Origin of the sequence: Nonomuraea antri (assembly GCF_013283785.1) — a bacterium.
Lineage (GTDB): Bacteria > Actinomycetota > Actinomycetes > Streptosporangiales > Streptosporangiaceae > Nonomuraea > Nonomuraea antri.
Window position 1 is genome coordinate 1 of record NZ_JABCPZ010000033.1, and the last position, 56729, is coordinate 56729.

Annotated in this window: 54 protein-coding genes and 1 riboswitch (1 of these 55 running past the window's edge); of the genes, 25 read left to right on the plus strand and 29 right to left on the minus strand. The window is 69.3% G+C overall.

The genetic code is table 11. The features are described from left to right. Nucleotides 1-172: 172 nt before the first annotated feature. The 4 genes from HII36_RS13670 to HII36_RS13685 all read right to left on the minus strand — a co-directional run bounded on the left by HII36_RS13670 (nt 173) and on the right by HII36_RS13685 (nt 3297). Nucleotides 173-1564: an MFS transporter gene (locus tag HII36_RS13670; RefSeq protein WP_173523523.1), complete on the minus strand. Its 1392-nt coding sequence runs from the start codon at nt 1562-1564 to the stop codon at nt 173-175. 31 nt (nt 1565-1595) lie between these two features. After that, nucleotides 1596-2477 carry a zinc metalloprotease gene (locus HII36_RS13675; RefSeq protein ID WP_173523524.1) on the minus strand — a complete coding sequence of 294 codons (882 nt, stop codon included), beginning with the start codon at nt 2475-2477 and terminating at the stop codon, nt 1596-1598. Between the two features lie 77 nt (nt 2478-2554). After that, a complete protein-coding gene (locus HII36_RS57850) occupies nt 2555-2815 on the minus strand; it encodes a DUF3039 domain-containing protein (protein ID WP_173523525.1) in 261 nt (86 codons plus the stop codon). Then, nucleotides 2812-3297, minus strand: coding sequence for a hypothetical protein (locus HII36_RS13685; RefSeq protein WP_173523526.1), 486 nt, complete (start codon nt 3295-3297; stop codon nt 2812-2814). The genes HII36_RS57850 and HII36_RS13685 overlap by 4 nt, the downstream gene beginning before the upstream one ends. 57 nt (nt 3298-3354) lie before the next feature. Here HII36_RS13685 and HII36_RS13690 point away from each other — a divergent pair, with 57 nt between their 5' ends. Then, complete coding sequence (locus tag HII36_RS13690; protein WP_173523527.1) at nt 3355-4761, plus strand: cellulase family glycosylhydrolase; 1407 nt, start codon at nt 3355-3357, stop codon at nt 4759-4761. A gap of 53 nt (nt 4762-4814) precedes the next feature. Here HII36_RS13690 and HII36_RS13695 read toward each other — a convergent pair whose 3' ends face one another. After that, nucleotides 4815-6437 (minus strand): DHA2 family efflux MFS transporter permease subunit, encoded by a 1623-nt coding sequence (locus tag HII36_RS13695; RefSeq protein WP_173523528.1) that lies wholly within the window; start codon nt 6435-6437, stop codon nt 4815-4817. 147 nt (nt 6438-6584) lie between these two features. On the opposite strand from HII36_RS13695, the gene HII36_RS13700 reads away from it, so the two are divergent. After that, complete coding sequence (locus HII36_RS13700) at nt 6585-7211, plus strand: TetR/AcrR family transcriptional regulator (protein ID WP_173523529.1); 627 nt, start codon at nt 6585-6587, stop codon at nt 7209-7211. Nucleotides 7212-7215: 4 nt separating this feature from the next. Here the strand turns inward: HII36_RS13700 and HII36_RS13705 are convergent, their stop codons facing one another. Then, nucleotides 7216-7794, minus strand: a complete 579-nt coding sequence (locus HII36_RS13705) for a YqgE/AlgH family protein (RefSeq protein WP_173523530.1) — start codon at nt 7792-7794, stop codon at nt 7216-7218. Between the two features lie 123 nt (nt 7795-7917). Between HII36_RS13705 and HII36_RS13710 the strand changes: the two genes are divergently transcribed. Further along, the gene (locus tag HII36_RS13710) at nt 7918-8433 is read left to right on the plus strand and encodes a hypothetical protein (protein WP_173523531.1); all 516 of its coding nucleotides are present in this window, start codon (nt 7918-7920) and stop codon (nt 8431-8433) included. A gap of 6 nt (nt 8434-8439) precedes the next feature. Here the strand turns inward: HII36_RS13710 and HII36_RS13715 are convergent, their stop codons facing one another. Continuing rightward, nucleotides 8440-9054 carry a TetR/AcrR family transcriptional regulator gene (locus HII36_RS13715; protein WP_173523532.1) on the minus strand — a complete coding sequence of 205 codons (615 nt, stop codon included), beginning with the start codon at nt 9052-9054 and terminating at the stop codon, nt 8440-8442. Nucleotides 9055-9161: 107 nt separating this feature from the next. Here HII36_RS13715 and HII36_RS13720 point away from each other — a divergent pair, with 107 nt between their 5' ends. The 5 genes from HII36_RS13720 to HII36_RS13740 all read left to right on the plus strand — a co-directional run bounded on the left by HII36_RS13720 (nt 9162) and on the right by HII36_RS13740 (nt 15043). Beyond that, nucleotides 9162-10511: an MFS transporter gene (locus HII36_RS13720; RefSeq protein WP_173523533.1), complete on the plus strand. Its 1350-nt coding sequence runs from the start codon at nt 9162-9164 to the stop codon at nt 10509-10511. A gap of 43 nt (nt 10512-10554) precedes the next feature. Continuing rightward, complete coding sequence (locus HII36_RS13725; RefSeq protein ID WP_173523534.1) at nt 10555-11304, plus strand: IclR family transcriptional regulator; 750 nt, start codon at nt 10555-10557, stop codon at nt 11302-11304. 126 nt (nt 11305-11430) lie between these two features. Further along, nucleotides 11431-12888 carry a glycerol kinase GlpK gene (gene glpK / locus HII36_RS13730; protein ID WP_173523535.1) on the plus strand — a complete coding sequence of 486 codons (1458 nt, stop codon included), beginning with the start codon at nt 11431-11433 and terminating at the stop codon, nt 12886-12888. Between the two features lie 21 nt (nt 12889-12909). Continuing rightward, nucleotides 12910-14463, plus strand: coding sequence for a glycerol-3-phosphate dehydrogenase/oxidase (locus HII36_RS13735; protein ID WP_173523536.1), 1554 nt, complete (start codon nt 12910-12912; stop codon nt 14461-14463). Between the two features lie 52 nt (nt 14464-14515). After that, the gene (locus HII36_RS13740; RefSeq protein WP_173523537.1) at nt 14516-15043 is read left to right on the plus strand and encodes a hypothetical protein; all 528 of its coding nucleotides are present in this window, start codon (nt 14516-14518) and stop codon (nt 15041-15043) included. A gap of 26 nt (nt 15044-15069) precedes the next feature. On the opposite strand, the gene HII36_RS13745 is transcribed toward HII36_RS13740, so the two are convergent. From HII36_RS13745 to HII36_RS13760, 4 genes are read right to left on the minus strand one after another with little or no spacing between them, the layout of a single operon-like run. Beyond that, nucleotides 15070-16479, minus strand: a complete 1410-nt coding sequence (locus HII36_RS13745; protein WP_173523538.1) for an NAD-dependent malic enzyme — start codon at nt 16477-16479, stop codon at nt 15070-15072. Between the two features lie 56 nt (nt 16480-16535). Further along, nucleotides 16536-17165 (minus strand): cytidylate kinase-like family protein, encoded by a 630-nt coding sequence (locus HII36_RS13750; protein WP_173523539.1) that lies wholly within the window; start codon nt 17163-17165, stop codon nt 16536-16538. Between the two features lie 9 nt (nt 17166-17174). Continuing rightward, nucleotides 17175-18110 carry a tetratricopeptide repeat protein gene (locus HII36_RS13755; RefSeq protein ID WP_173523540.1) on the minus strand — a complete coding sequence of 312 codons (936 nt, stop codon included), beginning with the start codon at nt 18108-18110 and terminating at the stop codon, nt 17175-17177. Further along, entirely contained in the window at nt 18094-18645 is a 552-nt protein-coding gene (locus HII36_RS13760; RefSeq protein WP_173523541.1) for a MarR family winged helix-turn-helix transcriptional regulator, read from the minus strand. Before HII36_RS13760 ends, HII36_RS13755 begins: the two co-directional genes overlap by 17 nt. Before the next feature lie 232 nt (nt 18646-18877). Between HII36_RS13760 and HII36_RS13765 the strand changes: the two genes are divergently transcribed. The 4 genes from HII36_RS13765 (at nt 18878) to HII36_RS13780 (ending at nt 22541) form a co-directional block, all read left to right on the plus strand. Further along, a complete protein-coding gene (locus tag HII36_RS13765) occupies nt 18878-20218 on the plus strand; it encodes a hypothetical protein (protein WP_173523542.1) in 1341 nt (446 codons plus the stop codon). Nucleotides 20219-20246: 28 nt separating this feature from the next. Next, on the plus strand, nt 20247-20921 hold the full coding sequence (locus HII36_RS13770; RefSeq protein ID WP_173523543.1) for a DUF4230 domain-containing protein: 675 nt from the start codon (nt 20247-20249) through the stop codon (nt 20919-20921). Nucleotides 20922-21200: 279 nt separating this feature from the next. Further along, on the plus strand, nt 21201-21347 hold the full coding sequence (locus tag HII36_RS13775) for a hypothetical protein (RefSeq protein ID WP_173523544.1): 147 nt from the start codon (nt 21201-21203) through the stop codon (nt 21345-21347). Nucleotides 21348-22361: 1014 nt separating this feature from the next. Further along, on the plus strand, nt 22362-22541 hold the full coding sequence (locus HII36_RS13780) for a hypothetical protein (protein ID WP_173523545.1): 180 nt from the start codon (nt 22362-22364) through the stop codon (nt 22539-22541). A gap of 819 nt (nt 22542-23360) precedes the next feature. On the opposite strand, the gene HII36_RS13785 is transcribed toward HII36_RS13780, so the two are convergent. Together HII36_RS13785 and HII36_RS13790 are read right to left on the minus strand one after the other, a co-directional pair. Then, entirely contained in the window at nt 23361-30770 is a 7410-nt protein-coding gene (locus tag HII36_RS13785) for a LamG-like jellyroll fold domain-containing protein (RefSeq protein WP_173523546.1), read from the minus strand. 276 nt (nt 30771-31046) lie between these two features. Continuing rightward, on the minus strand, nt 31047-31280 hold the full coding sequence (locus HII36_RS13790; RefSeq protein ID WP_173523547.1) for a hypothetical protein: 234 nt from the start codon (nt 31278-31280) through the stop codon (nt 31047-31049). Nucleotides 31281-31595: 315 nt separating this feature from the next. Next, a riboswitch (TPP riboswitch) is annotated at nt 31596-31691 on the plus strand. Between HII36_RS13790 and HII36_RS13795 the strand changes: the two genes are divergently transcribed. Beyond that, entirely contained in the window at nt 31680-32375 is a 696-nt protein-coding gene (locus HII36_RS13795) for a TenA family protein (protein ID WP_173523548.1), read from the plus strand. (Overlaps the previous riboswitch by 12 nt.) Before the next feature lie 392 nt (nt 32376-32767). Beyond that, entirely contained in the window at nt 32768-32968 is a 201-nt protein-coding gene (locus tag HII36_RS13800) for a hypothetical protein (RefSeq protein WP_173523549.1), read from the plus strand. Nucleotides 32969-33092: 124 nt separating this feature from the next. On the opposite strand, the gene HII36_RS13805 is transcribed toward HII36_RS13800, so the two are convergent. Continuing rightward, on the minus strand, nt 33093-34283 hold the full coding sequence (locus HII36_RS13805; RefSeq protein ID WP_173523550.1) for an acetyl-CoA C-acetyltransferase: 1191 nt from the start codon (nt 34281-34283) through the stop codon (nt 33093-33095). Nucleotides 34284-34367: 84 nt separating this feature from the next. On the opposite strand from HII36_RS13805, the gene mce reads away from it, so the two are divergent. The 3 genes from mce to HII36_RS13820 all read left to right on the plus strand — a co-directional run bounded on the left by mce (nt 34368) and on the right by HII36_RS13820 (nt 37577). Further along, complete coding sequence (gene mce, locus HII36_RS13810; protein ID WP_173523551.1) at nt 34368-34790, plus strand: methylmalonyl-CoA epimerase; 423 nt, start codon at nt 34368-34370, stop codon at nt 34788-34790. 192 nt (nt 34791-34982) lie between these two features. After that, a complete protein-coding gene (locus tag HII36_RS13815; RefSeq protein WP_173523552.1) occupies nt 34983-36281 on the plus strand; it encodes a DivIVA domain-containing protein in 1299 nt (432 codons plus the stop codon). A gap of 129 nt (nt 36282-36410) precedes the next feature. Beyond that, nucleotides 36411-37577, plus strand: a complete 1167-nt coding sequence (locus tag HII36_RS13820; RefSeq protein ID WP_173523553.1) for an AI-2E family transporter — start codon at nt 36411-36413, stop codon at nt 37575-37577. On the opposite strand, the gene HII36_RS13825 is transcribed toward HII36_RS13820, so the two are convergent. From HII36_RS13825 to HII36_RS13835, 3 genes are all read right to left on the minus strand, one after another. Continuing rightward, a complete protein-coding gene (locus tag HII36_RS13825) occupies nt 37537-38331 on the minus strand; it encodes an alpha/beta fold hydrolase (protein ID WP_173523554.1) in 795 nt (264 codons plus the stop codon). The two genes, HII36_RS13820 and HII36_RS13825, sit on opposite strands and share 41 nt — an antisense overlap. Before the next feature lie 135 nt (nt 38332-38466). Continuing rightward, a complete protein-coding gene (locus HII36_RS13830) occupies nt 38467-39225 on the minus strand; it encodes an SDR family NAD(P)-dependent oxidoreductase (RefSeq protein ID WP_173523555.1) in 759 nt (252 codons plus the stop codon). A gap of 76 nt (nt 39226-39301) precedes the next feature. Beyond that, on the minus strand, nt 39302-39691 hold the full coding sequence (locus HII36_RS13835) for a hypothetical protein (protein ID WP_173523556.1): 390 nt from the start codon (nt 39689-39691) through the stop codon (nt 39302-39304). Between the two features lie 111 nt (nt 39692-39802). Here HII36_RS13835 and HII36_RS13840 point away from each other — a divergent pair, with 111 nt between their 5' ends. Further along, a complete protein-coding gene (locus HII36_RS13840) occupies nt 39803-40456 on the plus strand; it encodes a response regulator transcription factor (RefSeq protein ID WP_173523557.1) in 654 nt (217 codons plus the stop codon). A gap of 28 nt (nt 40457-40484) precedes the next feature. Next, complete coding sequence (locus HII36_RS13845) at nt 40485-41609, plus strand: sensor histidine kinase (RefSeq protein WP_217369494.1); 1125 nt, start codon at nt 40485-40487, stop codon at nt 41607-41609. A 156-nt stretch (nt 41610-41765) separates the two neighbouring features. Here HII36_RS13845 and HII36_RS13850 read toward each other — a convergent pair whose 3' ends face one another. Genes HII36_RS13850 through HII36_RS13860 form a run of 3 tightly spaced genes read right to left on the minus strand, consistent with a single transcriptional unit; the run spans nt 41766 to nt 44213 of the window. Then, on the minus strand, nt 41766-42470 hold the full coding sequence (locus tag HII36_RS13850) for an alpha/beta hydrolase (protein ID WP_173523559.1): 705 nt from the start codon (nt 42468-42470) through the stop codon (nt 41766-41768). A 16-nt stretch (nt 42471-42486) separates the two neighbouring features. Continuing rightward, a complete protein-coding gene (locus tag HII36_RS13855; RefSeq protein ID WP_173523560.1) occupies nt 42487-42777 on the minus strand; it encodes an ATP/GTP-binding protein in 291 nt (96 codons plus the stop codon). Then, a complete protein-coding gene (locus HII36_RS13860) occupies nt 42774-44213 on the minus strand; it encodes a 3-hydroxyacyl-CoA dehydrogenase family protein (RefSeq protein ID WP_173523561.1) in 1440 nt (479 codons plus the stop codon). Before HII36_RS13860 ends, HII36_RS13855 begins: the two co-directional genes overlap by 4 nt. Before the next feature lie 36 nt (nt 44214-44249). Between HII36_RS13860 and nucS the strand changes: the two genes are divergently transcribed. Continuing rightward, entirely contained in the window at nt 44250-44912 is a 663-nt protein-coding gene (gene nucS / locus HII36_RS13865) for an endonuclease NucS (protein WP_173523562.1), read from the plus strand. 146 nt (nt 44913-45058) lie between these two features. Here the strand turns inward: nucS and HII36_RS13870 are convergent, their stop codons facing one another. Beyond that, on the minus strand, nt 45059-45880 hold the full coding sequence (locus HII36_RS13870) for an alpha/beta hydrolase (RefSeq protein ID WP_173523563.1): 822 nt from the start codon (nt 45878-45880) through the stop codon (nt 45059-45061). Nucleotides 45881-45982: 102 nt separating this feature from the next. On the opposite strand from HII36_RS13870, the gene HII36_RS13875 reads away from it, so the two are divergent. The 4 genes from HII36_RS13875 (at nt 45983) to HII36_RS13890 (ending at nt 49925) form a co-directional block, all read left to right on the plus strand. Next, a complete protein-coding gene (locus HII36_RS13875) occupies nt 45983-46555 on the plus strand; it encodes a GNAT family N-acetyltransferase (protein ID WP_217369495.1) in 573 nt (190 codons plus the stop codon). Between the two features lie 61 nt (nt 46556-46616). Next, nucleotides 46617-48089, plus strand: a complete 1473-nt coding sequence (locus HII36_RS13880) for an aldehyde dehydrogenase family protein (RefSeq protein WP_173523565.1) — start codon at nt 46617-46619, stop codon at nt 48087-48089. Nucleotides 48090-48233: 144 nt separating this feature from the next. Beyond that, a complete protein-coding gene (locus HII36_RS13885; protein WP_236003476.1) occupies nt 48234-48776 on the plus strand; it encodes a TetR/AcrR family transcriptional regulator in 543 nt (180 codons plus the stop codon). Between the two features lie 198 nt (nt 48777-48974). Then, a complete protein-coding gene (locus tag HII36_RS13890) occupies nt 48975-49925 on the plus strand; it encodes a polysaccharide deacetylase family protein (protein ID WP_173523567.1) in 951 nt (316 codons plus the stop codon). A 104-nt stretch (nt 49926-50029) separates the two neighbouring features. Here HII36_RS13890 and HII36_RS13895 read toward each other — a convergent pair whose 3' ends face one another. From HII36_RS13895 to HII36_RS13910, 4 genes are all read right to left on the minus strand, one after another. Then, nucleotides 50030-50347 carry an STAS domain-containing protein gene (locus HII36_RS13895; RefSeq protein ID WP_173523568.1) on the minus strand — a complete coding sequence of 106 codons (318 nt, stop codon included), beginning with the start codon at nt 50345-50347 and terminating at the stop codon, nt 50030-50032. Between the two features lie 82 nt (nt 50348-50429). Further along, a complete protein-coding gene (locus tag HII36_RS13900; protein ID WP_173523569.1) occupies nt 50430-51602 on the minus strand; it encodes a sensor histidine kinase in 1173 nt (390 codons plus the stop codon). Between the two features lie 6 nt (nt 51603-51608). After that, nucleotides 51609-52718 carry an ABC transporter permease gene (locus tag HII36_RS13905; RefSeq protein WP_173523570.1) on the minus strand — a complete coding sequence of 370 codons (1110 nt, stop codon included), beginning with the start codon at nt 52716-52718 and terminating at the stop codon, nt 51609-51611. Continuing rightward, nucleotides 52715-53611: an ABC transporter ATP-binding protein gene (locus HII36_RS13910; RefSeq protein WP_173523571.1), complete on the minus strand. Its 897-nt coding sequence runs from the start codon at nt 53609-53611 to the stop codon at nt 52715-52717. The genes HII36_RS13905 and HII36_RS13910 overlap by 4 nt, the downstream gene beginning before the upstream one ends. Before the next feature lie 145 nt (nt 53612-53756). On the opposite strand from HII36_RS13910, the gene HII36_RS13915 reads away from it, so the two are divergent. Next, on the plus strand, nt 53757-54347 hold the full coding sequence (locus tag HII36_RS13915; protein WP_173523572.1) for a cob(I)yrinic acid a,c-diamide adenosyltransferase: 591 nt from the start codon (nt 53757-53759) through the stop codon (nt 54345-54347). Between the two features lie 7 nt (nt 54348-54354). Here the strand turns inward: HII36_RS13915 and HII36_RS13920 are convergent, their stop codons facing one another. The 4 genes from HII36_RS13920 to HII36_RS13935 all read right to left on the minus strand — a co-directional run. Next, nucleotides 54355-54735, minus strand: coding sequence for a DUF2550 domain-containing protein (locus HII36_RS13920; RefSeq protein ID WP_173523573.1), 381 nt, complete (start codon nt 54733-54735; stop codon nt 54355-54357). A 25-nt stretch (nt 54736-54760) separates the two neighbouring features. Next, nucleotides 54761-55162, minus strand: coding sequence for a F0F1 ATP synthase subunit epsilon (locus HII36_RS13925; RefSeq protein ID WP_173523574.1), 402 nt, complete (start codon nt 55160-55162; stop codon nt 54761-54763). Nucleotides 55163-55228: 66 nt separating this feature from the next. Continuing rightward, nucleotides 55229-56677 (minus strand): F0F1 ATP synthase subunit beta, encoded by a 1449-nt coding sequence (gene atpD, locus HII36_RS13930; protein ID WP_173523575.1) that lies wholly within the window; start codon nt 56675-56677, stop codon nt 55229-55231. A gap of 1 nt (nt 56678) precedes the next feature. Beyond that, a protein-coding gene (locus tag HII36_RS13935; RefSeq protein ID WP_173523576.1) for a F0F1 ATP synthase subunit gamma crosses the window boundary here: on the minus strand, nt 56679-56729 show its 3' portion. 852 nt of this gene lie beyond the right edge of the window; 51 of the gene's 903 nt are visible here — the last part of the coding sequence; its start codon lies beyond the right edge, outside the window; its stop codon occupies nt 56679-56681.

Below are 56729 nucleotides of genomic sequence, written 5' to 3' on the forward strand. Positions count from 1 at the left end.
GGCTCGGGGGACGCGCGGTCACGCGGGGGGACGCGGCGTCGTCCGGCGCCCGGAGCGGGCGGCCAGACCCGGTGATCACCCTCCATGTCACCTCCCTGCCGCTGTCCTATCACCCCGCGCGGCCCGCCACCGGAGATCTGTGATCGCTGGGGCTGGAGGGACGGAATGGGTCTCAGTCGCGCGTACGGACCGCCAGCAGGGTCGCCCCGAGCGCGATCACCGCCATCAGCGACGCGATCACCAGGAACCCGGTCGCGATCTGCCCCGGGCTGTGGCCGATCAGGTTGACCAGCGCGCCGCCGATGCCCACCGACAGCGCCGAGCCGAGCATGTCGGTCACCGAGAGCGCCGCGGAGTTGGCGCCCTGCTCGTTCAGCGGCGACTGGCGCAGCGCGGTCACGCTCACCGTGGTCATGCCGAGCCCCATGCCGAAGCCGGCCACGATCCAGGCGGGCACCGCCACCCAGCCGCTGACGCCGGGCAGCACGGCCGGCATCGAGATCAGGATGCCCGCCATCACGCACGCGGCGCCCGTCCTGAGCCTGCGGTGCGCCTCGACGGTGCGCCTGCTCTGCAGGTACGACCCGGCCGACCAGCCGAGCGCGCCGGTGGTCAGCGCCAGCCCTGCCGACTGGGCGTCGAACCCCTTGACCTCGACCAGGGCCAGCGGCACGAACGAGTTCACCCCGAAGAACGCCGCCGAGTACAGCCCGCGCAGCATCACGGTCGTGGGCAGCCCGCGGCCGAAGCGCAGCGCGCCCGGCGGCAGCAGCTTGGCCAGCCCCCAGACCAGGAGCGCCAGCCCGGCGAGCACGGCCACGGCGCTGAGCAGCGGGTTCTTGTGCAGGTTGTCGACGCCGTACAGGAGGATTCCCCCGCCGCCGGAGGTGGCGGTGGCGGCCAGGGTCATCGGCAGCGGACGTGAGCGCGGCCCGCTCGCCGGCTCCGGCTCGTCGGCCGAGGCGGGCTTGCGCAGCGCGGGGACGAGCATGATCAGGGCGGGCAGCACCAGCGGGATGATGCCGTAGAAGACGTAGCGCCAGTGCCAGGTCTGCGCCACGAACCCGGCCACCGCCGGGCCGGCCATCGACGGCAGCACCCAGGCCGCCGACAGCGCGGCGAACACCTTGGGCCGCACCGCGACCGGGTAGACCCGGGCGATCATCACGTACAGCGCCACGATGGACGCGCCCGCGCCCAGCCCCTGCACCGCCCGCGCCACCAGGAACAGCGTCTTGGTCTGCGCCGCGCCGGCCAGCCCCATGCCGATGACGAACAGCACCACGCCGACCAGGAACGGCAGCGCGTATCCGCGCCGGTCCGACCACAGCCCGGACACCACGTTGGCGAACAGGCTGGCGATGAGGAAGGCCGAGAAGCTGAGTCCGTACAGGTCGAGCGCGTCGAGGTCGGTGGAGACCAGCGGCATGACCGCGCCGACCGACATTCCCTCGAACGCGATCAGCGTCACCACCAGCAGGATGCCGATGGTCTCCGTCCGGTAGGCGGGGCCGAAGATGCGAGGGGGCTCGTACGGAGTGTCGAGCGCTTTCGGTGCTGTCACCCCGACATCTTAGTTGGGATGAAATTTCGGACTAAGCCTTAGGCAGGTGACGATACGCCGTCCACATCTCGCGCATCCGCCTCGCCTGGCCCCGGGTGAACTCCGACATGCAGCGGTCGTGGGCGTAGTCCATGAAGTTGCGCACCGGGTCTGTGCCCGGCTGCGTGGTGCAGGTGTCCTTGCTCTGCGGGCAGCCCTCGCTCGGCGCGGACTCCGCCGGGGTGTCGTCGATGCCGTCGCCCGGCGGGTTGCAGCCGTTCTCGAAGGTGTGGAACAGCCCGAGCCAGTGGCCGATCTCGTGCACGCCGGTGAAGCCCCGGTTGTAGTTGCTCATCGCGCCGCCGGGCAGGCTGCGCCAGTCGATCACCACGCCGTCGAGCCGCGGGCTGCCCGCGTACCAGTACGGGTAGCTGGCGAAACCCAGCATGAGCTCGCTGAGCTGGGCGATGTAGAGGTTCAGCGTCTCCGCGCCGCCCCGGTGGAGCGCGTCCTTCATCGGCTGCTCGTGGCCGACCGGGTCGGTGAACCAGGTGGCGTTGTGCTTGACCGCGATGCCGTCGAGCCGGAAGCGCACGCCGGTGTCGACCCCGCCGTGACGGCCGCCGTAGGCGGCGTTCAGCGTGTCGATCTGGGCGCGGATCGCCTGGTCGGAGACCCGCCTGGCGCCGTCGGTGATGACGTGCACGCGCGTGGGCACGGTGAACGACCTGGGCAGCGTGACGCCCTTGAGCCTGGTGCCCAGCTCGGCGAGCACCTTGCCCACGTCTTCAGGCCGGGGCGAGCGCGGCGTGCGGTCGGCCGGGACGAGCCGGGCGCAGCCGGCCGCCGGCGGGGCGGCATGGAGCTGGAGCGGCGGCGTGAGCCCGGCCGCGAGCAGGCATGCCAACGAGACGGCGGTCGCGCGCCGGGCCATGCAATCCCCCGATACGGTTTGAGCTGATCAGGCTACTGACCGTAACCGCAGCGCGGGGGATTACCGCTGAACAACACTCACTGCTTGTTGTCGTCGCCCTCGCCGCCACCGGGGGGCAGGCCCTCGTAGATCTCCTTGCACTCCGGGCAGACCGGATATTTCTTGGGATCGCGGCTGGGCACCCAGACCTTGCCACACAGGGCGCGGATCGGCGTGCCCGTCACCATGCTCTCGGTGATCTTGTGCTTGTCCGCGTAGTGGGCGAACCGCTCGTGGTCGCCGTCGCCGTGCGAGGTCCGCGGCGTGGTCTCCTGCTGAGGGAGGATCTTCGTGCTCACCCCATCGAGTTTATGCCCGCCGTGGACCGCTCCTGCGAGCGTCCCCGGCGTGTCAGCGCCCCCAGTGCGGGCAGCCAGCCCAGCGCGATCCCCCAGATCAGGCCGGTGACCAGCCCGCCGGCCAGGTAACCCGCGTACGCGCCGAGCATCGTGCCCGCGTCCTGGGCCAGGAAGACCGCGCGTACGACGTCCACCAGCACCGCGCCGGCCAGGAACGCGCCCCAGGTGCGCCAGAAGCCGCCGCGCGTGAGCGCCACCATCGCCACCAGCGCCAGCGCCAGGAGCGCGTCGGTGAGCGTGCCGAGCCACGAGGTCTCGCCGATCGGCGTCACCCGCAGCCCGGGCAGCCCGTACGGCAGCCCGACCGCCGACGGCACGGCCAGATATCCCACCCGGGTGAGCAGCGTGCCGCCGAACACCCCGAACGCGAGAACGATCAACAGCGTGACGATCGCCGGCAGGTTATTGCGAACAAGCCTCATGTTCGGCAGGCTAGCGGCGTCCACGATTCTCACGGAAGACCCGTTCTCGGAGATCGCATGAAGCGTGCCCGCCTGATCATGGCCATCGCGGCGCTGGCCGTCGTGGCCGGCGGCGGTGTGGCCTCCGCCACCAGGGACGTTCCCGACGCCAACCGTCGCTACGTCACCGACGACCTGGGCAGGGCGCTGTACCTGCACGGGTTCAACACCGCGAGCAGCGCCAAGGGCGCGCCCGACGCGTTGCCGAAGCTCACCGAGCCGGACATCGACCGCGAGTACCGCGACATGGGCACCAACTTCGTGCGCTTCCTGATCCAGTGGCGGGCCGTGGAGCCGTCCCCCGGCACCTATGACACGAAATATCTGGACAAGGTGGCTGAGCGGGTCCGCTGGTACGCCAAACGCGGCTACCACGTCATGCTCGACATGCACCAGGACCTGTGGGGCAACGGCATCACCCCGGCCGGCGTGGCCGGCAACGGCGCGCCCGGATGGGCCACCCACACCGACGGCCTGCCCGTCGCCACCGAGCATTTCACCTGGGAGATGTACTACCTGGAGCCCGGCGTGATCCGGGCCTTCGACCACTTCTGGAACACCACCGGCGAGCATCCCGAGCTGATGGACCGCTACGCCAAGGCGTGGAAGGCGGTCGCGCAGCGCTTCAAGGACGACCCGGCCGTGCTCGGCTACGACCTGATGAACGAGCCGTGGGGCGGCTCGGTGCAGGGAGCGACGTTCGAGACCGGGCCGCTGGCCACGCTCTACCGCAAGACGATCGCCGAGATCAGATCCGTGGACGAGGACAACTGGATCTTCCTCGAACCGCAGGCGGTCGGCGTCAACTGGGGCCTGCCCTCGGCGCTGCCGTACTTCGACGACCCGCGCGGCGGCCCGGACAAGATCGCGTTCGCCCCGCACGTCTACCCGCTCCCGCTCGACCTCGGCGACGACTACACCGACGGCTCCAAGGAGTGGACCGACCGCACGCTCGGCTGGTGGCGCGACAACACGCTGCGCACGGCCGAGCGGATGCGGGCGCCGATCCTGCTGGGCGAGTTCGGCCTGGACATGACCCGGCCGGGCGCCGCCGACCTGGTCGGGAAGCTGGTCGACCTGAGCGACCAGCTGGGGATGGGCCGGGCGTACTGGTCACGCGACGAGGGAAGCTGGGGCCCCTACGACGACAAGGGCGAGCCGACCGCGCTGGTGCCGGCGTACACGCGGGCCTACCCGCGGGCGGTCGGCGGGGTGCCGCAGGCGCTCAAGTACGGCGACAAGTCGCTGACGCTGACGTTCGACGCGAACGAGACCGGGCCCACCGAGTTCTACCTGCCCGCGCGTGACTTCCCCAACGGCGGCAAGGCCTCGACCGGCCAGGCCTCCTGGGATCCCGGCACCCGCGTCCTGACCGTCAAGACCAGGACGTACGGCAGGATCGACCTCACGATCACCCCCGCATAGACGGAAAACGGCCCCCCGCCACGAGAGCGGGAGGCCGTTTTCGATGAAGCACGTCAGCCCATGTGGACCGGCGCGCCCTCCGTCTTCCGCCCCGCCTTGACGAACAGGGTGAGTACGGCGGTCAGCACCGCAATGCCGGTGCTGACCAGGAAGGCCAGGTGCATGCCGTCCATGAACGAGTTGTGCACCGCGCCCGTCAGGGTCTGGATGACCTGGTCGGGCGTGCCCTTGGGGAGCATCTCGGGCGGGAAGCCGCCGAACGCCGCCGCCTTCTCCAGACCCTCCATCTGCTGGGCCGGGATGCCCTGGGCCATCGGGCCGAGGTAGCCGGGCAGCTTGCTGGAGATCTCGGCGGCCATCACCGCGCCCAGGATGGCGGTGCCGAGCGCGCCGCCGACCTGCATGGCCGACTGCTGCACGCCACCGGCCACACCGCTGAGCTCGACCGGCGCGTTACCCACGATGATCTCGGTGGCGCCCACGAAGACCGGCGAGAGACCGAAGGCCAGCAGCAGGAACGGGAGGCCGCTCTCGACGAACGAGGCGTCGATGCTGAGCTGCGACATGAGGAACATCGAGACGGCGGTGATCAGCAGACCGGCCGACATCGTGATCTTCGGGCCGAGCTTGCCGATCGCCAGGCCGGCCAGCGGCGAGGCGATGATCATGCCGGCGCTCATCGGCAGCATGCGCAGACCGGCCTCGAGCGGGCTCAGGCCGTGCACGCCCTGGAAGAAGAAGCCCAGGAAGAACATGGCGCCGAACATCGCGAACGCGACCATCATCATCAGCACGGTGCCGATCGAGATCGACATGTTCTTGAACAGCGAGAGCGGGACCAGCGGCTGCGCGGCCCTGCTCTGCCAGAAGATGAACGCGCCGATCAGCACCACGAACGCGCCGATGAAGGTCAGCGTCGTGCTGTCGCCCCAGCCCCACTCGGGGGCCTTGATGATCGTCCAGACCAGCGAGAACATCGCGCCCGACAGCAGCACCACGCCGAGCCAGTCGACGCGCGACAGCGTCTGCGCGCGGTTCTCCTTGATCAGGAAGAAGCCCATGACGAGGGCGATGACGCCCACCGGGGCGTTGATGAAGAAGACGGACTCCCAGTTCACCTTCTCCACCAGCAGACCGCCCACGATCGGGCCGGCCGCGCTGGACAGACCGATGATCGCACCCCAGGCCCCCATCGCCTGGTTCAGCTTCTCACCGGGGAAGGCGCTGCGCAGCAACGCCAGGGCGGCGGGCTGGAGCAGCGCGCCGAACAGACCCTGCAGCACGCGCAGCCCGATCAGGGCGCCGACCGGCGACAGGCCAGGAATGATGTCGGCGAGCTGCTGGCTGAGGCCGATGCCGACCGAGGAGACCGCGAAACCGGCCACACCGATCAGGAAGACGCGCTTGTGGCCGAACAGGTCACCCAGCTTGCCCGCGGTGATCAGGAAGACCGCCAGGGCCAGCAGGTAGCCGCTGGTCACCCACTGCAGGTCGGAAAGCGAAGCGCCAAGGTCGGTCTGGATCACCGGGTTGGCGATGCCGACCACGGTGCCGTCGAGCATCACCATGATGACGCCGAGGCTGACCGCCAGCAGGACCAACCACGGGTTGGTGCCCTTGCCCGTCTCCCCGGAGCCTGGCGAGGACGGTGCTTCGACCGTCTTCGCGTGCGCCATGAAAGTCCCCCTCGTACATACCGCCCCCACCGGGGCATAAGTCTCGTAAGCCTCAGGTAATCTATGTCAGTCGATGACAGATGACAAATGGGTTTTAATAGTCGCCGTATGACTTCTGGCACACTGTGACAAGAAGGTTTCGAGGGAGTGACGGCAGTGGGTCTGCGGGAACGCAAGAAGGAGAAGACGCGCCTGGCGATCCTGGACGCCGCGCTCGATTTGTTCCTCGAACAAGGATACGAGTCGACCACCGTCGAACAGATCGCGGGGGCCGTCGAAGTGTCGCCCCGCACCTTCTTCCGCTACTTCACCAGCAAGGACCACCTGGTTCTGCTGTTCCACGACCACGGTGAAGAGATCATGCTGGAGACCCTGGAGTCTCGCCCGGAGGACGAGCCGCCCTTCACCTCACTGATGCACGCGCTGCGCGCGGTGCTCAACGACATCGAGGGTGGAACGCCCGAGGACACCGCGAGATTCCTCAAACTCCGCAGAATCCTGGACCAGTATCCGCACCTCGTGGGCCTGTCGGTGGCCCGGGGCGCCGAGACGGAACGGCGGCTGACCGAGGTGATCGCCGCCCGCCGGGGCGTGGCCCCCGAGGCGGACAAGCTCTCCCATCTGATCGTGGCGTTCGGCATGTCCGCGATGCGCGTCGGCTTCGACTGCCCCATCCCCGATCGGGAGGAGACGACGCTGCGCGTGCTCACCAAGGGCATGGAGGAGACCATCAGGCTGGCCGAGCAGGCGCTCAAGCCCGGCTGGGACCGCTGAACGCTCAGTTCATCGTCGGGTCGTCCGGGCAGGTGGCGACGAAGGCCAGCTCGCCCGGCTGGCGGCGCAGCACGTGCCGCCAGAGCGAGCCCGGATCGGCGTGGAAGGTGTCGCCGGCCTCGGAGTCGACCACGTACCAGGCGCCCTCGGCGATCTCGCTCTCCAGCTGGCCCGAGGTCCACCCGGCGTAACCGGCGAAGATCCGCATCTGCGCGATCTCGCCCTGGAGGATCTCCGGCGGGGCGTCCAGGTCGACCGTACCGAGCCGCGAGACGGCCGGGGTGCCCGCGTGCAGCCGGCGCCAGCCCAGCGGCTCCTCCCCGCTCGGCACCGCGGCCAGCGCCAGCGCGCTGTCGGTCTGCACCGGCCCGCCTTCGAACAGCACCGGCGGCCCTGTGACCAGGGGATCCCACACCGGAAGCACCTGGGTGACGGCGATGTCGCTCGGCCGGTTCAGCACGACGCCGAGCGTGCCGCCGTCGAGGTCGTGTTCGAGTATCAGCACGACGCTACGCCGGAAGTTGGGGTCGTCGAGCAGCGGCGTGGCCACCAGCAGACCGCCGACGTAGATCGCTTCCGCCATACCTCCATCATGGCCGGTTCCCCGTCATCTCGCTCCCCCGGTATGTCGATGTTTACCGTCTGTAGCCGATTGGGCACCGATATGTAAGTAGACGTCACTTTTCTACGAGCTCGGGGGGAGCGCATGCGCACCTGGACACGTTTCCTGCTGACCGTCCTGCCCGTGGGCGCGGGCCTGCTGCTCCCGGCCACCGCGTGGGCCTGGCCGCGGCCCGATCCCGGCGACCCGTTCACCATGAGCACCGGCTCGGTGAGCTGCCGCACCGGCACCGTGGACGTGACGCTGCGCAACGAGACCCGCCAGCTGGCCCGCTACGACCTGCGCGCCGACGGCACCAGCGTGGCCACCGGCTCGATCCCGGCCCGCAAGAAGATCACCAAGCGGGTGCCGGTCGACCGGGGCAGCAGGGCCGAGATCGAGGCGTACTCGGTCAGCGACTCCGAGGCCGACACGCTGATCGACTCCACGGACGTCGAGAACGACTGCCCCTGGGGCCGCCGGCACGGCCACCTGCCCTACACCGGCCCCACGGAAGACCTGATGGGCAAGCTCGCCACGGCCGGCGGCATGGTGGTGATGGGCGGGATCATGTGGTGGTACAGCTCGATCTGGCCCCGTTCGCAGGACCCGTTCCGCTGACGGCCGTCACGGCACGACGAACGCGCCCGCCCGGGCGGCGGCGAGCGCGCGCAGCGCCGACTGCTCGGCGATCCGCTCGTCGACCGGCTCCCTGGTCACCACCAGGCGGTAGTAGATCGGCGCGGAGACGGCCCTGACCACCTCGGCCGCGTGCGTGCCCGCGGGCAGCTCGCCCCTGGCCACGGCCAGGTCCACGGCCTTGGCCCACTCCTCCAGCCGCCGCGCGTAGAAGGCGTTCAGCGCCTGGGCGGCCTGCTCGTCGCAGGTGGCCGCGGCGATGACGGCCTGCAGCGTCGGCCCGAGCCTGGCGTCGGTGACCGCCCGCAGCACGCTCAGCGCGTTGGCCCGCAGGTCGGACTCGACGTCTCCGGTGTCGGCGTGCGGCGCCGACTGGTCGGCCAGCTCGGTCATCAGGTCGGCGACCAGCCCCGCCGGGCCGGCCCAGCGCCGGTAGAGCGTGGTCTTGCCGACGCCGGCCCTGGCCGCCACCCGGTCCATGGCCAGGCCGTGGAAACCGTGCTCGACCAGCTCGTCCTGGGTGGCCTCCAGCACTGCAGCGCGGACTCTCGCGGTGCGTCCGCCGGGGCGGACCGTCCCCGCCAAACGGGACTCTTGTTCCATTAGCGCTTCCTTCTGTGTTACCGTCTCTCTCATCTTAACGGAACAAGTTTCCCATTAGAGGAGGACGTGTCGTGGTCACGATGGTGAATCAAGCGGTTCAGGAGAGGATGAGCGCGCGCCAGCGCATGGTGCTGGTGCTGCTGCTCGGCTCGCAGTTCATGCTGGCGGTGGACTTCTCGATCCTGAACGTGGCCCTGCCGGTGATCGGGGCGGGGCTCGGGTTCGGGCTGGCGGACCTGCAGTGGGTGGCGACCACGTTCGCGCTGGCGGCGGCCGGGTTCACGCTGCTGTTCGGCAGGATCGCCGACCTGTTCGGCCGCCGCCGGCTGTTCCTGGTCGGCATGGCGCTGCTCGGGATCTCCTCGCTGGCCGGCGGGCTGGCGAGCTCGCCGGGCGTGCTGCTGGCCGCGCGGGTGGCGCAGGGCCTGGCCACGGCGATCGTCACGCCGGCCGGGCTGTCGCTGCTGACCACCTCCTTCCGCGAGGGCCCGCTGCGGGCGCGGGCGCTCGGGCTGAACGGCGCGCTGATGTCGGCCGGGTTCACCTCGGGCGCGATTCTCGGCGGCCTGCTCACCGAGCTGCTGAGCTGGCGGTGGGCGTTCTTCGTGAACGTGCCCGTGGCGCTGGCCGTGCTGGTCGCGGCGCCCGCGCTGCTGGCGGAGAGCCGTCCGGAGCGGCGGCCCAGGATGGACGTGCCCGGCGCGGTGACCGTCACCGCGGGCCTGCTCGCGCTGGTGTTCGGCCTGACCAGGGCCGGTGAGCACGGCTTCGCCGACCCGGTCGGCGTGGGCGCGCTGGTCGCGGGCGCGGCGCTGCTGGTGGTGTTCTGGTTCGTCGAGCGCCGGGCCGCCTCGCCCCTGGTGCCCGTGTCGATCATGGCGCGGCCGAACGTGAAGTGGGGCAACCTGGCCGGGCTGATCGCGTTCGCGACCGAGACCTCGCTGGTCTTCCTCATGACGCTCTACCTGCAGAAGGTGCTCGGCTACACGGCGCTGGCCACCGGGCTCGCGTTCGGCGTGCTCGGGCTCGGCACCGTGCTGGGCGGCGTGGTCGCACCCCGGGTGCTCGGCCGGTTCGGCGGCGGGAAGGCGCTGGCCGCCGGGTTCGCCGTGCAGGCGGTGGCCACGGCCGCGCTGGCGCTGCTCGGGGCCGAGCAGGGATGGATCTGGCTGCTGCTGGCCGCCACCTTCGTCGGCGGGGTGGGCAACATGGTGGCGATCGTCGCGTTCATGGTGACGGCCACGTCCGGGCTGCCCGACTCCGAGCAGGGGCTGGCCACCGGGCTGGCCACGATGACGCAGCAGGTCGGCATCACGATGGGCATCCCGGTGATGAGCGCGGTGGCGACGGCCGCGATGGGCACCGTGCTGCAGGGGGTGATCGTGGCGGTGCTGGTGAACGCCGCGCTGACGCTGGCCGCCGCCTTCATCAGGCCCCGCCAGGACAACGCCGCCTGAGGTGTTCGGCAATATCGAACGCGACTGCGCTAAGGTGACCCGCGTGGGAGACACCATTCAATCGGTCGAGCGGGCGGCCGCGATCCTGCGGCTGCTCGCCTCCGGCCCACGCCAGCTCGGGGTGGCCGAGCTGGCCAGGGCGCTCGGCCTGCCCAAGGGCACCCTGCACGGCATCCTGCGCACGCTGGTCCACGTCGGCTTCGTCGAGCAGGACGACGGCACCGGCAAGTACCGGCTCGGCGCCACGCTGCTCCACCTCGGCAGCAGCTACCTCGACGTCAACGAGCTGCGCACCCGCTCGCTCAACTGGGCCGACGCGCTGGCCGGCCGCAGCAGGGAGAGCGCCTGGATCGGCACCCCGCACCAGGGCCAGGTGCTGGTGATCCATCACGTGTTCAGGCCGGACGACAGCATGCAGACCCTCCAGGTGGGCACGTACCTGCCGCTGCACGCCAGCGCGCTGGGCAAGGTGCTGCTCGCCTACGACCCGTACGGCGAGAGCCTCGACTCCCCGCTCCAGGCGTACACCCCCAAGACCCTCACCACGCACGTCGACCTGGAGGCCGAGCTCGACCTGGTCAGGGCGCAGGGCTGGGCGGGCGAGATGGAGGAGCTGGTCGAGGGCGAGGTGGCCATCGCCGCCCCGATCAAGGACCCGCGCGGCCTGGTCGTCGGCTCGATCGGGGTGCGCGGCGCGGTCGAGCGCCTGGCCGGTGACGGCGGCCTGCACATGCAGTTCGTCTCGTACGTGCGCGACGCGGCCCGCGCCATCACCCGTGACCTGGCCCGCTGACCACCGGCCCCGGCCCGCGGAACTCCGCGAACGTCACACGCAACACAGTTGACACTCCCGGCCAACCGAATAGCATTCCTACCATCGTTCGGCATTGTCGAACCCGAGCCTTAGCGAGGAACCCCAGTGCCTCGACCGCACTACGTCGCAGCCATTGACCAGGGCACCACGTCCAGCCGGTGCATCGTGTTCGACCAGGCCGGCAACATCGTCTCCGTCGCCCAGCGCGAGCACCGGCAGATCTTCCCCAAGCCGGGCTGGGTCGAGCACGACGCCGACGAGATCTGGGAGTGCGTGCAGGCCGTGCTGGCCGACGCCGTCGGCGACCTCGACGTCGCCGCGCTGGGCATCACCAACCAGCGCGAGACCACCGTGCTGTGGGACCGGCAGACCGGACGTCCGGTCTGCCCGGCGATCGTCTGGCAGGACACCCGCACCGACGCGCTCACCAAGGCGCTGGCCGAGCACGCGGACCTGTTCAGGGACAAGGCCGGGCTGCCGCTGACCACGTACTTCTCCGGCCCCAAGATCCGCTGGCTGCTCGACGCGTACGGGCTGCGCGAGCGGGCCGAGCGCGGCGAGGTGCTGTTCGGCACCATGGACAGCTGGCTGATCTGGAACCTCACCGGCCGCCACGTCACCGACGTGACCAACGCCAGCCGCACCATGCTCATGAACATCCACACGCTGAGCTGGGACGACGAACTGCTCGACGCGCTCGGCGTGCCGCGCGCGATGCTGCCGGAGATCCGCTCGTCGGCCGAGGTGTACGGCACCACCGCCGCCGGCATCCCGGTCGCCGCCGCGCTCGGCGACCAGCAGGCGGCGCTGTTCGGCCAGACCTGCTTCTCCCCCGGCGAGGCCAAGAGCACCTACGGCTCGGGCAGCTTCCTGCTGATGAACACCGGCACCGAGCCGGTCGTCTCCAGGCACGGCCTGCTCACCACGGTCGGCTACCAGATCGGTGCGGGTCCGGCCACGTACGCGCTGGAAGGCGCGATCGCCGTCACCGGCTCCCTCGTGCAGTGGCTGCGCGACAACCTGGGCCTGATCTCCAGCGCCGCCGAGATCGAGACGCTGGCACGCACCGTGGACGACAACGGCGGCTGCTACTTCGTCCCCGCCTTCTCCGGCCTGTTCGCGCCGCGCTGGCGCTCCGACGCGCGCGGCGTGATCGCCGGGCTGACCGGCTTCGTCACCAAGGGGCACATCGCCCGCGCGGTGCTGGAGGCCACCGCCTGGCAGACGCGCGAGGTCGTCGACGCCATGAACGCCGACTCCGGCCTCGACCTGACCACGCTGCGCGCCGACGGCGGCATGACGGCCAACAACCTGCTCATGCAGACGCTGGCCGACGTGCTCGCGGTGCCGGTGATCCGCCCGATGGTGGCCGAGACCACCGCGCTGGGCGCCGCCTACGCGGCCGGCCTGGCCACCGGCTACTGGCCGGACATGGACAGCCTGCGCGCCAACTGGCACAAGGCCGCCGAATGGCGTCCGGCGATCGAGGAGCCGGTGCGCGAGCGCGAGTACCGCAACTGGAAGAAGGCCGTCGCCCGCACCCTCGACTGGGTCGAAAAGTAAACACGTGAGGAAGGCATCCAGATGACCATCGCCATCGGCAGCAACCGGGCGGAGATCCGGCAGGAACTCTCCCGTGCCACCTATGACCTCCTCGTGATCGGCGGCGGCATCCTCGGCACCTCGGTGACCTGGATGGCCGCCCAGGCGGGGCTGAAGGTGGCGATGGTCGACGCGGGCGACTTCGCGGGCGCGACCTCCAGCGCCTCGTCCAAGCTGGTGCACGGCGGGCTGCGCTACCTGCAGACGGGCAACGTCAAGCTGGTGGCGGAGAACCACCGCGAGCGCCGCGCGCTGGCCGCCGACATCGCGCCGCACCTGGTCAAGCCGCTGACGTTCCTGGTGCCTGTCTACAAGGGCGGCCCGCACGGCGCGGCCAAGCTGGGCGCGGGCGTTTTCCTGTACTCGGCGCTGTCGGTGTTCGGCGACGGCATGGGCAAGGTGATCACTCCGCACCAGGCGCTGGCCAGGGTGCCCGCGCTGCGTACCGAGGGGCTGCGGGCCGCCGCCGTCTACGGCGACCACCAGATGAACGACAGCCGCGTCGCGGTGATGACGGTCAGGGCCGCGGTCGACGCCGGCGCGACCGTGCTCAACCACGCCGAGGTGATCGGCCTGCGCAAGACCGGCGGCACGGTGACCGGCGCCGACCTGCGCGACTGGCTCGACGGCAGCGAGTTCGGCGTCAACGCCCGCCTGGTGCTGAACGCCACCGGCCCCTGGGTCGACCACCTGCGCCGGATGGAGGACCCGGACGCCGCGCCGAGCATCCGCCTGTCCAAGGGCGCCCACCTGGTCATGCGCCGCCAGCAGCCGTGGAAGGCCGCGCTCACCACGCCGATCGACAAGTACCGCGTGTCCTTCGCCATCCCGTGGGAGGACCACCTGCTGCTCGGCACCACCGACGAGGCGTACGAGGGCGACCCGGCCGAGGTCAAGGCGACCGAGGCGGACATCACCCAGATCCTGGACGAGGCCGGCCACTCGGTGCAGGACTCCCAGCTGCGCCGCGAGGACATCACCTACGCCTTCGCCGGCCTGCGCGTGCTGCCCGGCGGCCCCGGCGGGGTGGCCTCGGCCAAGCGGGAGACGCTGCTGAGCCGGGGCAAGAGCGGCATGCTCTCGGTGGCCGGCGGCAAGTGGACCACCTACCGGCACATCGGCAAGCTCGTCCTCGACACGCTGGCCCACCTGCCGGGACGTCCGCTGGGCGACGATCTGGCCGCGATCCTGCCCGCGGTGCCGCTGCCCGGCCTGGCCAGCCCCGAGGCGGTCGCGCTGCGCCTGTGGACGGACCGCGAGCCCGGCATGCGCATGGACCCGCTGATCGCCCGCCACCTGGCCACGCACTACGGCTCGATCGCCTTCGACCTGGCCAGGCTGATCAGGGAGGACCCGGCGCTGGGCGAGCGCATCCACCCGGACGGGCCCGACATCTGGGCCCAGGCCGTCTACGCCCGCGACCTGGAATGGGCCGCGACCGTGGACGACGTCGTACGCCGCCGCACCACGCTCACCGTACGCGGGCTGGACACCCCGGACATCCGCGCCAGGATCGCCGAACTGCTCGCCGGATAACCGGACAGGGGGTGCGGCGTGCCTGCGGCGTCCGTCGGGGAAGGGGGTAGGCATGCCGACTGCACTGAACGAAGCCCTGCTCAGACACTTCACCGACCTGCGCGACGGACGCCACGGCGAGGCCACCACCCGCGAGGACAAGGAACGGCTCTTCGCCCGGGCGGTCGACCTGCTCGACCCGGTGGCCAGGGCCGTGCTCGACGAGGTCAACGCCGACCTGCTGCTCGGCTCCGGCGAGGTGGTGGCCAGCGGCCCGACCCGCTCCCAGGAGGGCGGGATCAACGCCATGTGGTCGCTGACCTGGCAGGAGCAGCGTGACGAAGGCGTGCTGCCGATCGCCGTCGTGGCGCACTACGGCACCGACTTCCACCACCCGCACCTGCGCGGCAACACGGTGGGCGACTGGCCGCTGAACGTCTTCGACGCCGCCGACGCCGAGGCCCTGCTGCCCACGCTGCGGGCCATCGCCGGCGGCGACGCCCACAACCTGGTCTTCCAGGCGAACTACCGGCTGATCCCGGCGGTCGTCGTGACCCAGGACATCAGGGCGGGCACCCCGGTGGACGAGACCCCGCCCTGACCCCGCCCTGACCTCGCCCTGGCTCTTTAGGCCTCGGTGAAGCCGCGGGCGCGGCCGCCGGCCGACTCGCGGACCGCGGCGGCCACGGCGGTGGCCACGTCCGGGTGGAACACGCTCGGGATGATGTAGTTGGGGCCCAGCTCCTCCGGCGTCACCACCGCGGCCAGCGCGCCCGCGGCGGCCAGCAGCATCTCCTGCGTCACGCCATCGGCCTGGGCGTCGAGCAGCCCGCGGAACACGCCGGGGAAGGCCAGCACGTTGTTGATCTGGTTGGGGTAGTCGGAGCGGCCGGTGGCCACCACGGCGGCGTGCTCGCGCGCGTCGTCGGGCGAGACCTCGGGCTCGGGGTTGGCCAGCGCGAACACCACCGCGTCCGAGGCCATGGTGGCGATGTCGTCGCCGGTCAGGATGCCCGGGGCGGAGACGCCGACGAACACGTCGGCGCCCTTGACCGCGCCGCGCAGGTCACCGGCGTAACCCTCGGCGTTGGTGTGGTCGGCGATCCAGCGCAGCGACTCGTCGAGGTCGTCGCGGCCCTTGTGGACGGCGCCCAGGTAGTCGCAGACGATCACGTTGCGCGCGCCGGCGGCCAGCAGCAGCCGCAGTACGGCGTTGCCCGCCGCGCCCGCGCCGGCCATCGTGATCTTGACGTTCTCGATCGGCTTGTCCACCACGCGCAGCGCGTTGGTGAGCGCGGCGAGCACGCAGATCGCGGTGCCGTGCTGGTCGTCGTGGAAGACCGGGATGTCGAGCAGTTCGCGCAGCCGCCGCTCCACCTCGAAGCAGCGCGGCGCGCCGATGTCCTCCAGGTTGATGCCGCCGAACCCGGGGGCGATCACCTGCACGGTGCGGACGATCTCGTCGACGTCTTGGGTGTCGAGGCAGATCGGCCAGGCGTCGATGCCGGCGAAGCGCTTGAACAGCGCCGCCTTGCCCTCCATGACCGGCAGCGCCGCCTCGGGGCCGATGTTGCCCAGGCCCAGCACGGCCGAGCCGTCGGTGACCACGGCCACGCTGTTGCGCTTGATCGTCAGGCGGCGGGCGTCTTCCTTGTTGCGCGCGATCGCCATCGACACGCGCGCCACGCCCGGGGTGTAGGCCATCGACAGTTCGTCGCGGTTGCGCAGCGGCACCTTCGACTTCATCTCGATCTTGCCGCCGAGGTGCATGAGGAACGTGCGGTCGGAGACCTTGTGGATCACCACGCCCTCGACGGCTTCAAGCTGGTCGACGATCTGCTGCGCGTGATCGGTGTCTCTGGCCGCGCAGGTCACGTCGATGCGAAGCTTCTCGTGGCCGGCGTTGGTCACGTCGAGGGCGGTCACCACGCCCCCGGCCGACTCTACGGCGTGAGTCAGCTGACTCACGGCCTTACCGCCTGCAGGCACTTCGAGCCGCACGGTGATGGAGTACGACACACTCGGGACGGTCGCCACGTCAATCGCTCCTTCGGGACTGACCAAGAAGTCCTCCCATGGTAGGGGGCTTACGGTCAGTCCAGTGCCTCAGCGGCGGCGACGATCAGCTCCACACAGGTTTGAACCGGGATGCTCGTGCTGTCGATGACCAGGTGGTACAGACATGGATCAGCCGGGTCGACCCGGTAGAAGTGCCGCACATAGGCCGTTCTGGCCCGGTCGTTGTCCTCGATGACCCGGCGCGCCTCGCGCTCGCTCAGCTCGCCCAGCGTCGCCGTCTGCCTGATCCGGCGCTTGACGGGCGCGTCGAGCCGCACGTGCAGGGCGCCTGGATGCTCGGCGAGCACCACCGCCCCGGCCCGGCCGAGAAAGACGCCGCCCTGGCCGCGGGCGGTGTCGCGCAGCATCCGCTCGGTACGGCGGACGAACTCCTCCGGCGCCAGCGGCATCGCCCCCGGCACGTACATGTCGACGCCGCCGAAGGTGACGGTCGGCAGGCGCATGGCCCCGGACAGCAGCCTGCCGAGGCCGTGCTCGGCGCGGTCGTCGTGGGCCAGCGCCTCCTCCAGCGAGCACCCCAGCTCGTGGGAGACCGCGCTGGGGATGGCGCGGTCGACGAACGGCACGCCGAGCCGCTCGGCCACGGCCGGGCCGATGTGACCGCCGGCCGTGCCGTATGTCGCCGAGATCGTGACGACCCGCATGCCCCCAGGTTAGAACAGCGCGCTGGACAAAGCTCTACGTGCTTTCGCCAAAGATGGGTCGTCGCCCGGCAAAGCGTCGAAAAGCCCCAGCAGGTGCCGGCGCGCCTTGTCGCGATCGTCGCCCGAGGTGCGCTTGACCACCGCGATGATGCGGCTGAACGCCTCGTCGTAGGAGCCCGAGGCCATCTCCAGGTCGGCCGCGAGCAACTGGGCGTCGATGTCGGCCGGGTCTTCCAGCCGGCGCTGCACGTCGGCCGGGTCGGCCGTCATGGTGCGCCGGATGAGGTTGACCCCGGCCAGGCCCATCTTGGCCTCCTCGTCGCCCGGCAAGCGGGCCAGCAGCCGCTGGTAGGCCTCGGCCGCCGCGTCGAGGTCGCCCTCGTCGATGGCGGCCACCGCGGCCGCCAGGTCGGGGTCGGCGGGCGGACCGGCCGGGACCTCGCCCTGCTCCTCACCGGCCGCCGGCGGCCTGGCGTCGGGGTTGGCCTGGTAGAACTGCTCGACCGCGGCCAGCAGCTCGTCGAGCCAGCGGCGCAGCTCCTGCTCGGGAACCACCTGCTGGAAGCCGGCCATGACCTGGCCCTGGAAGATCGCCAGCACGGTGGGCACCGCCTGCACCCGCAGCGCCTGCGCGATCTGCGGGCTCACGTCGACGTTGACCTTGGCCAGCACCACCCGGCCGCCCAGGTCGCCCACCACCTTCTCCAGCACCGGGCTGAGCTGGGCGCTGCCCGGCGCGCGTGGCGACCAGAAGTCGATGATGACCGGCGTGGTCATCGAACGGTCGACGACGTCGGACGTGAACGTCTCCTCGGTCACGTCGACGACGGACGAGGCCACCTCAGGACCCGCGGCCTCCCGCCGGGCCTGCGCCTCCAGTGCCTGCTTGCGCGCGCCCAGATCGACCGCTCCGTAGAGCGACCCGGGCCTAGAGAAGTCCGCCATGCTCTTCATCTTGCCGCATGGACGGGCCCGCGAAGTCACCCGCCGCCACCCGTAGCGTGCGCAACTGGTCGAACATCTGCCGGAGTTCGTCCTCGGCGTACATGGTGAGGCCGAAATCGGCGGCCATGAGGTCGTCGGTGGCCCGGCGCACCACGTCGCGGCCCGCCTCGGTGATCTCGGCGAGCACGCCGCGGCCGTCGCGCGGGTTGGGCAGCCGCACCACGAGCCCGGACTTCTCCAGCCGGTCGACGGTGTTTGTGACGCTGGTGGGATGCACCATGAGCCGTTCACCGATCTTCCACAGCGGCAGCGCCCCGCTCTTGCTGAACGTCAACAACACCAATGCCTCGTATCTGGCGAAGGTCAAGTCGTATGGCTTCAGGAGCGAGTCAAGTTGCGACAGCAGGATCTGATGCGCTCTCATGATCGAGGTCACGGCGGCCATGGCGGAAGAGGGCCCGAAGTGAGCACGCCAGGATTCCGCGGCGCGGTCGATCGGATCGAACGGCAGGTTGAGCGGCTTCGGCTGCGACACAGCGCTACGGTAGCGCGCCGCTCGTCCCTATTCGTCTGCTTACCGAGAGCGACCAACTTCGCTGCTTGACCAAGAATGCGGACGTCAATCATCACGCTCAGTTATGGTTCTCGTACGAATGGTGACGCGGAAGCCAAGTCCGAACGCCGTGGGGACCGGCGCGGACCGACCGTCTTCCGCCTTGCCGAGGGGCACGGGGGGTGCTTGATGAGTTTCATCAACGGGAAAAAGGGTGCGTGAGCACGCGGGCGTTTCACGCGAGGAGCTGAAGCAGAGCGCGGCGGTCACTGTCGCCGTGCTGCTGGCACTCGGCCTGGTCGCGGCGTGGAGCGTCCTGATACCCGGCGTCGACGCGTGGGAGAACATCGTGGCCGCGGTCATCGGCTCGCTGCGGATGACCGGGCCGGTCGCCGCCGCGTTCGCGGCCTGGGTGGCCCTGCGCAAGCGCCGGGCGTTGCGCGGCCGTTCGCTGACCACGTGGCGGGCGCTCAAGGCGCCGCTGGCCATCGTGGTGGTGGTGCTGGGCTCGTTCGGCGCGACGGTGCTGGTGCTGGCCGTCAAGACGGTGCTCACCGAGCAGTCCGGACGGCTCAGCCTGTCCGGCCTCGGCATGGGCATGGCCGGGCTGGCGCTGTACTCGGTGATCGGGTGGGTGGCCGGGTGGGTCCTCCCCAGGCCGTTCACGCCGCCGCTGGCCGGGCTGGCCTGCTACGGGGTGTTCTCCTGGCTGGCCGACGACCGGGGATGGGCCGACAAGCTGGCTCCGGGCACGGGTGAGCCGTACGACCTGTTCCAGGGGCTGAGCGGCGCGGCGTTCTTCGACCAGACGATCTGGCTGCTGGGCATCACCGGGGCGCTGCTGCTCGGCTGGGCGGCGCTGGTGACCAGGCAGGCCCTGGTGCTGGCGTGCGCGCTGCTGGCCGTGCTGGCCGCGGGCATGGGCGTGTCGCGGGTGCTCGCGCAGCCCAAGCCGGCCGCCGCTCAGGAGATCGCCTACAGCTGCCAGGACTGGCCGATCACGGTGTGCGTGCACCCCGGCATGCGGGCCGGGCTGACCGAGCTGGGCGCGGCGTTCACGCAGATCGCCTCGCGTCTGGCGGGCACGCCGGCCGCGTTCACCCGGGTGGAGCAGCGGCCGCTTGAGGACCCGCTGCAGCCGTCCAACGGGCTCGCGCCGATCCACGTGCCCGACCTGTCGGCCGGGTTCGCCGAGGAGGCGGCGCACGAGTACATCGAGTCGCTGGCCGCCCGCTGCCCGGGCACGCCCGCCGACGGCTACCGGGAGATCGTGATGGCCTGGCTGCGCGGCGAGCCGCTGCCCGGCGGGCCGATGCCCGAGCACCAGTACGCGGCCTCGTGGTTCGCCGGGGTGAGCGAGCACCAGCGCAGGGAGTGGCTGCGGATGTTCTTCAGCGACTTCCAGTCGTGCAAGCTGGCCGGCACGCACTTCGGCGGCGGCCCCGCCGTCACGCAGGCGCCAGCGCACCCGGTGCCGGCGACGAGCCACGTCTACCCGGTCTATCCCGACCAGAGCGACGATCCAACGCCAATGTCACCAAACAGCTGGCAATGATGATCGCCGAACGGGTAGTCATGCCCGCATGACGACTTCCCAGACGGCGCCGCCGCCCGAGGCCACGCCTCGGCGGCGCCGCAGGTGGCGATATCTGGCCGGGTTCCTGGTCCTGGCGGTCCTGCTCGTGGTGGGCGGCCGCCTGGCCTGGTCCTGGTGGAACCCCTTCGGCGAGCAGACGATCGACCGCAGCCAGCCGGTGCTGCTGCAGTCGATCAAGGACCTGAGCCGCTTCGAGGCCGCGACCGGCAACTTCCAGGTGGTGGTCGACCTGGAGAAGGACGCCGCCTTCCTGCCCGACGCGGTCAAGGGCAGCCGTACGCTGTTCGTGGGCGCGGGCAGCGTCGACGCGTACGTGGACTTCTCCGGCATGGCGACCAACGCGGTGACGGTCTCCGAGGACCGTACGCAGGCGACCATCCGCCTGCCGCGGGCCCAGTTGGAGAAGCCCAACCTGGACAACAACCGCTCGTACGTGTTCGCGCAGCAACGCGGGCTCTTCGACCGGGTGCAGGACTTCCTGTCGTCCTCGCCCGGCGATCAGCGGGAGCTGTACATGCTGGCGGAGAAGAAGATCGGCGAGGCGGCCGTGTCCAGCGACCTGCGCGCCCGAGCCGACGCCAACACCCGCACGATGCTGACCGGGATGCTCAGATCACTCGGCTTCACCAAGGTCACGGTCAAGTTCACCGACGAACCTTAGGCGCTCCGGCGGGGGCGGGGCGGGCCGACCTAAGGCGGCCGGGCCTCAGGCAGTCGGGCCTCAGACGGCCGGGCCTCAGGCAGGGCTGGTAAGGCGGGCAGGGCCCGGCTAAGGCGGCCGGCGGCGGGGTCTGAGGTACCTGAGCCCGCTCCCTAGGTACTCCCCCACCTGCCCGGACGGGCGCAGATAAGGCATCCGCCCGATGTGCCCCGGTGCGCCTTAGGAGGAATCTAAGAGTGCGAAGAAAACAGCACGGCACTCACCTCACAGGAGCATCGGATGAACGCCGAACTCGAATACGTAGTCATGCAGAACCACGCCGCCGAACTGCGCCGGGTCGCCGCCGAGGAGCGGCGGGCGCGTGAGGCGCGCCAGGGGCAGCGGTCCGGGCGCCGCTCGGTCTTCTCGCGCCTGCTCGCCTCATGACCGTCCACAAGCAGCCCGGCCGCATCCTCCCTCGCGGCCGGGCTGAACAGCCTCCGTAGCGAGGCACCGCCCCGGCCCATTCCTTGTACGGCCGGGGCCACAACGTCCTCGGTGCTCTCCGGGGACCGCCGCAGGGGACGGCGGGAAACAGGGCCTCGCGATGAGACGCGCGCACGATACGGGGGTTGCGCACTCATCGCGAGGCCCTCGGCGTTCCTGCCTGGTGGTTCCTGATATAGCCGCCCGGCGACGCGGGGTGCGGCCGTGTCGCCCTCCCGTGGGGTCCTCGTCCGACGTGCTGCGATCCTCGGCCACCCGTGAGGGCGACTGCCACAGAGACGGCCTGCGCACCACTGCACACGCGGCGCGGTAGAGATCCTCGGCAGGTGTAGCTCTTCTAAGAGACTCGCCTGATCACGCTCCGAGAGCGAGTTCGTGCAGATTACGAATTCGCTGAAACGCGAGTGCCAGCCCAGCATGGCCGACCATACCCGCGCTCAGGTCAGATCAGCTCATGACTTGCCCAAACCGAGAAGAGATCATGTCGAAGGGAGAAGGACAGAGGGGGACGCTTGAGGGCGAACTCCACAGACACCGAGCCAGCATTCATCGGCTCAGGCGAGACGATCCGAAGCACGATCCGGCGCTCCATCATGACACGGAGACCCCCTGGCTGATCGCAATCACCTTACTGGCGGGCCTGGCCGCCGCAGTCATGACGGCCGCGAAAGCTTCATCCGCCGACCGCACATTTGCCATGTTCTCAGAACCGGTGCAGAGCCTCATGTCAGTCACAGTGCCCTTCCTCGGCGTCCTGCTGGTCGGCGACCTGAGGCGAACCCCCGGCCCGGATCGTGCCCAGCCTCCTGGCGGCGATCCTGCTGGCAGCAGCCATCGGTCTCTTCGGGGTCCTGGTCAGCGCCATCGTGCTCGCGATCACTTCGCCAGGTAGTGCCCCCGGTCCATGGCTCAACGCCGAGACCATTGCGGTGAGCGGCGTGCTGGTGCAGATCGTTGCTCAACTCTTGGACACCGGCCTGGGACTTGTGGCTGCGCCCACCTGTCGTCACGTCCCTCGCCACCATCGTGCTGCCGCTCGGCTTGTGGCCGGTGCTGCATGGAGTGGAGATCCTCCGTCCCGCCCAGGCCTGGCTCACGCCGTACTTCTCGGTGCGGAATCTGCTTTCCGGCTAGACGAGCGTGATGACATGGACACAGTGGCTCATCGTTGTTTTGATCTGGCGTGTTGGCCTCAATATCGTCGGCGCGGTGCGGGCTAAGCGATCGAAGTCAGGACACGCTCTGACAGCAGAAGGCACGCGCGATTCCGAACGCTAAGAGTCGACCAACCCCACTACTGGAACGAACTCGCTCTCGAAGCGAGATCAGACGGGGTCACTCCGACGGAGCTTCCTTGTCCGCGGTACGCTTAACCAGAAAGCTCCCCGCTTGGCCTCCTTGGCATAAGAATAAATTCGTTCACGTTGCACACCCATATCCACTTAGCCATCACTCCGAGCTCGCCATCTAAATAGAAGATTCTCCTTACCTCCCTTAAGTGGGATTGTTTCAAGTCTAGCAATTTCCTCCATGCGTGGCATCCAATCCAAATACGGAAAGAATGAAGCCCGCCAGCATAGTCGAATCAGTAGCACTTCTCCATATGCCGGAATCAATCCGACTAGCATGTCCCGCAATCTATACGAGGACCATTTTGACAGAATCCCAATTCCTGCAATTATGGCGAGCCTCAAAACTACAAGTTGTAATGCGTCAGCCAGATAAGGGACGTGTCTGGACGGAGTTGCGGCATAAAGGTCAGCCAGAAACCACCTTTCCAGGACAAGATAAAGGGAATAGTTGACCAGCAATACTCCCACTGCCGCGAGCGTGGCGATGATCGTGCGCAATACCCTCCCTATCGGCCCAACTCGAACCTCCCCGCAGAACAACTTCACCAGTCAACCCCACCTGGTTCGCACCGCTGGTTACTGCACATCCGCGGTAATCTACCTAATGCGAACACATCTCTCCATTCGCTGACTCATTTACGCTCTTACAGATACTCAGGTAGGCCTCATCCGGCGTCCCATCCCATGTCTTGTAGGTGTAGTAGGGACGCCCGGCGTTGTAATGGCCTTCCCAAGTGGTTACCCACTTGTCCGTGAACCTCAGCCGACCTTGAACTGACACCCATGCTTTCCAGTGCGTCTGCACCGTGGTTCGCCACTGGGTGCGATATAGCATTCGGTAACGAACACAACTCTCATTAAGACATATCTTAAGCGAATCAGTCTTTCTCCAAATAAACATTGTGTCTCGATACTGAATGTCGAACCGGTATCTATAGTCAGGGAATGCCGCTTTGGCAACATAGTCCATTGCAAAGCTGACCAAGTCCTTCATGAATTGCGACGGCGCTTTATCTGATGAGGCATGATTCCAAACGCCCTCAATCTTTAAGAATAGCTTCCATCCACCCTGAACCCAGTTCTTCTCCGCGCACTGCGCCTTGGAATATCCAAGTTTTCTGCACGCCGCAACGGCCTCTTCAGGAGTGCAGTGTCGCCCGCCGCAGACATCACCTTCACGGGTCCCACGAGGCGTCTTTGAATCAGCATGCAGCTTCTTCAGCGCGGCCCTCGCCTTCGCCCCTGCCGCACCCCTTAGTTTGGATGCCTGCGCGAGCGAGCGAATCTTCTGCCAAAGCCGACGGAGCTCCTTTTCGTCATCCGTCTTTTGTGCGAACCCAGCAAAGGTCTCGCGCTCTTGTTTCGAAACGTCCCAGTAGCCCGGCTGTGCCGGCTCGCCCTCTGTGGTAACCCCGATCCGCTTAGCTTCGTCATCATCAAAGGAGGGCAGATTGGGCTTGATGAAGTTATCGTAGTACCATTCAGGATCAGCTTCGATGACGGCACTGAAATCAGCGGAACCACAAATCTCGAGGGCGGGACCGCTGCAGCCCAGCGCTCCTTCACCTCCTCCGAGGGCATCGCCAATAACGGATTCCCCTCCGCCGCCTGGCCCATAGCCTGTACCGCTACCAATCGTGACCGTGGCGGATCCGCTGTAGCCCGGGTCGAAGCCCAGACCGGCGGTGTAGTGGCCTGTGGGATCGGCGCCAGTTAGGGGGGAGGCGTTGGCGTAGGTGTAGCGGTTGGCCTGGACCGACGGGCTGGGGTTGAGTGTGGCGGTGTCGCGACTGGTGAAGGTGCCGGTGCTGGGCTGGTACCAGCGGGCGTGCATGTTGACCTTGCCGGTGTCCGGGTCGGTGTATTCGCCCTGGTAGCCGAGACTGGCCTTGCCGCCGGTCTGGGCGGTGGCTTGGCCGAACGGGTCAAAGGCGGTCGAGCCGTTCACGGTGGTGCCGGTGTAGGTACCTACCAGGTCGCCGTGCAGGTCGTTGAACGCGCCGACGGCGGGGTCGGTGCCTTCTTGCAGGCCGAGCAGTGCGCCGAACGGGTCGCGGGCGTAGCGGGCCTGGGTGCTGCCGCTGACGCTGATGGCGGCCAGGTCGTTGCCGAGGCCGGAGTAGTGGTGTTGCTGGTTGGTGGTGCCGCTGATGCGGCGGGTGAGGCGGTCGAAGACGTCGTAGCTGTAGAGGCTGTCGCCGTCGGCGATGAGGCGGTCGAAGGCGTCGAAGGTGAGCTGGGTGGTGGCGCCGGCCTTGGTCTGAGAAGCGAGGGTGCCGCGCGGGGTGTAGGCGTACGTGGTGTCGTCGCCGGCGGTGAGGCGGTTGCGTTCGTCGTAGGTGTAGGCCTTGTCGCCGGCCTTGGTGCGATTGCCGGCGGCGTCCCACTCGTAGGCGGTGACGGCGCCGCCGGGGGCGGTCCAGGAGGTGAGGCGGCCGGCGTGGTCGTAGCCGTAGGTGTTGGTGCCTGCTCCGGCCAGGCCGCTGGTGGTCTTGGTGGTGAGGTTGTCGTCCTTGTCCCAACCGTAGGTGATCTTCGCCAGCTCCGTCCCGCTGCTGGACTTCAGGATCTGACTGTTGGCGCGGCCCAGGTCGTCGTAGCCGAGCGTCTGGGTGTTGGCCGGGTTGGCGGAGGTGAGGCTGGTGACGCGGTTGGCCTTGTCGTAGCCGTAGGTCCAGGTGCGGCCGGTGACCGGGTCGGAGGCCGTCTTGACGCGGTTGGCGTTGTCCCAGGTGAAGGTGGCCGTTCCGGCGGCATCGACGCGCTGGGTGAGGTTGCCGTTGGCGTCGTAGGCCATGCTGGTGGCCGGGCCCGAGGACGGGGTGAGCTTGGTGAGCTGGCCGCGGTCGTTGTATTCGAGCGTGTAGTCGCCAGCGGTGATGGGCTGTCCGGCCGGGTCGTAGCCGAAGGTGCGCTGCGCGGTGGCCGCGCCGCCGCCCGTGCCGTCTTCCTTGGTCAGGCGGCCGAGGTGGTCGTAGGTGCGGTCGATGCGCACGCCGCCGGGCTGCAGGATCGCCGTGTTGTTGCCGGCCTTGTCGTAGCTGTAGGTCCAGGTGCGGTCGGCAGCGTCCGGGTGCTGGGCGGTGGCGGGTTCGATGACGTTCTCGACCAGGCCGAGGCTGTTGTAGCCGGTCCAGGTGGTGTTGCCGCGGCCGTCGGTCAGCTTGGTACGGGCGCCGACCGCGTCGTAGCCGAACCGGGTGACGATCTCCTCACCGGCCTTGACCGGCTCGATCAGCGAGGTGAGACGGTTGAGCGCGTCGAACGTCTGGCGGGTGGTGTGGCCTTCGCCGGAGGTCTGGCTGACCACGTTACCGGCCAGGTCGTAGCCCGCGCTGGTGGTGCGCACGACGGTGCCGGCGGGGTTGAGTTCCTTGACCGTGGTCAGACGTCCGGCCAGGTCGTAGGCGGTCTCGGTGGCGGTGCCGGTGGCGTCGGTGACCTTCAGCGGACGTCCGGCGAGGTCGTAGGTGCTGGTGGTGGCATTACCTGCCGGGTCGGTGGCGGTCTTGATCTCACCGGCCGCGTTGACCTCGAAGACGGTGGTCTTGCTGCCGGGCGCGACCGTCTTGGTGAGCACGCCCGCGTTGTTGTAGGTGAATGTGGTCGTGTACGCGGTGCTGGTCGGCTTGCGTTCGATCACGGTCTGGGTGATCTTGCGGCCGAGGTCGTCGTAGGTGGCCTGGGTACGGGCGCCGTTCGGGTCCACGGCCGCCAGTTGCTCGCCGGCCAGGTCGAATTCGTTGATCCGGACGCCGCCTGGCCCGGAGGGCCCGGGGTCGGTGGTGCGGACCAGGTTGCCGAGCGCGTCGTACTCCGTCGTGGTCGCGTAGCCGCGCGGGTCGACGGTCTTGGTCAGACGTCCCGCCTTGTCATACGTGCGGGAGATCGTCGGGGTGACCGCCGTTCCGCCAGGCGGAGTGTATGCGGGCATGGTCAGCGACACCGGCCGGCCCGCCTTGTCATAGGCCGTGGTGATCACGCCGCCTTCGGCATCGACGGTGTGGGTCTGGTTGCCGAACGCGTCATAGCCTGCCCGGGTGGTCGGCCTGGCGCTCGCCGCATCCGCGCCTGCCTTCTCCACCTGTACCGCCGGGGCCTTGGTCTCGATCAGACGACCGATGGCGTCGTAACGGTTGCTGACGGTGAAGTCGGCGGCGGTGGCGCCGTCGGCATTGCCACGCGGGTCGGTTGCGCCGGTGACCAGGCCACGGTCGTCGACCTCCCACGTGGTGACGATGTCCTGATCGCCGTTCTCCACCGTCTGCCGGGTCATGACTCCGGCGGCGTTATAGGCGTACGTGACCGTTTCCGCACGGGCTTCCCCGGTCTTGGTCCGGGTCTCCTTGGCGATCAAACCATTGGCGTCGTATTCACGGACGACCTTGCGCTTGAGTGACGTCGGGTCGAACGTGCTCGACGTGAGCCGACCGGCGGCGTCATAGACGTACTGGGTCGTGGTGGTCTGTGTCCCGGTGGGGCCTGGGGTGACCTTGCTGATCAGGTGACCGGCGTTGTCGTAGGTGTTGCTTTCCAGGATGACATCGGTGGTCGTGGTGAGCCCGTTCAGCTTGACGTCGTCCGCGATCACTTGGGACTGACGGTTGTCCGCGTAGTACTTGTAGGACGTCTTGCGCCCCATGGAGTCGACGCGGGCGGCGAGGCGGCCGCCGAAGTCGTAGGAGAGCGACTCCAGCACGATTTCCTTGGCCGGCTGAGGACTGACCGGGCTACCCGTCCAGTTCTTCAACGTTCGCGACGCCAGTTCGCCCCGCGTGGTGTAGGTGAAGCCGTACACCGAACCCAACTCGTCGGTCACGCTCGTTTGCAGGCCGAGAGTGCTCCAGGTGGCGCGAACCTGACCGCCTTCGGGGTCTGTCTTGGTCTCGGGCCGACCGTGATCATCGTAGGTGTAGACAGTGGTTCGGGCCGAATTGCCGCCAGTCAGATCGCTGACTGTTTCAGTGAGCCGGTTGCCGTCCGGGTCATAGGTAAAGGTCGTCTTCGCGGTGTGCGTGACGCCTGTGATCTCGTTCTTCACTCCCGGCGCGGTCTCGGTCTCGGTCCTGCCGAAAGTGTCGTAGGTAAAGGTAGAGGTCACCCCGTCCGGGTGAGCATCGGACACCTGCGTCTGGCTGATCAGTCGGCCTAGGGCGTCGTGCTCTCGTCGGACGACAAGCCCGGTCGGCGCGGTCTGTTCTGCTAAGTCACCCGCAGCGTTGTAGCTGAACCTGGTGACATTGCCCTTGGCGTCGGTGCTGGTCTTCAGCAGGCCCGCCGGCGTGGTGCCGCCGCCGACCGCAGGTTCGTTGCCATCGGTGTAGGTGACCGTCTTGGAGCGGCCGTTGGGAAAGTCCAGCGTTGCCGGGCTGGTCTCCTTGATCAACCCGCCGTACTGATCATAGTCATAGCTGATGGCGTACGTGTTGTCGGTGCTGCCGGCGGACCTGGCGTCGCGAGATTTGACGACACGGTCATTGCGCGGGTCGAACTCGTCGCCGGTGTTGAGGTAGTACGCGGTGTGAGAGGTCTGGCAGCTGCTGGACGTCCGGCAAGTAGTCGTGGCGATGACGTTCCCGCGGCTGTCGTTCGCGCGGGTGACACTATTGCCATTCGGGTCGGTGACTTTGGCCAGGAACCCGCCGGTGTCGTAGGTGTAGCTGGTCTTCTTGTCCTCCTGATCGGTAGTGGACACGAGTCGGTAGCCGCGCCAGGGATCGTGCTCGGACGACAGGGAGATTTGTGACGGGTCGATGACGCTGACGGTGCTGACCCGCTTGGTGTAGTCGAGGACCGGCACGCCGATCTTCCAGGTGCCGCCGTGGGCGTCGGTCATGGTGCTCAACCGGCCGCTGGCCGCGTCGTAGACGGCCGCCATCGAGGTCCGACCGGACGGGAGTGTGATCTTGGAGAGGGAGAACGCCGCTTCTGCCCGGGCGTCATAGTGAGCCCGCACTTCGCCAGCCGTCAGTGCCCTGTCGTAGAGGGAAACCTCGTCGATGGATCCCTGGAAGCCGAACTCTTTCGGCTGGCTGATCCCGGCCGGTGTTCCAGGCACGGAGGCGGAGTCGGCCGCACCGGTGCCGATCACCGAGCCGTCGAGCCAATCCCAGTCCTCCACGCCCATCGCCCCGGTCCCCGCCGATGCGCCGTCCACATACAGCGTGGTGACCTCGCCGGCGACGGTGATGACCGCGTGGTGCCACTGGCCGTCGTTCACCGGCTGAGGTGAGGTCACCGGGGTACCGGGGCTCTCACCGCCCAGAGCGAGCTTCAGCTGGCCGCGCAGCTTGCCGTCGGTGCCGACGTACAGGCCGGGCACGCCGTAGCCGGGATTGGACGGCTTCCACGATCCCTGCCCGGCCCAGAAGATGAACCCGGACTGGGTGGTCTTGAACCAGGACTCGACCGTCACCTGGTCGCCCAGTTTGGGCAGCATGGGGCCGAGCTCGAAGTGGGAGGAGCGCCCGCTGCCCTGGAACGTGGCGGCCGCATTGGTCGTACCCGCCAGCGCACCCGGTTGCCCTGTCAGTGTGCCGCTTCCGAATCGCGTGCAGCCCAGCGCGTCGGCCTCGTCCGGGAAGCACTGCACCGTGCCCACTTCCGGCCAGGTCTCGGTCCTGACTTCGCCCAGCCTGAAGTAGTGCACAGGACGGTCGTCCAGGACGGTCTCGCGATACCGTGAGGCGCTGCCATAGTCGTAGACGGTGCAGGCATCTCCCTGTCCAGGAGCGCACATCCTGACCAGGCGATCGCCGTCGTAGTGGTAGGTCCACACCAAGGGTGTCCCGTGGACGGGGTCGGTGGACACCGAGCCGACGTGCTCACCGGTCCAGGAGAACGTCAACGACCGCCCACCGATCGCGGTGACCTTGGTGAGCTTCCCGTCGGTGTAGGTCAGCATCTGCCCACGACCACGGCTGTCGGTGACCTTCGACAGGCGGCCCTGAGCGTCGAACTCATACGAGTTCGACTGCTTGTCCATCACCTTCCAGCCGCCGGCGGGCAGCTTGGCCAGCGTGATGTGCATACCGGGCGGAGGCTGGTAGGTGTTCTTTCCCGCGTGTTGCGCGAATCGCAACTGCCGCCCGTCCGGATAGGTGAGCAGCAACGATTCCGGCGTCCCACCCTCGGACTCGATCTTCATGTCGAAGCGGGTGGACCAGCCCGCGCCGAACATCGCCTTGGCCCGTCTGTCCAAGCTGTTGTAAGAGCGCACCACCGCAAGCGGCACACTTCCGGGCGTCGCCACCGCGGCATCGGTGACCGTCGTGGTGTAGTTACCGGCCAGCTGATGGAAATCCTGACCATTGGCGGCCTGACCGGCCAGCAGGGAACTGACTATCGGCTGGCGAACACCGGTGGTGAAATACAGGTCCGTCAAAACACTGGTCGCCCCGGTGTTGGTATCGCGCGCCCGGACCTGCCAGACATAAGTCCGGCCCCACTGCAGCTTTCCGGCGGGGACCCTCCAATACGGGTCGGTCCACGGCTTCCACGGTGAGGTGGTGCATGCGCCCGACCCGATCGTTTCACAGACCCGGTATTCTCGCTCGACCTGCCAGGCAGGATAAATGCCGGTATTGGCGGCGTCAGCGCGTAGCAATGGAGTCAGGGTGTCGACCTCGGAACCGCTCTCCGGATAAACCGGCCCGACCGATGGACTGTCGGCCATCGTGCTCGCACGCGTCTCAACGGGACGCGATGCCTTCCGCTCGAGACCGTCCCGGGGGATCCACCCCCTGGGCCGCTCGCGCTGAACCGTCGGGCTCGGGACGACGTGCTTGTCCAGCGCCAACGCACCCTTGGGAGGCCTGAGGTGCTTCTGGTCGACCTGAAGGTCCCGGCCACTTTCCTGAGTGACAGAGGAATCCACCAAGAAAGGCAAGGGGCCGCTATTGCCTCGCATCTGCTTCGGGGTTTCGACTCCCGCTTGAACGCTGGCAACCGACCTGATATCAGCCATCGCTGGTTGAACCGCGAGTTGCACAAGACCCGGCAGTGCGAGCATCGCTGCAATACCGACGATCCTCGCCGATGAACGGGGGCCAGAGCAGCCGAAAAGCCAGCGCATATGCTGTCACACTCCGAACCAACGAGAGTCAACCTTGGGGACGTCGAACACGCCACTCCCCGCCCACTGCTGACGCAGCCGGCTCAGAGCATTCAAAACGCCCAAAGATTAACTTCCTCTTTATTTCGGACACAAGATCCGAAATCGTCATGACTCAACTGCGCTAAGTGACCGCGGGAGGGTATCGGGGTCAAACCTGCAGCAGACTCCATGTCACGATTGCTGCTGTCCGGAGCCTGAGCACGTATCGCATGCCCCACTCACGCCAGGCGAATGGGTTGCGCTCACTCCCACCGCAGCAGCGCATAGATTGGCCGACTCTTCGGGTTCGGCCTCGATTTCGGCCACGCCAGATGTCGTATTGGCTGATGTGCTTTCCGGGCTCGCCGCATCCCGAACCTCCGAGCGCTCGCGGATGAGGCCGGCGGTGAAGCCGTTGTCGAGCATGCGGCCGAGGGAAACCCCGGTACATGGGTTTCCTCACGTCGTCCGGTATCCGTCGGCGTTGAGCCCCAGGGGTGCGTTGGCGCATGGGCTCACCGGCCACGGAGCGTTCGTAGAAGGTCTACGGAGCAGCGGGCGAGGCACCGCCCCGGCCCATTCCTTGTACGGCCGGGGCCACAACGTCCTCGGTGCTCTCCGGGGACCGCCGCAGGGGACGGCGGGAAACAGGGCCTCGTGATGAGACGCGCGCACGATACGGGGGTTGCGCACTCATCGCGAGGCCCTCGGCGTTCCTGCCTGGTGGTCCCTGTTATAGTCGCCCGCGACGCGGGGTGCCCGGATGGCCGGGCTGAGATCACACCCGTCGAACCTGATCTAGTTCGCACTAGCGAAGGGACGTCGATGTTCTGCGACGACGTGTGGAAGCGCACCGCCGACCTGGTGAGCGCGATCCACGAGCACCCGTTCAACACCGCTCTCGGCGACGGCACGCTCGACCGGGACCGGTTCGCCTTCTACATCGTCCAGGACGGGCGGTACCTGGAGGCGTTCTCCAAGGCGCTGGCCACCGCGTCGGTGCGGGCCGCCGATCCGGGTGATGCGGCGTTCTTCGCGCGGAGTGCTCACACCGCGCTGGCCGCCGAGCGGATGCTGCACGCGGGGTACGTCCAGGAGCTCGGCGCGGCAGCCGAGGGGATCGCCACGTCGCCGACCTGCTTGGCGTACTCGTCCTTTCTGCAGGCCACGGCGCTGGCCGCGCCTTATCCGGTGCTGGTGGCCGCGGTGCTGCCGTGCTTCTGGATCTATCAGGACGTCGGCAGCGCCCTGCTCGCGCGGACCGGCGATCTGACCGAGCATCCGTACCGGGCCTGGATCTCCACCTACTCCGACCCGGACTTCGCGGCCTCGGTCGAGCAGATCAAGGCGATCACCGACAGGCTCGCGGCAGGTGCGGACGCCGCGACGCGTGAGGCCATGGCCGACGCCTACGGGCGGGCGGCGGCGTACGAGTGGATGTTCTGGGACAGCGCGTGGCGGCGCGAGACGTGGCCGACCGCGCAGTGGCTGGCCCCCGTCACCCCGCGCCCCTGGGCCTGACCGGCCCGCTCCCAGAAGGCCGCCCCTGCCGGCTTTCCCGAAGGCCCGTCCGGGCCGTCTTCCCAACGGTCCGTCCGGGCCGAAGGCCCGCCCGGCCCGACGTCCCCATGGATGCCCCCGCAGACGGTCCCGCCCCGCGTTCCGCAGGCCGGGGCCGCGCGCGCTCTACCCCTTTACCTCCCGGGGCTAAGAACCCTCGCCCGCGCAGAGGGTTTCTCTACCTCCCCCCGAACAGCCCTCTGGCCGAGTTCGCGCGGGAGTGCAAGGCTCCCCGGAGTTGAGGTGGTCCCGCGCACGGGCGGGCGGACGGCGTCGACGGCTGCGAACGCCGCCGGCGTGGCTCCACGGCCCGGGTGCGGGCCCATGCCCGTAGCCATGAAAGGAGCGGCAGCATGCCAGGCGAGGGTCGCGTGACGGCGAGAAGGATCAACGATCACGTGGAGGTCCTCCACACCGGCGACGAGAACACTGTGCTCGAAGTGTCACGTCACGACTGGGAGAGGTTCACCACGGCGGTCAAGGCGGGCGTGTTCGACCTCGAGACGCTCAACCGCGAGGCCCAGGCCGAGGCTCAGGCCGCCGCGAAGGCCTGATCCAACGGCCGGCCACCCGAAAAGCCATACGTAAGTACGGCCGGCCGGATGCGCGACAGGCGCCTGCCCTCCCCCTCCGCAGCGGGACGGCAGGCGCCTTTCACGTTCTCTCGCCTGGAAGCCGTTACCGGTCGGACGGGACGCGGATGATCAGCGCGTCACCCTGTCCGCCGCCGCCGCACAGCCCGGCCGCGCCCAGCCCGCCCCCGCGCCGCTTCAGCTCGTACGCCAGCGTCAGCACGATCCTGGCCCCCGACGCGCCGATCGGGTGGCCGAGCGCGATGCCGCCGCCGTTGACGTTCACCTTCTCCAGCGGCACGCCCAGCTCCTTGGCCGACTGCAGCACCACGCTGGCGAACGCCTCGTTGATCTCCACCAGGTCCAGGTCGCCGGCCGTCAGCCCCTGCTTGGCCAGGGCGTGCTTGATGGCGTTGGCGGGCTGGGACTGCAGCGACGCGTCGGGGCCGGCCACGTTGCCGTGCCTGCCGATCTCGGCCAGCCAGGGCAGCCCGAGCTCCTCGGCCTTGGCCTTGGACATCACGACCACCGCGCACGCGCCGTCGGAGATCTGGGAGGCGGAGCCGGCCGTGATCGTGCCGTCGGCGGCGAAGGCGGGGCGCAGCTTGGCGAGCGTCTCGACGGTGGTGTCGCCGCGCACGCCCTCGTCGTCCTTGACGACCACGGGCTCGCCGCGCCGCTGCGGGATCTCGACCGGGACGATCTCCTCGGCGAAGACGCCGTTCTTGATCGCGGCGGCGGCGAGTTGGTGCGAGCGGGCCGACAGCTCGTCCTGCTCCTCGCGGCCGATGCCGAGCCTGGCGTTGTACCGCTCGGTCGACTCGCCCATCGCGCACTGGTCGAAGGCGCAGAACAGCCCGTCGTGGGCCATCGAGTCGACGACGTCGGAGCCGCCGTACTTGACGCCCTTGCGCAGCCCGGGCAGCAGGTGCGGGGCGTTGGTCATGGACTCCATGCCGCCGGCCACCACGATGTCGAACTCGCCGGCCCGGATGAGCTGGTCGGCCAGGGCGATGGCGTCGAGGCCCGACAGGCAGACCTTGTTGATCGTGAGCGACGGCACGGTCATCGGGATGCCGGCCTTGACGGCGGCCTGGCGCGACGGGATCTGGCCCGCGCCGGCCTGGAGCACCTGCCCCATGATCACGTACTGGACGTCGGTCGGCGCCACGCCGGCGCGCTCCAGCGCGGCCTTGATGGCGATGCCGCCGAGCTCCACCGCCGGCGATCCGGACAGGGACCCGAGCAGCTTGCCGATGGGGGTACGAGCTCCGGCGACGATGACGGAACCAGACATGGCGACGGCCTCCTGTGCGCACGTGGGGTTGTTTGACACCATACCCACGAGTAGACGGACACCCGCTATGGAGGTAGGCCACACATGTTCATGCGGATCGATCACATCGGAATCGCCTGCCGTGACCTGGAGGAGAAGATCAGGCTCTTCTCCGAGACGTTCGAGCTGACGGTCGTGGCCAGAGAGGTGAACGAGGAGCAGGGCGTCAAGGAGGCCATGCTGCACATCGCCGACGGCGAAGGCGGGGGCTCCTACATTCAGCTCCTCGAACCCCTCTCGGAGGACTCCCCTGTGGGAAGATTCCTCGCCAAGCGCGGCGAGGGCGTACACCACGTGGCATTCGGGGTACCGAACGTCACCGAGGCCATGGATAAGATCAGCGCGAAGGGGGTGAGACTGCTGGACGAACGTCCCCGGCACGGGTCGATGGGCTCGGAGATCGCCTTTCTCCATCCCAAAGACGTAGGAGGAATGCTGACGGAGTTGGTCCAGGCGGCCAGGCCCTAGCAAACGCGAAAAACGTTCAGAAGTAACTAGTCATGCAGAAAGCTGGACGGGGCCTCGAAGGCGGCATCGGCGGAGTACGCTGGCCTTCCACCGGACATGGAGCCTGCCGCGAGGCACAGGCTTCTGGCTCGGGTGCCCCGAACCCCCCGTCCGGCCCGTGTAGCCGTCTCGACAACCCAGGATCGAGCCTCCATGCAGTCCGACATCGACGCCCAGCTCAACAACTTCTTCGAGGACGCCCCGGCACGCGAGTTCGACGTGGTGCTCCGAGGTTATGACCGGCACCAGGTCCACGATCATCTGAAGCAGCTCGACGGCGAGCTCCGGCAGGCCCGCGAGCAGGTCACCTCCCTGCAGCGCGACCTCTCGGACTCCCAGCGTCAGCTTCAGGAGCAGGAACGACCCACCTACTCGGGCCTGGGTGCCCGCATCGAGCAGTTGCTCCGGCTGGCCGAGGAACAGGCCACCGAGCTCGTCCAGGCCGCCAGGTCCGAGGCGAACGAGATCAAGGCGGCGGCCAAGGTCGAGGCGGCGGACATGAGAGCGGCCGCCGAGGCCGAGGCGGCCGAGAAGCGCGCCCAGGCCACGCGCGAGAGCGACGAGATGCGCACCACGGCCGAGCGCGACGCCGAGGAGATCCGCTCGACCGCCCGCCGCGAGGCCGACGAGCTGACCAACACCACCGAGCGCGAGGCCGCCAAGCTGCGGGCCACGGCCGACCACGAGGTGGCGGAGAAGCGGGCCGACGCCGAGCGCGAGATCGCCAAGCTGCGCACCACGACCGAGCGCGAGGTCGCCCAGCTGCGCGCCTCGACCAAGCGTGAGCGCGACGAGGTCCTGACCACCGCCAAGCGGCAGGCCGACGAGATGCGCGCGCAGGCTCAGCGGGTGCTGGAGGAGTCCGAGGCCAAGCGGGCGCAGGACGAGGCGGAGTTCGAGATCCAGCTGGCGTCCAGGCGCGAGGAGGCGGAGCGCCAGGAGGCGGAGCGCCACGCCACCGCCCAGGCCGCCACGCAGAAGCTGGTCGCCGAGGCCGAGCAGCGCGCGGCCACGGCCGAGTCGCGGGCCACGAAGGCCACCCAGCAGGCCGAGCAGACCCGCCGCGAGGCCGATCTGCACGCCAAGCAGCTGGTCGCGAACGCGCGGAAGAACTCCGAGCAGATCGTGTCCGACGCCAAGTCCAGCGCCGAGACGATCGTGACCGAGGCCAAGAACGAGGCCGAGCGCACCCGTACGGCGATGCAGCGTCAGGTCGACGAGCTGACCCGTCAGCGCGACAGCATCACCAGCCACCTGGCTCAGCTGCGCCAGCTGCTCGGCGGCGCCGCGCTGCCGGGCCTGGAGCCCGAGCCCGCGGTCGCCGCGGCCCCGCCGAAGCCCGCCATCGCGGCGCCTGCGCCGGCCCCGGTCGAGCCGCCCACCCAGGCCGTGCCCGCGGTCGCCAAGGTGGAGACCAAGTCCGACGACGACGCGGAGTGGTGGCAGGAGTAACGACGGATCACGGGGGCTGATCGACGGCTGGGAGAGCCTGGCGACGAGTTTCGTCGCTAGGCTCTCCTTTTGTCGTTCCCAGGCCCTCCGGTCCCCTTCGCCGCCACCCCGAATCCCCAGGAGTCTCCCGTGTCCGCAGACGTCGAGTCCCCCGCCGGCGAAGAGGCGGAACCCGGCCGCCCCGCCGACCCCGAGGAGACACCTGACCGGTCCGACGTCCCCGACCACGATCCCGACTCCGACCCCGGCCAGGACTACGGGCTGCCGGGGAAGCCGCTGGCCCGGGGCCCGTTCCTGTTCGGGCTGGTCGGCGGGCTCGGGGTGCTGACCGCGATCGCGCTCGGCCAGATGATCGTCAAGTCGCTCAGCACGATCATCCTGGTCGTGGTGGCGATGTTCCTGGCCGTCGGGCTGAACCCGATCGTCGAGGCCCTGCAGCGGCGCGGCCTGGCCAGACGCGCGGCGATCTCGATCGTGTTCACCGGGGTCATCGTGGCTTTCGCGCTGTTCGGGCTGGCCGTGGTGCCGCCGGTGAGCCAGGAGCTGACGGCGTTCTTCGCGGCCGTGCCCGACTACTTCAAGCAACTCACCGAGAATCCCACGCTCAAGCAGCTGGACAGCAAGTTCCACATCCTGACGCAGGCGCAGGCGTTCGTGACCGGCGGGCTGGGCCCGGCGCTGGCCGGCGGCGTGCTGAACGCGGGCCTGGGGGTGCTCAACGGCGTGTTCACCACGGTCACGCTGCTGGTGCTCATGCTGTACTTCCTCGGCTCGCTGCACACGATCAAGGCGTACCTGCTCAGGCTCGTCCCGGCCTCCAGGCGGGGGCGGACGAGCGCGATCAGCGAGGAGATCCTCACCGGGATCGGCGGCTACGTGGCCGGCAACGTGCTCATCTCGGTCATCGCGGGCGTGCTGACCTGGATCTTCCTGTCGATCCTGGACGTCAAGTACGCGCTCGCGCTGGCCTTGGTGGTGGCGCTCACCGACCTGATCCCGCTGGTCGGGGCCACGATCGGGGCGGCGGTCGTCACCTTGGTCGCGCTGCTCCAGTCGGTGCCCGTCGGGATCGCGTGCGGGATCTTCTTCCTGGTCTACCAGCAGGTGGAGAACTACCTGATCTACCCGCGGGTGATGAAGCGCTCGGTGAACGTGACCCCGGCGGTGACCGTGATCGCCGCCCTGTTCGGCGGCGCGTTGCTGGGCATCGTCGGCGCGCTGCTGGCCATCCCGGTGGCCGCCGCGATCGCGCTGATCATTCGCGAGATCGTGCTGCCCCGCCAAGCTCGGTCCTGAGGAATTCGGTCACGGCGGCGTTGAACGCCTCGGGCTGCTCGACCGCGCTCAGGTGACCGGCCTTCGGGATGATCTCCATCCGGCTCTCGGGTACGGTGCGCGCCATGGCCTCGGCGTCGGCCAGCGGGGACAGCTCGTCCTCCTCGCCGACCACGATCAGCAGCGGCGCCTTCAGCGCGGCCAGCGTGTCGAACGAGTCGCGCCGGCCCGCCATGGCCCGCTGCGCCCAGGCGACGGCCCCCGGCGGCGCGGACTGGACCAGGCCCTTGACCCGCCCGAACACCATGGCCCGCCGTTCCTTGGTGGTGGGCCCGATGAGCGCGGGCAGCACCTCGTCGACCAGGACGTCGCTGCCCCCGGCCAGCACGGCCTGGGCGATGCGCTCCCGGTTCTCCCTGGCGGCGGGCGCGTCGGGGCCGGCCTTGGTGTCGGCCAGGATGACGCCGAGCACCCGGTCGGGGTGCCTGCGGCAGAACGCCATGGTCACGTAGCCGCCCATGGACAGCCCGCCGACCACCGCCCTGTCGATGCCTTCCTCGTCGAGCATCCTGGCCACGTCGTCGGCCATGAGCTCGATGGACGGTTCGTCCTCGCCCAGCCGTGAGCCGCCGAATCCGCGCAGGTCAGGGGTGATGACCCGGCACGAACGCGCCAGCCCTTCCCGTTGCGCCAGCCACATCGCCGACGAGAGCGGGAACGCGTGGAGCAGTACCACCGGGACCCCGGTCCCGGCCGATCTCGTGTAGAGCTGCACGGACCACACGGTAACGCGGTTCACCGCGCCAGGCACTCATCGACGTATGCCGATATCCCTCCCTATCCTGTCCGCTTTTCCGAATTACACGAAAAAACCTCGCATTAGTGCGGGTGGGGTCCTGGCCACCCGGGCTCAGATGGCGGTGGCGCCGCCGTCGATGAACAGCACCTGGCCCGTCATGTACGCCGACGCCTCGCTCGCCAGGAAGACGGCCGGCTGGGCCATCTCCTCGGCGGTCCCCCAGCGGCGCATCGGGACGGTGGCCACGGTGGCCGCGCTCGCGTTCTCGTCCTCCCAGAGGTTCCTGTTGAGGTCGGTGGCGGTCCAGCCGGGGCAGAGCGCGTTGACCCTGATCCCGGCCTGCGCCCACTCCACGGCCAGGGTCTTGGTCAGCGCCACCAGGCCGGCCTTGGCCGCGGCGTACGGCGCCAGGAAGGGCGCGCCGAGCGCGGCCACCGACGCCACGTTGATGACCGCGCCCGCGCCCCGCTCCAGCAGGTGCGGGGCGACCTCGTGACAGACGACCATGGCGCTGTCGAGGTTGAGCCGCATCAGCTTGTCCCAGCCCGACAGGCGCAGGTCCTTGAACTCGACCAGGAAGTTCGACCCGCCGGCGTTGTTCACCACGATGTCCAGGTGGCCGAGGCCGTCGATGGCGCCGCGCACGGCCCCGGCGGCCGCGTCGCGGTCGGTGAGGTCGGCGGGGAGCACCACGGCCCTGCGGCCGCGCGCCTCGACCTCCTTGCCCACCTCGGCCAGGGAGTCGGCCGAGCGTGACACGAGCGCCACGTCCGCGCCCGCCTCGGCGTAGGCGAGCGCGATGGCCCGGCCGATGCCTTTCGACGCCCCGGTGACCAGAGCCGTCTTGCCGGACAGATCGAACGCGCCCACAGTGCCTCCTCGCTCGGAACCGAACAAGATTCTATGGAGCTCGCCGGTTCCGCGCCATGCCCAAGTCCCGGCCGGATCAGTCCGGCAGCGGCGGCGCCGACGGAACGCCCGGCGTCGGGACACCGGACGGCAGTGGCGGCGCCGCCGGGGCCTCCGGCTTGCCCGGCAGTCCCGCGCCGTCCGGCAGCAGCGACTCGCACGCCTTGACCGCCTCGCCGTACTCGGCGGAGAACACGTCGACGCGCTCGCCGCGGACGTCGAGGTTGACGATCCCGTCCTTCGAAACCGTGACGTCGGGGAAGCCGGGCAGCCCGTGCGAGCGCACGCACGCGGTGAACGCCTTCCCGCCGTCGTCGGCGGCCGTCTGGGTGGTGGCGCCCATGGCGGACGGCGCGGCCATCACACCCGACCCCACGGCCGCGATCACGGCCGCCAGGATCGTGCCCTTGATGGTGGACCCCTTCATGATGATCTCCTCTGTTCTCGGGTGATCCCAGACAAGCCGATCGCCGGTTACCGCCAGGGAACGGCGGCGGTTACCCCGCTGTAACCCCGTTCTGCGCATGCTGGGCGGATCATGAGGGTGCTGATCGTCGAGGACCACGAGGAGCTGGCCCGGACCGTCGCCGCCGGGCTGCGCCGCGAAGGCATGGCCGTCGACGTGGCGCTCGACGGCGAGGCCGCGCTCGAACGCACGTCCGTCAACGACTACGACGTGGTCGTGCTCGACCGCGACCTGCCAGGACGGCACGGCGACGAGGTCTGCGCGACGCTGGCCGCCACCGGCCACCCGGCCCGGGTGCTGATGCTCACCGCCGCGGGGACGATCGACGACCGGGTGACCGGGCTGGGCCTCGGCGCGGACGACTACCTGCCCAAGCCGTTCGCGTTCGCCGAGCTGGTGGCCAGGATCAGGGCGCTGGCCAGGCGGGCCCGCCCGGCGCTGCCGCCGGTGCTGGTCCACGGCGACCTGCGGCTCGACCCGGCCGCGCGCGTCGCCACCCGCGACGGGCGCAGGCTCGCGCTCAGCCCCAAGGAGTTCGCGGTGCTCGAACTGCTGCTGTCCGCCCGGGGCGCGGTGGTCTCGGCCGAGCAGCTGCTGGAGCGCGGCTGGGACGAGTTCGCCGACCCGTTCACGCAGACGGTGAAGGTGACGATCAGCCGCTTACGCCGCAAGCTCGGCGACCCGCCGCTGATCGAGACGGTCCCGCAGGCCGGGTACCGGATCTGAGCCGCAGGAAGCAGGCCGGATGCTCGCCATGAGCCCCAGACCCGCCATGAGCCCCAGGAGAACCGTCAGGCTGCGGCTGACGCTGCTCTACAGCGGCCTGTTCCTGGTCGCCGGCCTGCTGCTGGTCGCCCTGATCTACTTCCTGGTCGAGCACTCGCCCTTCCCAGGCCCGCCGGCCGCCCCCGCCATGCCGGGAGTGCCGGGCACGGACGTCACAGTGCCGCCGATCGGCACCCCCCACCCGGCCGAACAGCAGGCCGCGAGCATGCGCAGGCTGCTGGTGAACTCGGTGATCGCGCTCGTCGTGATGGCGTTCGCGTCGATGCTGCTCGGCTGGCTGATGGCCGGACGGGTGCTGCGGCCGCTGCACGACATGACCGCCACCGTCCGCCGCATCACCGCCGACCGGCTCGACCGCCGACTGGCCGCCTCCGGCCCGGACGACGAGCTGAAGGAACTGGCCGACACCTTCGACGACCTCCTGGACCGGCTGGAGCGCGCCTTCACCGCGCAGCGGCGATTCGTCGCCAACGCCTCGCACGAGCTGCGTACCCCGCTGACGCTGCAGCAGGCCATGGCCGAGGTCGCGCTGGCCGATCCGGACGCCGACGCCGCCGCGCTGCGCCACGTGCTGAACCGCCTGCTGGCCACTGGGCAGCACCAGGAACGCCTGATCGAGGCGCTGCTCGTCCTGGCCAGGAGCCAGCAGGGGCTGGACCGCCGCGAACCGCTCGACCTGGCCGACATCGCCGGTCAGGTGCTGGGCGAGCGCAGCGATTCCCGCGTCGAGTCCGCGCTGCGCCCGGCACCGGCCTCGGGCGCTCGGGCGCTGGTCGAACGCCTGGTCGTGAACCTGGTCGACAACGCGGTGCGGCACAACGTCCCAGGCGGGTGGGTCTCGGTGACCACGGACACCCGTGACGGCCAGGCCAGGATCACCGTCGCCAACAGCGGACCGGTGATCCCGCCCGACCGGGTCGAGACGCTGCTGCAGCCCTTCCAACGCATGGAACAGGGCAGGAAGGCGGTCGGTGACGGGCTCGGGCTCGGGTTGTCGATCGTGGCGGCCGTCGTCCAGGCGCATCACGGGACGCTGGAGGTCGTCGCGCGGCCGGAAGGCGGGCTGGAGATCACCGTCGCACTCCCCCGGTGAGCACGTTTTCCCTAAGGGTGTCGCGAACGGACTCACGGTGGTAGGGTCCTGGGGTCACGTACCGTAATGGAGTTGTTCCAGAAGGTACTCGTCGTGATGAAAGGCGCGAAACCATCGGCCCAGTGGTTTCGCGCCCACACGACCCTCCGGCGTTGGTCAGACCTCCGTCGGCAGCGGGTACGCCGCCGGGTTCACCTTCCTGACGATCTCGTTCAGCGCGATCCGCACGTACGGCTCGCCCACCCACAGGTGCTTGGCCCCCTCCACGCCGATGACCTCGGCCTGCGGCACCCTGGAGAAACGCCGCTCGGCCTCGGCCGGGCGCAGGTAGTCGTCGAACTCCGGCACCAGCACCACCAGCGGACGGCCGAAGGCGGCCCAGGCGTCCAGGTCGGCGTCGGTGGCCCGGTGCAGCGGCGGCGACAGCAGGATCGCGCCCTCGATCAGCGGATCGTGCGCCCACTTGAGCGTCAGCTCGGTGCCGAAGGACCAGCCGACCACCCACACGTTCGGCAGGTCGTGGTACTCGGCGTACTCCAGCGCGGCCAGCACGTCGAACCGCTCGCCCTCGCCCCCGTCGAACGTGCCCTCCGACGTGCCGCGCTCGGAGGACGTGCCGCGGGTGTTGAAGCGCAGCACGGCCAGGTCGGCGAGCGCCGGCAGCCGGTTGGACGCCTTCTTGTACACGTGGCTGTCCATGTAACCGCCGTGCGTGGGCAGCGGGTGCAGGGTCACCAGCGTGGCCACGGGAGGACGGTCCTGCGGCAGGGCCAGCTCACCGACCAGGGTCAGGCCGTCGCCTGTGTGCAGCTCGATCGGCTCTCGCCTGGCCGGCAGCACGGTCGCCGCGCGAATCTCCAACGTCGCTCCCTCTCGCTCAGTAACGGCTGCGGCCGGGGCCGCGGTCGAGCCTCTTGCGCCAGCAGGCCGGATGCCAGTGGCGGCGTTCCTCGTCTCCCCCCGCCCAGGCCGGCCAGGACACCAGGTGCGGCTGCCCGGCCCGGATCTCCTGGTCGCAGCCCGGGCAGCGGTAGGTCTTGGTGGAGGAGGCCCCGGTGAGCATACGCACCCGCCAGTCGCCGTCCGGCCACTCCTCCACCTTGTCCATGCCCTGGGGGAAGCCGAGCGGACGGTTGTCGTCCCTGCGTCGGGCGCGGCGCGGGCTCATGGCCGGGGGAACGCGCCGAGGCCGGCGGTGACGAGCTGATCGAGCAGCGGTGCGGGGGCGAAGGCGGGCTCGCGGTACTCGGCGTACAGCGCGCGCAGCCCGTCGCGCACCCTGGCCAGGCCCAGCGTCTCCAGCATCTCGAACGGCCCGGCCGGGTAACCGCAGCCCAGCCTCATCGCCGCGTCGATGTCGGCGATCGAGGCGTAGCCCGCGTCGTGCATGCGGACGGCGTCGTTCAGATACGGGTAGAGCAGCGCGTCGACCACGAACCCAGCCCGGTCCTTGCACGGCACCGGCGTCAGCCCGGCGGCCCGCATCAACCCCGCCGCGCCGGTCGCGGCCCGCTCGGCGGTGAGCACGGTGGCGGCCAGCTCGGCCACCCGGTCGCCGACCAGGTGCACGCCGACCAGCTTGGCGGGGTCCTTCAGCCCGGCCGCGTACTCGATCACCGGCCGCTCGGCCTCGTGCAGCAGCACGTCGGGGTCGCCGGACGGCTCCAGCCCGGCGGCCCGCAGCCGGCCCGCGAGCTCGTCGCCGACCACGCCGAACGACACCGCCGCGGAGTCCACAGGCGCAGGCCGCTGCCCGTCCTCACCATAGAAGCCCCGGCCGGATTTGCGTCCGAGCAGTCCCGCCGTGACCAGCTCACGCAGCAGCGGCGCGGGCGCGTGCCGGCGGTCGCGCGTCTCGTCGTACAGGACGCCCATCACCTCGTACGCGGTGTCGAGCCCGATCAGGTCGAGCAGCGCGAACGGCCCCATCGGCAGCCCCACGCCCAGCTTCATGGCCGCGTCGACGTCGTCACGGGCGGCCACGCCCTGCTCCAGCAGCACCGCCGCGTGATTCAGGTACGGCAGCAGCAACCGGTTCACCACGAACCCCGCCCGGTCGCCCACCGCCACGACCGTCTTGCCCAGCCGCTCGGCCAGCTCCGCGACGCCGGACAGCACGCCGGGCTCGGTGACCACGGTGCCGACCACCTCGACCAGCTTCATCACCGGCGCCGGGTTGAAGAAGTGCATGCCGATCACCCGTCCGGGCCGCCCCGTCGCGGCGGCGATGGCCGTGACGGACAGCGAGGAGGTGTTCGTGGCGAGCACGGTCTCCGGGCCGCAGATGCGGTCGAGGTCCTGAAACAGGGAGATCTTGTAATCCATGATCTCCGGGATCGCCTCGACCACCAGATCGGCCGCGCGCAGGTCGTCGCGCGAGGTGGTGAGCGTGATGCGGCCCAGGATCTCCGCCTGCTCCGCGGGCGTCAGCTTGCCCTTGTCGACCGCTCTGCCGGTGGAGCGCTCAACGTGAGCACGGCCTCTGGCCAGCGCCTCAGCGTCGGCCTCGACCCCGATCACGCGCAGCCCGGCCCGCGCGAAAACCTCGGCGATCCCGGCTCCCATCGTGCCGAGCCCGACCACTCCCACCATTTCAAACGCCATACGAACAGTTTTCCAGAGCCGCTAAGGTGGACGGTCATGCGGCTGGTCATCGCGCGATGCAGCGTGGATTACATCGGACGGCTCACGGCGCATCTGCCGATGGCGCCAAGGCTCGTCCTGATCAAGGCGGACGGCAGCGTGAGCATCCACGCCGACGACCGCGCCTTCAAGCCACTCAACTGGATGAACCCGCCGTGCAAGCTCAAGGAGGACGGCGAGACCTGGACGGTCACCCACGGCAAGACCGGCGAGAAGCTGGTCCTGACCATGGCCGAGATCCTGCACGACTCCAGCCACGAGCTCGGCGTCGACCCCGGCCTCATCAAGGACGGCGTCGAGGCCCACCTGCAGGAGCTGCTCGCCGAGCACATCACCACCCTGGGCGACGGCTACACGCTGATCCGCCGCGAGTACATGACGGCGATCGGCCCGGTCGACATCCTGTGCCGCGACGCCCTGGGCGCCACCGTGGCCGTGGAGATCAAACGCCGGGGCGAGATCGACGGCGTCGAGCAGCTCACCCGCTACCTCGAACTGCTGAACCGCGATCCGCTGCTGTCCCCGGTGCGCGGCGTCTTCGCCGCCCAGGAGATCAAGCCGCAGGCCCGCGTACTGGCCACGGACCGCGGGATCGACTGCGTCACCCTGGACTACGCGGCACTGCGCGGCATCGAACCGGAAAACCCCACGCTCTTCTGACGCCCGATGCCTTCAATCCCCCGGGCATGGGCTTCGCGCGACGGGAGCTCAGGCGGCGCCCTGATCACATGAAGGCAGCAGGCTGTGAGGAATGCCACAGCAGAGGCCCAGGTCGCGATCAGCCGCTCATCCGCGAACCTCGCCCCTCACCGAGGAGCCAGGGCCGCGATGTCCTCGAACAGCCGCTCATGGGCGGCGGCCGCCTCGGGGGAGGTCAGGTCCATGTTCTGGATGAACCCGTGCACCAGCCCCGGTTCCTGCCGATGTGTCACCCGCACCCCCGCCTCGGCCAGCCGCCGGGCGTAGGCGTCGCCTTCGTCGCGCAGCGCGTCGTGTTCGGCGGTCACGATGAGCGCTTCCGGCATGCCGCGCAGGTCCGAGGCGTGCAGGGGGCTGGCGGGCACGCGGTCGAGCGGGTCGGGCGTCCAATGCTCGACGGCCCAGGCGAGGAAGCCGGCGTCCAGCCCATGGCCGGTGCCCTTCTCGGCGACGCTCGGCTGCGCGAGCGTCAGGTCGGTGTTCGGGCAGATCAGGATCTGGAGGGCGGGCAGCGGCTCCCCCGCGTCCCGTAGCCGCAGGCAGGCCATGGTGGCCAGGTAGCCGCCGGAGCTGTCACCGGCCACCGCCGCCGGCCGCGCCCAGCGCAGCACCGCGGCCACGTCCTCGATGGCGGCCGGGTACGGATGCTCGGGCGCGCGCCGATAGTCGACCGCCAGCACCTCGACGTCGCAGGCGGCGGCGATGCGCCGGCAGGTGCGGTCATGGGTGTCGAGGTCGCCGATGACGAAGGCCCCGCCGTGGACGAAGACCACCAGCGGACGCGGCTCCTCGGCCGGCCGGTAGCGGCGCAGCGGCGTTCCGCCGGGCGCGCGGAGGTCTTCCACGTGGGCGAGTATGGGCCCGGGAGTCCTGGTGGCGGCTCGCCGCTGCACGCTCTCGCGCAGTTCTCGCACATCGGGAAAGGTCATGAAGCTTCTCGTTCCTGAGGGCTCAGGGGGATTCGGATTCCCCGCAATCCGGACATCCCCATGCTCCCATCGAGAAACGTCCGAATCACCGCGGAGGGCACAGTGACGAAGATCGAGACGGCGGACAGGACGACCAGCGGCGAGGCCGTCGGGGACGTGCTCGCCCGGGCCTTCCACGACGACCCGGTGGTCGGCTGGCTGCTGCCGGACGGGAAGGGGCGGCCGCTCATGTTCGCCACCCTCACCCGGCACGTGCACGCCTTCGCCGACGTCGCACTCGACGAGGACGGCGGCATCGCCGGGGCCGCGCTGTGGGACCCGCCCGGGCATCACGGCGACTACGACGCCGCCATCCCCGGCCTGGCCGAGGCCATGGGCGACCGGTTGTCGAGGGGCATGCTGCTGGAGGAGACGTTCGAGCGGTACAAGCCGGCGTTCCCGTACTGGTATCTGGCGCAGATCGGCGCCTTGCCGGAGCGGCGGGGCAGCGGGGTCGGCGGTGCGCTGCTGGCCGCCGGGCTGGCCAGGTGCGACGCCGAGCGCTCGCCGGCGTATCTGGAGAACAGCAAGGAGTCGAACCTGCCCTTCTACGAGAAGTACGGCTTCGTCGTGACAGAGCGGTTCGCCCTGCACGACGGGCCCGACGTGTGGGGGATGCTGCGGCCGCCGGCCTGAGCGCCCGCCATCACGCGAGGCAGGCTAGTAAGCGAGGGCTTACCCGTCTATCGTGACGCCCATGACCACCCTGACCTTCGACTCACTCAATCCGGCCACCGGCGAAGTGGTCGGCAGTCACCCCAAGCACTCCCAGGACACCGTCCGCCAGGCCGTCGGCCGCGCCGAGGAGGCCGCCGCCTGGTGGGCCGCCCTCGCCCCGGCCGAGCGTCGCCGCAGGCTGCTCGACTACAAGGCCGTCGTCACCCAGAACCTGCGCGAGCTGGCCGACCTCGTACACCGCGAGACGGGCAAGCCGACCGGCGACGCCGTGCTGGAGATCGTGCTGGCCGTCACGCACATCGACTGGGCGGCACGCCACGCGGAGAAGGTGCTGGGCCGCCGCCGCGTGTCCACCGGCATGATCGGCATGAACCTGGCCGCCACGCTCGAGTACCTGCCGCTGGGCGTCGTGGGCGTCATCGGCCCGTGGAACTACCCGGTCTTCACGCCCATGGGCTCCATCGCGTACGCGCTGGCCGCGGGCAACGCGGTGGTGTTCAAGCCGAGCGAGCTGACCCCGGGCGTCGGGGTGCGGCTGGCGGAGCTGTTCGCCGAGTCGGTGCCGGAGCACCCGGTCCTCCAGACCGTGACGGGGCTCGGCGAGACGGGCGCCGCGCTGGCCGCCGACCCGCGGGTCAAGAAGATCGCGTTCACCGGCTCGACCGCCACCGCCAAGCGGGTGATGGCGGCCTGCGCGGAGAACCTCACCCCGATCGTGGCCGAGTGCGGCGGCAAGGACGCGTTCATCGTCGACGCCGATGCCGATCTGAAGGCCGCAGCGGACGCCTGCCTGTGGGGCGCGATGTCCAACGCCGGGCAGACGTGCGTGGGCGTGGAACGCGTGTACGTGGTCGACGCGGTCTACGAGCCGTTCATGCGGGAGCTGAAGGAACGCGTGGCCACGGTCCGGCCGGGCGAGCACTACGGCCCGATCACCATGCCGGCCCAGCTCGACGTCATCCAGCGGCACATCGACGACGCCGTCAAGTCGGGCAATGTCGTGACCGGCGGCCAGGACGCGGTCAAGGCCCCGTACGTCGACCCGGTGATCGTCGAGGACGTGCCGGAGGACTCGCCGGCCGTGCGCGAGGAGACGTTCGGCCCGACCATCACGGTGCGCCGCACCACCGACGCCCAGGAGGCGCTGGAGCTGGCCAACGCCTCTGCCTACGGCCTGGCCGGGACGATCTTCTCCAGGAACGCCCGCCGCGCCATGGAACTGGCCCGACTGATGCGTACCGGAATGACGGCGATCAACTCGGTCATCTCGTTCGCCGGAGTGCCCGCGCTGCCCTTCGGCGGAGTGGGCGATTCCGGGTTCGGCCGCATCCACGGCGCGGACGGCCTGCGCGAGTTCGCCAGGCCCAAGGCCATCTCACGTCAGCGGTTCGCACTGCCCGGGATGAACCTCACATCCTTCTCCAGAGGGGCCGATGAACTTGAGCGGCTGATCAGGCTTGTCACGTTCTTGCACGGCCGACGTAAGAGGTAATCTGCGCGCTCTTTCCCAAAACGGATCATCCGTCCATAATTGTGTGCTCTGGGGGCCACGATCATGTTGGACGGGTGGAATGTGAACCGGTCTTACCGGGGAATGACGGCTGAGCAAAGGCTGGCAGACAGACGAGAGCGGCTCATGACGGCCGCGTACACGCTATACGCGAAGCCTGGTTTCGCGGCGACCACGATCGAAAGGCTGTGCTCGGAGGCGCGGATCTCCAACCGGGCCTTCTACGAATGTTTCGGCGGACGCGAGGAACTCCTTCAGGCGCTGCACGAGCGGTGCGTGGAGGAAAGCCTTGCGGTCGTGGCCAAAGCGTTACAAGAGGCGCCCAATACCCTTGACGGCAGAGTCAAGGCAGGGATTCGCGCTTATATCGAATTCGCAACGGCCGACTGGCGTCGGGCCCGCATCATGCATCTGGAGGTCCGCAGGTCGGGCGACGTCCTGACAGTCTCGCGTCAGCGCGCGATCGACTCCTTCGCCCGGCTGGTCGAGGAGGCGTCGGCCGATTTCCCACCGGCCGGACAGCCGAATCTGCGCCTGGTGGCACTTGGAGTAATTGGAGCGCTACAAGAGCTGCTCATCGAATGGATCCTGGCCGACGAGCCGCCGGAGATCGAGGAAGTGATCAGGGTGGGCGTGCACATCTTCGAACGCTCCCTCGGTGCGTCGTGACGAGATGATTACAGAACGTGATTACATGACCTGGTGAGACGGGGGATAATCGCATTCATTGTTGTTTTTGGAACTACTACCGCCTGTGGGAGCATCTCGCCGGAAAACCAGGTTCCGGCAAAGGTTCTCCCAGAAAAAACTGCGGCGGCTCCCGCGCCGGCGAACCGGCGAGACTGGTGCGAGAACGGCGCGTGCGCATTGGCCGCCGGTCAGCGTCCGCCCCAGTTCGTCGTCCTGTCCTTCGACGGGGCCGGCGTGGGGCACGGCTGGTTCCGCACGATGCGCGAGGCGGCCGCGCGCAACCGGGCCACGCTCACGTTCTTCCTGTCCGGGGTGTATCTGCTGCCGCAGGACAAGCGCCGGCTCTACCGGCCGCCCGGGCGGCCGCGCGGCAGCTCCGACATCGGCTTCCAGCGGCCCTCACGGGTGGACGACCAGGCACGCGAGCTGACCGCGGCCTGGAACGCCGGCCACGAGATCGGCACCCACTTCAACGGCCACTTCTGCGGCGGCGACGGCGTGGCCTCCTGGTCGGCCCGCGACTGGCGCAGCGAGATCGAGCAGTTCCACCGCTTCGTCGCGGACTGGCGGCGCAACTCGGGTAACACGAGCCTGCCCGACCTGCCCTTCCGGGTGCGCGACGCGGTCAAGGGCGGGCGCACGCCGTGCCTGGAGGGCGATCGCCGGGCCATGTTCGCCGCGTTCAAGTCGTACGGCTGGCGCTACGACGCCTCGGGCACCGGCGACGTGGCCTGGCCGGTCAAGCGGGCGGGCCTGTGGCAGTTCCCGTTGCCGAGCATCCCCATTCCCGGCACCGGCCGCAGCGTGCTCGGCATGGACTACAACTTCTACACCGTCCACAGCGGGGCCAGAACGGGCCCCAGACGCCTGTGGAAGCGCTGGGAGCGCCAGACCACCCAGGCCTACGTCCAGGCCGTGGAGCGCTCGCTGAAGGGCGACAGGGCGCCGGTGTTCATCGGCAACCACTTCGAGAGCTGGAACGGCGGCATCTACATGCGGGCGCTGACCAACCTGATGGACCGCGTCTGCACCCGCGCGGAGGTCCGCTGCGTGTCCTTCGAGCAGCTCACCGACTGGCTGGACGCCCAGACCCCGCAGACCCTGGAACGCCTGCGCGCCAGGACGTGAACGCTTCGCAGGGGCGGGCGGCGACTGTTTCACCGCCCGCCCCCGAAACGAACCTGGTCGTCGCCCGCCTCCCGAAACGAGCCCGCGAAGACCGGATATGAGCGTCAGGCCACGGCGGCCGCGGGCACCTCCACGTGCAGGACCCGGTTCAGCCGGGTCACCGCCAGCACCCGCATGATCCGCGGCGGCACACTTCGCAGTACGAGGCGGCGTTGCACGCTGAGCGCGCGCCGATGCGTGCCCACGAGCACTCCGAGGCCGGTGGCGTCGATCATCTCCAGCTTCGAGAGGTCGAGTATCAGGTCACCCCGGCCGGAGTCGACGGCCTTGTGCAGCCGCTCGCGCACCCCGGCGGACGTCCCGGCGTCGAGCCGGGCCCCGATCCGCACCACCTGCGCCCTGGGATTGCCCCGAACGCGCATGCCACCTCCTCAGCCACGCCGCACTCGGCGTGGTCGTGCCCCTACGCGGAGCCGACGTGCCGAACCCCGCGCATATGACCCCCTACCCACGTATCGGCAGAGACACGACTGCCTGCAGAGAGAACTCTCCGTCACCGGTCGGACGGGCCGTGAGCTCGCCGCCCACGGCGGCCAGCCGCTCGCCCATCCCGGTCAGGCCGCTGCCCAGGTCCGCCCCCTGCTGCCGTGACACGCCGTCGTTGCGTACCAGCAGCTCGGCCTCCTGGTCGGTGAAGCGGAGGGTGATCTCACAGAACGACGCGGTGCTGTGCTTGAGCACGTTCGTGGCCGCCTCGCGCACCACGTAGGCGAAGACGGGAGCGACGCCGGCGGGCAGGTCGCGGTAGGGCAGGCGCACCTCGCAGCGCACGCCCGCCGCCTCCAGCACCCCCTTGATGCTGTGCAGCTCGGCGGTCAGGTCGAGCTCGCGGTAGCCGCGCACGGCCTCGCGCAGCTCGCGCAGCGCCTTCCTGGTCAGCGCGTTCACCTCGGCCATCTCGGACTTGGCCGCGCCGGCGTCGGCGTCGGCCAGCCGCACCGCGAGCTGGGTCTTCACCGCGATGGCCGACAGCTGGTGCCCGACCAGGTCGTGCAGGTCGCGGGCGAAGCGCAGCCGCTCCTCCGCCAGCGCCAGCCGCGTGTGCGCCTCGCGGCCCTCGTGCGCCTCGACGGCCATGGTCCAGATCCACGCCCACAGCCGGTTGGCCGGCAGCAGGGTCGCCGCCCACAGCGCGTAGACCAGGGTGAAGGACACCAGGGTGGTCCCCGAGTCCCCCATCCGCACCTCGCTCATCACGGATTGACCGGTGGCCAGGCTGAACCAGGACAGTGCGGTGCCCGCGAGGAACACGCCCACGCACAGGGCCGCCCCAACGCACCGCGAGCGCCCGATCCCGGCCACCGCCGACCAGGCCACCAGCATGAAGCCCCAGCCCATCGGCTCGCCGCTGCCGATGAGCGACCCGAGCACGGCCAGGACGCCCGCCGCCACCGTATCCCTGATGGCGTCCCTGCGCTCGACGAAGGCGTTGACCATCCGGACGTAGAGCCAGGAGAAGACGATCGCGGCGATCAGAGCGGGCACGAAACGCCAGACCGGGAGCTTCCCCTCACCCAGCCCGACGAGACTCATCATGATGATGAAGAGCCACAGGATGGCCAGGACGGAGTTGAACATCACCCGGGTCAGCCGACCGGCCCGCTTGATCGGATCCATGTGCGACTACTTGGCCCGCAGCACGTCGCCGAGCTTGACCCTGGCCCCGGTCCTGAGCACGGCCCGCTGGTAGATCTTCGCGCCGATCGACAGCACCCCGGCCACGGCCAGCAGCATCAGCGCGGCCGACGCGCCGACCTGCCACAGCGGCACCTCGGTCGCTGCCATGCGCACCGGCATGATCATCGACGAGAACGGCGGCACGTACGACATGACCACGGCCAGCACGCTGGTCGGCTCGGACGCGGCGTAGAAGGCCACGAAGTACGTCACCATCATGAGCATGGTCAGCGGCGACATCACGTTGCCGACCTCCTCCTGGCGCGAGACCAGCGAGGCGAGCGCGGCGGCCAGCGTGGCGAAGAACGCGTAGCCGAGCACGAACCAGATCAGCACGCCGACGACCACGCCCGTCATGCCGGGCGGGAAGTCCGCGGCCAGCCCGGAGGCGAACGCGGCGCCGAGCCCGGCCGCCAGGATCGCCAGGAGGTTGACCATGCCGAGCGCGCCCAGGCCGACGATCTTGCCGCCGAGCAGTTGCCAGGGCTTGATGGAGGCCAGCAGGATCTCCACGATCCGGCTGCCCTTCTCCTCGACCACGCCCATGCCGACCATCGTCATCTGCTGGATGAGCAGTATGAACAGCACGATCACCAGCGCGACCGCGATGCCGGTGCGCGCGGCCTGGTAACGCGTGTCGGCGCCGACCGACTCCATCTGCAGCGGCGGGACGTTCACCCCGGCCGCGCCGAGCTTCATCTCCCTGTTCGTGCTCTGGATGAGCACGGCGAGCTCGGAGTCGACCTCACCGTCGCTGATCACCTTGGCGCCGCCGACGATGACGGCGTCCACGTCACCGGCGAGCACGGCCTCCTTGGCCGCGGCCTCGTCGGGGAACGTGCGCCACTCGACCTTGGCCTCCGGCGCGGCGGCCTGGATCGGCAGCTGCTGGCTGTTGACGGTGCCGAGCCGGTACTCGTCCGGCTTGTTGAAGATCTTGGGCGCGAACGACGCGGCGGCCACCAGCACGATGGTGATGAGCAGGCCGATGGCGAACGCCCGGGTACGGATGTGCGTGGTGAACTCACGCCTGGCGACCAGCATCAGCCCGTTCACGCCACGGCCTCCTTGAAGATCTCGGTGAGTGACGGCTGCTCGGTGCCGAAGTGCTCGACGTGTCCCGCCTTCATGGCGCGGCGCAGGATCTCCTGGTCGTCGCCGCCGACGACGCGCAGCACGTGCCTGTCCCCCTGGACGGTGACGGTGCCGTCGAGCCCGTCGGCCCAGCCCACAGCGGCGTCCCGGACGACCACGCGCAGCGTGTTGCCCTCGGCCGCGCGCAGGTCGGCGACCGTGCCGGTGGCGACCATGCGGCCTGCGGAGACGATGCCGACCGAGTCGCACAGCCGCTCGACCAGGTCGAGCTGGTGGCTGGAGAAGATCACCGGCACGCCGCCCCTGCAGCGTTCCTGCAGCGCGGTGGCCAGCGCGTCCACGGCGATGGGGTCGAGGCCGGAGAACGGCTCGTCCAGCACCAGCACCTCGGGGTCGTGCACCAGGGCCACGGCGAGCTGCACCCGCTGCTGGTTGCCCAGCGACAACGCCTGCACCGCGTCGTTCCTGCGCTCGGTCAGCCCGAGCCGCTCCAGCAGCTCGTCGGTGGCCTTCTTGGCGGCGGCCGGGCCGAGCCCGTGCAGCCGGCCGAAGTACTCGATCTGCTCCGCCGCGCGCATCTTCTGGTACAGCCCGCGCTCTTCCGGCATGTAGCCGAAGCGCCGGCGGGCGACGTGGTCGAGCGGCTTGCCCTGCCAGCTCACCGTGCCGGAGTCGGCCTGCAGCACGCCCATGACGATGCGCATCGTGGTCGTCTTCCCGGCCCCGTTGGCGCCGACGAACCCGAACATCTCGCCCGGCCGTACGGCGAAGCCGATCCCGTCCAGCGCGACTTTGCCGCCCGGGGCGTCCGGGCCGCCCGCGAAGCGCTTGCGCAGTTCGCCGATCTCGAGCATCAGGTCATCTCCTTCGTCATGCCCCATAGTGGCGCGAATGACGTTCTGCCTGGTAGTCGGATAAATCACCCGACCCATGTGGACCCTGCGTCCGATCCGGATGACATTTGTCATGTGCCGCACCCGGCGTGCGATCCTTGGCTTCATGACGCGTGCAGACAAGGACAAACCGGTCGTCCTCTCCCGGATCTACACCCGCGGCGGCGACGACGGCACCACCGCGCTGGTGGACATGAGCCGGGTGCCCAAGACCGACCTGCGCCTGGCCGCCTACGCCGACGTCGAGGAGGCCAACGCGCACCTGGGCCTGGCCCTGGCGCACGGCACGCTCTCCGCCGACCTGGCCGCACTCCTGGTACGGGTCCAGAACGAGCTGTTCGACCTGGGCGCGGACCTGGCCACCCCGGTCGTGGAGAACCCGGAGTTCCCGCCGCTGCGGGTCGAGCAGAGCTACATCGACCGGCTGGAAGAGCAGTGCGACAGGCTCAACGCCGATCTCAAGCCGCTACGCAGCTTCATCCTGCCCGGCGGCGACCCGGCCACGGCCGAGCTGCACCTGGCCAGGGTCACGGCCAGGAGGGCGGAACGCACCACGTGGGCGGCGCTCGAAGTGAACGACGACATGAACCCGCTCACCGCGCGCTATCTGAACCGGCTCTCCGACCTGCTGTTCATCGCCTGCCGGGTGGCCCACGACGGGAACGAGATCCTGTGGAAGCCAGGCGGCACCAGGTAGCGGCGGCTCAGGCGACGTCGAGATACGCGCTCGGCGGGGCCGACTCCAGCCAGGCCAGGAACCCGGTCAGCGCGTCGGCGCTCATCGCCAGTGAGATGTCACGCGTGCTGCCGCTGCAGTCGACCGCGTAGAGGCCGCCGTCGATCTCACGGCGGGAAGAAACGATCAAGCCGCGCCTCGCGATCGCGTGGCGCGGCTTGAGACGGATGCCCATCAGGGGAATCCAGTGGAGCTCACCGTCGGCGTACCTGGCTACCCCGCTCTGCCATCCGTGGTCGCCCATCCGGAGGCGGCAGGGTACGCTCCCGCGCGAACGGGCCAGCGTGACCCCGCGCAGAACCACCAGGGCGGCAAGCAGCAACACGAAAACCGATACCGTTGCCACCATGCCGCCCCCTAGGCTCGTTGAATAGTTATACCTCTTCGCCGGCCGCGCGCAGCCGGGCCCGAGCACGCTTGGCCTCGACCGCCGCGTCGGCGTCTTCCTGGTTGGCATCGATCGACGCCTGGGCCCGGTCGAGAGCGTCGCGAGCCGCCGCGACGTCGACCTCCGACCCGAGTTCCGCGGCCTCGGCCAGCACAGAGACCTCGTCGTCCGCGACGGAGATGAACCCACCGTGCACCGCGGCGACCAGCTCAGGCTCGCCGTCCCGCTTCACCCGCAGCACGCCGCCCTCGACGAGGACGCCGAGCACAGGTGCGTGTTGCGGCATAATACCGATCTCGCCGTCCACGGTCTTGGCAATCACCATGTCGGCTTCGCCCGACCAGATCTCACGCTCGGGTGAGACAACCCCTACGCGTAGCTTCGCCACTTGTGTAGGTTCCTTTCCGATCAGGTAGTGGCACGGCGCGCGGCCGTACCACTACCGTGAGGCGATTTACCGACGCTCGAGTTCCTTGGCCTTCGCCACGGCCTGCTCGATGCCACCGACCATGAAGAACGCCTGCTCGGGCAGGTGGTCGTACTCACCCGCGCAGAGGCCCTTGAAGGAGGCGATGGTCTCGTCCAGCGGCACGTTCTCGCCCGGCTGGCCGGTGAACGCCTCGGCGGCGTACATCGGGTGCGACAGGAACCGCTCGATGCGACGGGCGCGCTGAACGGTGACCTTGTCCTCTTCGGACAGCTCGTCGATACCGAGGATCGCGATGATGTCCTGGAGCTCGCGGTACTTCTGCAGGATCCGCTTGGTCTCCTGGGCCACCCGGTAGTGCTCCTCGCCCACGATCTGCGGGTCGAGGATGCGGGAGGAGGAGTCGAGCGGGTCGACCGCCGGGTAGATGCCCTTCTCCGAGATCGGCCGCGAGAGCACGGTCTGCGCGTCGAGGTGCGCGAACGCGTTGTGCGGGGCCGGGTCGGTGATGTCGTCGGCGGGGACGTAGATCGCCTGCATGGAGGTGATCGAGTGACCACGCGTCGAGGTGATGCGCTCCTGGAGCACACCCATCTCGTCGGCCAGCGTCGGCTGGTAACCCACGGCCGACGGCATACGGCCGAGCAGCGTGGAGACCTCGGAACCGGCCTGCGTGAAGCGGAAGATGTTGTCGATGAACAGAAGCACGTCCTGCTTCTGCACGTCGCGGAAGTACTCCGCCATGGTCAGCGCGGACAGCGCGACCCGCAGACGGGTGCCCGGCGGCTCGTCCATCTGGCCGAAGACGAGCGCGGTGTCCTTGAGGACGTCCGCCTCCTCCATCTCCAGCCAGAGGTCGTTGCCCTCACGGGTGCGCTCGCCGACGCCGGCGAACACCGAGGTACCACCGAAGTTGCGGGCGACTCGACGGATCATCTCCTGGATGAGAACCGTCTTGCCCACGCCGGCGCCACCGAACAGGCCGATCTTGCCACCCTGCACGTACGGCGTCAGCAGGTCGATGACCTTGATGCCCGTGACGAGCATCTCGGTACGCGACTCGAGCTGGTCGAACGGCGGCGACGGACGGTGGATGCCCCACCGCTCGTTGATCTTCAGGGAGGCGGTCGGCACGTCCAGGGACTGGCCGAGCGTGTTCCACACGTGACCCTTGACGACGTCGCCGACGGGCACCGAGATCGGCGCGCCGGTGTCGGTCACGGCCGAGCCGCGGACCACGCCGTCGGTGGGCTGCATGGAGATGGCCCGGACGAGGTTGTCACCCAGGTGCTGGGCGACCTCCGCGGTCAGGATCTTGGTCTCGCCGCCGAGGGTGACCTCGATGGTGAGCGCGTTGTAGATGTCGGGCATCGCCTCGACGGGGAACTCCACGTCGACGACGGGCCCTGTGACGCGAGCCACGCGGCCGGTGCCGGCCGACGGGGTCTCAACAGTCTCAACAGCCTCTGCAGTCATTTCACTCTTTCCCCGCTGCGGCGTCAGCGAGCGCGTTGGCGCCACCGACGAT

What these genes read in the sequence shown, in the direction of transcription:
- atpD (WP_173523575.1), bottom strand. Translation starts at nt 56,677, where the DNA reads ATGACTGCAGAGGCTGTTGAGACTGTTGAGACCCCGTCGGCCGGCACC.
- HII36_RS13920 (WP_173523573.1), bottom strand. Translation starts at nt 54,735, where the DNA reads ATGGTGGCAACGGTATCGGTTTTCGTGTTGCTGCTTGCCGCCCTGGTG.
- HII36_RS13895 (WP_173523568.1), bottom strand. Translation starts at nt 50,347, where the DNA reads ATGCGCGTTCGGGGCAATCCCAGGGCGCAGGTGGTGCGGATCGGGGCC.
- HII36_RS13705 (WP_173523530.1), bottom strand. Translation starts at nt 7,794, where the DNA reads ATGGCGGAAGCGATCTACGTCGGCGGTCTGCTGGTGGCCACGCCGCTG.
- HII36_RS13870 (WP_173523563.1), bottom strand. Translation starts at nt 45,880, where the DNA reads ATGACCTTTCCCGATGTGCGAGAACTGCGCGAGAGCGTGCAGCGGCGA.
- HII36_RS13805 (WP_173523550.1), bottom strand. Translation starts at nt 34,283, where the DNA reads ATGTCTGGTTCCGTCATCGTCGCCGGAGCTCGTACCCCCATCGGCAAG.
- HII36_RS13910 (WP_173523571.1), bottom strand. Translation starts at nt 53,611, where the DNA reads ATGCTCGAGATCGGCGAACTGCGCAAGCGCTTCGCGGGCGGCCCGGAC.
- HII36_RS13735 (WP_173523536.1), top strand. Translation starts at nt 12,910, where the DNA reads ATGACCATCGCCATCGGCAGCAACCGGGCGGAGATCCGGCAGGAACTC.
- HII36_RS13880 (WP_173523565.1), top strand. Translation starts at nt 46,617, where the DNA reads ATGACCACCCTGACCTTCGACTCACTCAATCCGGCCACCGGCGAAGTG.
- HII36_RS13800 (WP_173523549.1), top strand. Translation starts at nt 32,768, where the DNA reads ATGCCAGGCGAGGGTCGCGTGACGGCGAGAAGGATCAACGATCACGTG.
- HII36_RS13915 (WP_173523572.1), top strand. Translation starts at nt 53,757, where the DNA reads ATGACGCGTGCAGACAAGGACAAACCGGTCGTCCTCTCCCGGATCTAC.
- HII36_RS13715 (WP_173523532.1), bottom strand. Translation starts at nt 9,054, where the DNA reads ATGGAACAAGAGTCCCGTTTGGCGGGGACGGTCCGCCCCGGCGGACGC.
- HII36_RS13775 (WP_173523544.1), top strand. Translation starts at nt 21,201, where the DNA reads ATGAACGCCGAACTCGAATACGTAGTCATGCAGAACCACGCCGCCGAA.
- HII36_RS13720 (WP_173523533.1), top strand. Translation starts at nt 9,162, where the DNA reads ATGAGCGCGCGCCAGCGCATGGTGCTGGTGCTGCTGCTCGGCTCGCAG.
- HII36_RS13860 (WP_173523561.1), bottom strand. Translation starts at nt 44,213, where the DNA reads ATGGCGTTTGAAATGGTGGGAGTGGTCGGGCTCGGCACGATGGGAGCC.
- HII36_RS13900 (WP_173523569.1), bottom strand. Translation starts at nt 51,602, where the DNA reads ATGGATCCGATCAAGCGGGCCGGTCGGCTGACCCGGGTGATGTTCAAC.
- HII36_RS13790 (WP_173523547.1), bottom strand. Translation starts at nt 31,280, where the DNA reads ATGCTCGACAACGGCTTCACCGCCGGCCTCATCCGCGAGCGCTCGGAG.
- HII36_RS13840 (WP_173523557.1), top strand. Translation starts at nt 39,803, where the DNA reads ATGAGGGTGCTGATCGTCGAGGACCACGAGGAGCTGGCCCGGACCGTC.
- HII36_RS13755 (WP_173523540.1), bottom strand. Translation starts at nt 18,110, where the DNA reads ATGGCGGACTTCTCTAGGCCCGGGTCGCTCTACGGAGCGGTCGATCTG.
- HII36_RS13695 (WP_173523528.1), bottom strand. Translation starts at nt 6,437, where the DNA reads ATGGCGCACGCGAAGACGGTCGAAGCACCGTCCTCGCCAGGCTCCGGG.
- HII36_RS13710 (WP_173523531.1), top strand. Translation starts at nt 7,918, where the DNA reads ATGCGCACCTGGACACGTTTCCTGCTGACCGTCCTGCCCGTGGGCGCG.
- HII36_RS13770 (WP_173523543.1), top strand. Translation starts at nt 20,247, where the DNA reads ATGACGACTTCCCAGACGGCGCCGCCGCCCGAGGCCACGCCTCGGCGG.
- HII36_RS13675 (WP_173523524.1), bottom strand. Translation starts at nt 2,477, where the DNA reads ATGGCCCGGCGCGCGACCGCCGTCTCGTTGGCATGCCTGCTCGCGGCC.
- mce (WP_173523551.1), top strand. Translation starts at nt 34,368, where the DNA reads ATGTTCATGCGGATCGATCACATCGGAATCGCCTGCCGTGACCTGGAG.
- HII36_RS13835 (WP_173523556.1), bottom strand. Translation starts at nt 39,691, where the DNA reads ATGAAGGGGTCCACCATCAAGGGCACGATCCTGGCGGCCGTGATCGCG.
- nucS (WP_173523562.1), top strand. Translation starts at nt 44,250, where the DNA reads ATGCGGCTGGTCATCGCGCGATGCAGCGTGGATTACATCGGACGGCTC.
- HII36_RS13690 (WP_173523527.1), top strand. Translation starts at nt 3,355, where the DNA reads ATGAAGCGTGCCCGCCTGATCATGGCCATCGCGGCGCTGGCCGTCGTG.
- HII36_RS13795 (WP_173523548.1), top strand. Translation starts at nt 31,680, where the DNA reads ATGTTCTGCGACGACGTGTGGAAGCGCACCGCCGACCTGGTGAGCGCG.
- HII36_RS13685 (WP_173523526.1), bottom strand. Translation starts at nt 3,297, where the DNA reads ATGAGGCTTGTTCGCAATAACCTGCCGGCGATCGTCACGCTGTTGATC.
- HII36_RS13845 (WP_217369494.1), top strand. Translation starts at nt 40,485, where the DNA reads ATGAGCCCCAGACCCGCCATGAGCCCCAGGAGAACCGTCAGGCTGCGG.
- HII36_RS13855 (WP_173523560.1), bottom strand. Translation starts at nt 42,777, where the DNA reads ATGAGCCCGCGCCGCGCCCGACGCAGGGACGACAACCGTCCGCTCGGC.
- HII36_RS13785 (WP_173523546.1), bottom strand. Translation starts at nt 30,770, where the DNA reads ATGCTCGCACTGCCGGGTCTTGTGCAACTCGCGGTTCAACCAGCGATG.
- HII36_RS13750 (WP_173523539.1), bottom strand. Translation starts at nt 17,165, where the DNA reads ATGCGGGTCGTCACGATCTCGGCGACATACGGCACGGCCGGCGGTCAC.
- HII36_RS13885 (WP_236003476.1), top strand. Translation starts at nt 48,234, where the DNA reads ATGACGGCCGCGTACACGCTATACGCGAAGCCTGGTTTCGCGGCGACC.
- HII36_RS13740 (WP_173523537.1), top strand. Translation starts at nt 14,516, where the DNA reads ATGCCGACTGCACTGAACGAAGCCCTGCTCAGACACTTCACCGACCTG.
- HII36_RS13815 (WP_173523552.1), top strand. Translation starts at nt 34,983, where the DNA reads ATGCAGTCCGACATCGACGCCCAGCTCAACAACTTCTTCGAGGACGCC.